This window comes from Arthrobacter sp. Y3223065 (genome assembly GCF_059090885.1).
On sequence record NZ_JBNHGC010000001.1, the window covers coordinates 517,925 to 575,246 of the forward strand.

55 protein-coding genes (2 of these 55 cut by a window edge) are annotated in these 57,322 nt (G+C 67.7%); 38 read left to right on the top strand and 17 right to left on the bottom strand.

Annotation, left to right across the window (positions count from 1 at the left end):
• The 4 genes from AC5RUK_RS02330 to AC5RUK_RS02345 all read left to right on the top strand — a co-directional run.
• A protein-coding gene (locus tag AC5RUK_RS02330; protein ID WP_494151277.1) for an iron chaperone crosses the window boundary here: on the top strand, positions 1-439 show its 3' portion. It extends 5 nt beyond the left edge of the window; only the last 439 of its 444 coding nucleotides appear in the window; its start codon lies off the left edge, out of view; the stop codon is at positions 437-439.
• A 135-nt stretch (positions 440-574) separates the two neighbouring features.
• On the top strand, positions 575-1,144 hold the full coding sequence (locus AC5RUK_RS02335) for a hypothetical protein (protein WP_494151278.1): 570 nt from the start codon (positions 575-577) through the stop codon (positions 1,142-1,144).
• A gap of 57 nt (positions 1,145-1,201) precedes the next feature.
• The gene (locus AC5RUK_RS02340) at positions 1,202-1,783 is read left to right on the top strand and encodes a dihydrofolate reductase family protein (RefSeq protein ID WP_494151279.1); all 582 of its coding nucleotides are present in this window, start codon (positions 1,202-1,204) and stop codon (positions 1,781-1,783) included.
• Between the two features lie 755 nt (positions 1,784-2,538).
• Positions 2,539-3,159: a hypothetical protein gene (locus tag AC5RUK_RS02345; protein ID WP_494108873.1), complete on the top strand. Its 621-nt coding sequence runs from the start codon at positions 2,539-2,541 to the stop codon at positions 3,157-3,159.
• Between the two features lie 185 nt (positions 3,160-3,344).
• On the opposite strand, the gene AC5RUK_RS02350 is transcribed toward AC5RUK_RS02345, so the two are convergent.
• The 3 genes from AC5RUK_RS02350 to AC5RUK_RS02360 form a co-directional block, all read right to left on the bottom strand.
• Entirely contained in the window at positions 3,345-3,713 is a 369-nt protein-coding gene (locus AC5RUK_RS02350) for a cupin domain-containing protein (RefSeq protein WP_493987076.1), read from the bottom strand.
• Between the two features lie 203 nt (positions 3,714-3,916).
• Positions 3,917-4,990 (bottom strand): DNA polymerase IV, encoded by a 1,074-nt coding sequence (locus AC5RUK_RS02355; protein ID WP_494151280.1) that lies wholly within the window; start codon positions 4,988-4,990, stop codon positions 3,917-3,919.
• A 273-nt stretch (positions 4,991-5,263) separates the two neighbouring features.
• Positions 5,264-6,100 carry an aldo/keto reductase gene (locus AC5RUK_RS02360; RefSeq protein WP_494151281.1) on the bottom strand — a complete coding sequence of 279 codons (837 nt, stop codon included), beginning with the start codon at positions 6,098-6,100 and terminating at the stop codon, positions 5,264-5,266.
• A 153-nt stretch (positions 6,101-6,253) separates the two neighbouring features.
• Here AC5RUK_RS02360 and AC5RUK_RS02365 point away from each other — a divergent pair, with 153 nt between their 5' ends.
• Positions 6,254-6,442 carry a hypothetical protein gene (locus AC5RUK_RS02365; RefSeq protein WP_494108876.1) on the top strand — a complete coding sequence of 63 codons (189 nt, stop codon included), beginning with the start codon at positions 6,254-6,256 and terminating at the stop codon, positions 6,440-6,442.
• A 58-nt stretch (positions 6,443-6,500) separates the two neighbouring features.
• On the opposite strand, the gene AC5RUK_RS02370 is transcribed toward AC5RUK_RS02365, so the two are convergent.
• Positions 6,501-6,755: a hypothetical protein gene (locus tag AC5RUK_RS02370; protein WP_493987083.1), complete on the bottom strand. Its 255-nt coding sequence runs from the start codon at positions 6,753-6,755 to the stop codon at positions 6,501-6,503.
• A 111-nt stretch (positions 6,756-6,866) separates the two neighbouring features.
• Entirely contained in the window at positions 6,867-7,763 is an 897-nt protein-coding gene (locus tag AC5RUK_RS02375) for a ribonuclease Z (RefSeq protein ID WP_494151282.1), read from the bottom strand.
• Positions 7,764-8,028: 265 nt separating this feature from the next.
• Between AC5RUK_RS02375 and AC5RUK_RS02380 the strand changes: the two genes are divergently transcribed.
• Positions 8,029-8,598: a DnaJ family domain-containing protein gene (locus AC5RUK_RS02380; RefSeq protein ID WP_494151283.1), complete on the top strand. Its 570-nt coding sequence runs from the start codon at positions 8,029-8,031 to the stop codon at positions 8,596-8,598.
• 30 nt (positions 8,599-8,628) lie between these two features.
• On the opposite strand, the gene AC5RUK_RS02385 is transcribed toward AC5RUK_RS02380, so the two are convergent.
• Positions 8,629-9,252 (bottom strand): uridine kinase family protein, encoded by a 624-nt coding sequence (locus AC5RUK_RS02385; RefSeq protein WP_493987086.1) that lies wholly within the window; start codon positions 9,250-9,252, stop codon positions 8,629-8,631.
• Positions 9,253-9,404: 152 nt separating this feature from the next.
• Between AC5RUK_RS02385 and AC5RUK_RS02390 the strand changes: the two genes are divergently transcribed.
• Together AC5RUK_RS02390 and moaA are read left to right on the top strand one after the other, a co-directional pair.
• A complete protein-coding gene (locus tag AC5RUK_RS02390) occupies positions 9,405-10,184 on the top strand; it encodes a lipoate--protein ligase family protein (RefSeq protein ID WP_494108996.1) in 780 nt (259 codons plus the stop codon).
• Between the two features lie 59 nt (positions 10,185-10,243).
• Positions 10,244-11,353 carry a GTP 3',8-cyclase MoaA gene (gene moaA / locus AC5RUK_RS02395; RefSeq protein ID WP_494151284.1) on the top strand — a complete coding sequence of 370 codons (1,110 nt, stop codon included), beginning with the start codon at positions 10,244-10,246 and terminating at the stop codon, positions 11,351-11,353.
• 139 nt (positions 11,354-11,492) lie between these two features.
• On the opposite strand, the gene AC5RUK_RS02400 is transcribed toward moaA, so the two are convergent.
• The 3 genes from AC5RUK_RS02400 to AC5RUK_RS02410 form a co-directional block, all read right to left on the bottom strand.
• Positions 11,493-12,122: an MBL fold metallo-hydrolase gene (locus AC5RUK_RS02400; protein ID WP_493987088.1), complete on the bottom strand. Its 630-nt coding sequence runs from the start codon at positions 12,120-12,122 to the stop codon at positions 11,493-11,495.
• Positions 12,119-13,207 (bottom strand): S-(hydroxymethyl)mycothiol dehydrogenase, encoded by a 1,089-nt coding sequence (locus AC5RUK_RS02405; RefSeq protein ID WP_493987089.1) that lies wholly within the window; start codon positions 13,205-13,207, stop codon positions 12,119-12,121. The genes AC5RUK_RS02400 and AC5RUK_RS02405 overlap by 4 nt, the downstream gene beginning before the upstream one ends.
• 164 nt (positions 13,208-13,371) lie before the next feature.
• The gene (locus AC5RUK_RS02410; RefSeq protein ID WP_493987090.1) at positions 13,372-13,629 is read right to left on the bottom strand and encodes a mycoredoxin; all 258 of its coding nucleotides are present in this window, start codon (positions 13,627-13,629) and stop codon (positions 13,372-13,374) included.
• Positions 13,630-13,797: 168 nt separating this feature from the next.
• Here AC5RUK_RS02410 and AC5RUK_RS02415 point away from each other — a divergent pair, with 168 nt between their 5' ends.
• From AC5RUK_RS02415 to pdxS, 8 genes are all read left to right on the top strand, one after another.
• Positions 13,798-14,505, top strand: coding sequence for an SOS response-associated peptidase (locus tag AC5RUK_RS02415; protein ID WP_493987091.1), 708 nt, complete (start codon positions 13,798-13,800; stop codon positions 14,503-14,505).
• A gap of 139 nt (positions 14,506-14,644) precedes the next feature.
• Positions 14,645-15,079: an SRPBCC family protein gene (locus AC5RUK_RS02420; protein ID WP_493987092.1), complete on the top strand. Its 435-nt coding sequence runs from the start codon at positions 14,645-14,647 to the stop codon at positions 15,077-15,079.
• A 203-nt stretch (positions 15,080-15,282) separates the two neighbouring features.
• Entirely contained in the window at positions 15,283-15,597 is a 315-nt protein-coding gene (locus tag AC5RUK_RS02425; RefSeq protein WP_493977563.1) for a DUF6504 family protein, read from the top strand.
• 99 nt (positions 15,598-15,696) lie between these two features.
• Positions 15,697-19,263, top strand: coding sequence for a DNA polymerase III subunit alpha (locus tag AC5RUK_RS02430; protein ID WP_494151285.1), 3,567 nt, complete (start codon positions 15,697-15,699; stop codon positions 19,261-19,263).
• Between the two features lie 264 nt (positions 19,264-19,527).
• On the top strand, positions 19,528-21,540 hold the full coding sequence (gene thrS / locus AC5RUK_RS02435) for a threonine--tRNA ligase (RefSeq protein ID WP_494108881.1): 2,013 nt from the start codon (positions 19,528-19,530) through the stop codon (positions 21,538-21,540).
• 2 nt (positions 21,541-21,542) lie between these two features.
• Entirely contained in the window at positions 21,543-22,121 is a 579-nt protein-coding gene (locus tag AC5RUK_RS02440; RefSeq protein ID WP_494108882.1) for an HIT family protein, read from the top strand.
• A gap of 7 nt (positions 22,122-22,128) precedes the next feature.
• Entirely contained in the window at positions 22,129-22,740 is a 612-nt protein-coding gene (gene pgsA, locus AC5RUK_RS02445; RefSeq protein WP_493987096.1) for a phosphatidylinositol phosphate synthase, read from the top strand.
• 155 nt (positions 22,741-22,895) lie between these two features.
• A complete protein-coding gene (gene pdxS, locus AC5RUK_RS02450; RefSeq protein ID WP_493987097.1) occupies positions 22,896-23,810 on the top strand; it encodes a pyridoxal 5'-phosphate synthase lyase subunit PdxS in 915 nt (304 codons plus the stop codon).
• Positions 23,811-23,908: 98 nt separating this feature from the next.
• On the opposite strand, the gene AC5RUK_RS02455 is transcribed toward pdxS, so the two are convergent.
• Entirely contained in the window at positions 23,909-25,957 is a 2,049-nt protein-coding gene (locus AC5RUK_RS02455) for a M3 family metallopeptidase (RefSeq protein ID WP_494151286.1), read from the bottom strand.
• A gap of 102 nt (positions 25,958-26,059) precedes the next feature.
• Here AC5RUK_RS02455 and AC5RUK_RS02460 point away from each other — a divergent pair, with 102 nt between their 5' ends.
• Positions 26,060-27,370 (top strand): CapA family protein, encoded by a 1,311-nt coding sequence (locus tag AC5RUK_RS02460; protein ID WP_494151287.1) that lies wholly within the window; start codon positions 26,060-26,062, stop codon positions 27,368-27,370.
• A 325-nt stretch (positions 27,371-27,695) separates the two neighbouring features.
• Positions 27,696-28,730, top strand: coding sequence for a CapA family protein (locus AC5RUK_RS02465; RefSeq protein ID WP_494151288.1), 1,035 nt, complete (start codon positions 27,696-27,698; stop codon positions 28,728-28,730).
• A 45-nt stretch (positions 28,731-28,775) separates the two neighbouring features.
• Here AC5RUK_RS02465 and AC5RUK_RS02470 read toward each other — a convergent pair whose 3' ends face one another.
• Positions 28,776-29,498, bottom strand: coding sequence for a type 1 glutamine amidotransferase (locus tag AC5RUK_RS02470; RefSeq protein ID WP_494151289.1), 723 nt, complete (start codon positions 29,496-29,498; stop codon positions 28,776-28,778).
• Positions 29,498-30,790 carry a MurT ligase domain-containing protein gene (locus AC5RUK_RS02475; RefSeq protein WP_494151290.1) on the bottom strand — a complete coding sequence of 431 codons (1,293 nt, stop codon included), beginning with the start codon at positions 30,788-30,790 and terminating at the stop codon, positions 29,498-29,500. Before AC5RUK_RS02475 ends, AC5RUK_RS02470 begins: the two co-directional genes overlap by 1 nt.
• A gap of 176 nt (positions 30,791-30,966) precedes the next feature.
• Here AC5RUK_RS02475 and pdxT point away from each other — a divergent pair, with 176 nt between their 5' ends.
• The 9 genes from pdxT to AC5RUK_RS02520 all read left to right on the top strand — a co-directional run bounded on the left by pdxT (position 30,967) and on the right by AC5RUK_RS02520 (position 40,773).
• Positions 30,967-31,632 (top strand): pyridoxal 5'-phosphate synthase glutaminase subunit PdxT, encoded by a 666-nt coding sequence (pdxT, locus tag AC5RUK_RS02480; protein ID WP_494151291.1) that lies wholly within the window; start codon positions 30,967-30,969, stop codon positions 31,630-31,632.
• 2 nt (positions 31,633-31,634) lie between these two features.
• Positions 31,635-32,390 carry a YebC/PmpR family DNA-binding transcriptional regulator gene (locus AC5RUK_RS02485; protein ID WP_493987104.1) on the top strand — a complete coding sequence of 252 codons (756 nt, stop codon included), beginning with the start codon at positions 31,635-31,637 and terminating at the stop codon, positions 32,388-32,390.
• Positions 32,391-32,416: 26 nt separating this feature from the next.
• Positions 32,417-32,977, top strand: coding sequence for a crossover junction endodeoxyribonuclease RuvC (gene ruvC / locus AC5RUK_RS02490; protein WP_494108888.1), 561 nt, complete (start codon positions 32,417-32,419; stop codon positions 32,975-32,977).
• A 161-nt stretch (positions 32,978-33,138) separates the two neighbouring features.
• On the top strand, positions 33,139-33,774 hold the full coding sequence (ruvA, locus tag AC5RUK_RS02495) for a Holliday junction branch migration protein RuvA (RefSeq protein ID WP_494151292.1): 636 nt from the start codon (positions 33,139-33,141) through the stop codon (positions 33,772-33,774).
• Position 33,775: 1 nt separating this feature from the next.
• Entirely contained in the window at positions 33,776-34,861 is a 1,086-nt protein-coding gene (gene ruvB, locus AC5RUK_RS02500) for a Holliday junction branch migration DNA helicase RuvB (protein ID WP_493987107.1), read from the top strand.
• Between the two features lie 142 nt (positions 34,862-35,003).
• A complete protein-coding gene (locus AC5RUK_RS02505; protein WP_493987108.1) occupies positions 35,004-35,447 on the top strand; it encodes a preprotein translocase subunit YajC in 444 nt (147 codons plus the stop codon).
• 111 nt (positions 35,448-35,558) lie between these two features.
• Complete coding sequence (gene secD / locus AC5RUK_RS02510; protein ID WP_493987109.1) at positions 35,559-37,286, top strand: protein translocase subunit SecD; 1,728 nt, start codon at positions 35,559-35,561, stop codon at positions 37,284-37,286.
• A complete protein-coding gene (gene secF, locus AC5RUK_RS02515; RefSeq protein WP_494108891.1) occupies positions 37,287-38,282 on the top strand; it encodes a protein translocase subunit SecF in 996 nt (331 codons plus the stop codon).
• Positions 38,283-38,562: 280 nt separating this feature from the next.
• A complete protein-coding gene (locus AC5RUK_RS02520) occupies positions 38,563-40,773 on the top strand; it encodes a RelA/SpoT family protein (RefSeq protein ID WP_493987529.1) in 2,211 nt (736 codons plus the stop codon).
• A 54-nt stretch (positions 40,774-40,827) separates the two neighbouring features.
• On the opposite strand, the gene AC5RUK_RS02525 is transcribed toward AC5RUK_RS02520, so the two are convergent.
• The 3 genes from AC5RUK_RS02525 to AC5RUK_RS02535 form a co-directional block, all read right to left on the bottom strand.
• Positions 40,828-41,439 (bottom strand): type IV toxin-antitoxin system AbiEi family antitoxin, encoded by a 612-nt coding sequence (locus AC5RUK_RS02525; protein ID WP_494151293.1) that lies wholly within the window; start codon positions 41,437-41,439, stop codon positions 40,828-40,830.
• 98 nt (positions 41,440-41,537) lie between these two features.
• Positions 41,538-43,247: a DUF349 domain-containing protein gene (locus AC5RUK_RS02530; RefSeq protein ID WP_494151294.1), complete on the bottom strand. Its 1,710-nt coding sequence runs from the start codon at positions 43,245-43,247 to the stop codon at positions 41,538-41,540.
• 63 nt (positions 43,248-43,310) lie between these two features.
• The gene (locus AC5RUK_RS02535) at positions 43,311-44,102 is read right to left on the bottom strand and encodes a peptidylprolyl isomerase (RefSeq protein WP_494151295.1); all 792 of its coding nucleotides are present in this window, start codon (positions 44,100-44,102) and stop codon (positions 43,311-43,313) included.
• Between the two features lie 194 nt (positions 44,103-44,296).
• Here AC5RUK_RS02535 and hisS point away from each other — a divergent pair, with 194 nt between their 5' ends.
• On the top strand, positions 44,297-45,646 hold the full coding sequence (gene hisS, locus AC5RUK_RS02540; protein WP_493987114.1) for a histidine--tRNA ligase: 1,350 nt from the start codon (positions 44,297-44,299) through the stop codon (positions 45,644-45,646).
• Positions 45,647-45,671: 25 nt separating this feature from the next.
• On the opposite strand, the gene AC5RUK_RS02545 is transcribed toward hisS, so the two are convergent.
• Positions 45,672-46,922, bottom strand: coding sequence for an APC family permease (locus tag AC5RUK_RS02545; RefSeq protein ID WP_494151296.1), 1,251 nt, complete (start codon positions 46,920-46,922; stop codon positions 45,672-45,674).
• Positions 46,923-47,134: 212 nt separating this feature from the next.
• Between AC5RUK_RS02545 and aspS the strand changes: the two genes are divergently transcribed.
• From aspS to AC5RUK_RS02560, 3 genes are all read left to right on the top strand, one after another.
• Entirely contained in the window at positions 47,135-48,931 is a 1,797-nt protein-coding gene (gene aspS / locus AC5RUK_RS02550) for an aspartate--tRNA ligase (RefSeq protein ID WP_494151297.1), read from the top strand.
• 82 nt (positions 48,932-49,013) lie between these two features.
• Positions 49,014-49,631 (top strand): GNAT family N-acetyltransferase, encoded by a 618-nt coding sequence (locus AC5RUK_RS02555; RefSeq protein WP_494151298.1) that lies wholly within the window; start codon positions 49,014-49,016, stop codon positions 49,629-49,631.
• A 48-nt stretch (positions 49,632-49,679) separates the two neighbouring features.
• Positions 49,680-51,098, top strand: a complete 1,419-nt coding sequence (locus AC5RUK_RS02560; RefSeq protein ID WP_494151299.1) for a replication-associated recombination protein A — start codon at positions 49,680-49,682, stop codon at positions 51,096-51,098.
• 27 nt (positions 51,099-51,125) lie between these two features.
• Here AC5RUK_RS02560 and dtd read toward each other — a convergent pair whose 3' ends face one another.
• Positions 51,126-51,578 (bottom strand): D-aminoacyl-tRNA deacylase, encoded by a 453-nt coding sequence (gene dtd / locus AC5RUK_RS02565; protein ID WP_494151300.1) that lies wholly within the window; start codon positions 51,576-51,578, stop codon positions 51,126-51,128.
• 147 nt (positions 51,579-51,725) lie between these two features.
• Here dtd and AC5RUK_RS02570 point away from each other — a divergent pair, with 147 nt between their 5' ends.
• From AC5RUK_RS02570 to mltG, 7 genes are all read left to right on the top strand, one after another.
• Positions 51,726-52,127 carry a hypothetical protein gene (locus AC5RUK_RS02570; protein ID WP_494151301.1) on the top strand — a complete coding sequence of 134 codons (402 nt, stop codon included), beginning with the start codon at positions 51,726-51,728 and terminating at the stop codon, positions 52,125-52,127.
• 295 nt (positions 52,128-52,422) lie between these two features.
• The gene (gene rpsD / locus AC5RUK_RS02575) at positions 52,423-53,049 is read left to right on the top strand and encodes a 30S ribosomal protein S4 (protein WP_493987120.1); all 627 of its coding nucleotides are present in this window, start codon (positions 52,423-52,425) and stop codon (positions 53,047-53,049) included.
• Positions 53,050-53,299: 250 nt separating this feature from the next.
• Positions 53,300-53,683, top strand: a complete 384-nt coding sequence (locus tag AC5RUK_RS02580) for a DUF948 domain-containing protein (RefSeq protein WP_493987121.1) — start codon at positions 53,300-53,302, stop codon at positions 53,681-53,683.
• Between the two features lie 19 nt (positions 53,684-53,702).
• The gene (locus AC5RUK_RS02585; protein ID WP_493987122.1) at positions 53,703-53,936 is read left to right on the top strand and encodes a DUF6167 family protein; all 234 of its coding nucleotides are present in this window, start codon (positions 53,703-53,705) and stop codon (positions 53,934-53,936) included.
• Between the two features lie 76 nt (positions 53,937-54,012).
• On the top strand, positions 54,013-56,691 hold the full coding sequence (gene alaS, locus AC5RUK_RS02590) for an alanine--tRNA ligase (RefSeq protein WP_494151302.1): 2,679 nt from the start codon (positions 54,013-54,015) through the stop codon (positions 56,689-56,691).
• A gap of 8 nt (positions 56,692-56,699) precedes the next feature.
• Positions 56,700-57,272 carry a Holliday junction resolvase RuvX gene (gene ruvX, locus AC5RUK_RS02595; protein ID WP_494108900.1) on the top strand — a complete coding sequence of 191 codons (573 nt, stop codon included), beginning with the start codon at positions 56,700-56,702 and terminating at the stop codon, positions 57,270-57,272.
• Positions 57,269-57,322, top strand: partial view of an endolytic transglycosylase MltG gene (gene mltG / locus AC5RUK_RS02600; RefSeq protein WP_494151303.1) — the 5' end (the start) only. Its footprint extends 1,554 nt past the window's final position; the window shows 54 of its 1,608 coding nt (coding positions 1-54); the start codon lies at positions 57,269-57,271; its stop codon lies off the right edge, out of view. The genes ruvX and mltG overlap by 4 nt, the downstream gene beginning before the upstream one ends.

The window sequence follows — 57,322 nt, forward strand, 5'->3', positions numbered from 1 at the left end:
GCTGTACTATGACCGGGCGTGCACGATCGCTCAAGATGCCACCGCCGCCCGCCCTGACTTCGGCGAAAGGGAGACCACCATGACAGCGAGTTCGATCATCGAGTACATCGACCGGTACGACGGTGATGTACGGGATCGGCTGCTGACCGTGTACGAACTGATCCGGTCGGCCGTGCCCGATGAAGCGGTAGAATCGATCAGTTGGCGTATGCCGACGTTCAAATTCGGCACCGAGCCGTTGTTCTTCTTTACCGGAACAAAGCGCCACATTGGGTTCTATCCGACTTCAGACGTGATCGCGCATTTCTCGACAGAGCTGGCCGCATATGGGACCACAGAGCACTCTATCCAGCTGCGCCATGATGCCCCCTTCCCGACCGAGTTCATCCGCGAAATAATCGCCTGGCGGCTACAGCAGCTGCCTTCGGACAAGGATTGAGTCAGTCGCCTCGGCGCATATAGCTCCGAAGTGTCAGCAGCATGCCCGGAACGACTGGGATAAGCTCGCTTGGGACCGAAACCAGCATCGAATCCAACTGTAAGGGGCGGGGATTCCTTGGATCTGTGGGGCGGCATGAGCCGCGACGAACTGCGCATCTTTTGTTGGGTTGCGGCCACCGTCTTTGCGCTTGCGGCCGGCGTCTGGCGTCCGCGCAGGCTTCATTGGACTGCGCCTGGTTCCGTCCTGCTCTTCGCGGCCCTCAATGCGGGCGCCGGGATCTACGTCCTGAACCACTTCGGTGATTCGCGCTGGTCCGCAGGGGGAGAGCCGCCGCTGACCGCTCCGTCGTTTTCCGGGAGGCCTGTCGTGGGGCAGTTTCTGGGCCCGCTGGACTCCGCTCTGAACGGAGTGGTCCGTGGGGTGAACGAGTTCCTGGCATTCACGCAGGCTCTTCCCGTAGCGCTGGACTTCCTTGCCGTGTCCGGCTGGGCCCTGCTGGTGTCGTTCCCGCTTGCCATTCTCGCCGCCGGCATCAGTTACGCCGTAGCCAAGCGCCGAAAGGCGGACTTCGAAAAATACCGTGCCACCGTTGACCTGCTCAAAGATGAGCTCGAGCAGATCAAGCGGCAGATCTCGTCAGGGATTTCCGTCGGCACGGCACTCCCTCCAGGGGACGAGATTGCTGACGGGCGGCCTGACTGAGACGCTGAGGATGAGTCAAGTGGGTGCCGGAGTTGGCGTAAAGCAAAGGAGAGCCCCGTGGGCAAGGTGGTCATGTACGGCTCGGTGTCGGTGGACGGCTTCGTCGCGGACGAGAACGACCAGCCCGGACCCCTGTTCGACTGGTTGTCCAGCGGTGACGTCCCGTTAGACGGGAGCGGCGAGGTGAAGGTGTCGCAGACGTCCTACGACTACACCCGGCCGTACTGGGACCAGATCGGGGCGACAATCGTCGGCCGCCACGTCTTCGACATGACGGACGGCTGGGACGGGAAGCCTCCGAGCGGGGTCGACCACGTGGTCGTCGTGACGCACCGGTCGAAGCCCGAGGGCTGGGACCCCGAGGCGCCGTTTCACTTTATCGACGGTGTCGAGGCAGCCGTGGCCAGGGCGCAGGAGCTCGCGGGTGACCGCATCGTCGAGGTCGCCGCTGGCGACGTCGGTGGCCAGGTGCTTGCCGCGGGCCTGGTCGATGAGGTGCGCATGGACGTCGTACCCGTCGTGTTTGGGTACGGCAAGCGCTACTTCGGGTCGGTCCACGCACAGCACCTGTTGGAGGATCCCGACGTGGTGATTCAGGGCAACCGAGTGCTTCACCTGCGCTATCGGGTGCGCCGTTGACCTATCTGAGCGGGTACGCGAAGAAGTCCAATGCGAACGGTGACACAAGATCGGGCCTCCGGCTGCGTTTGCGCATCGCTGCCTTGGGACCGACGCGACAGCCAACATCCAGCCAGCGATTACACCCTCAACTGCGAAGAGCCACATTTGCTTGCTAGTTGGACGCTAGTTCACTTTGACTGTCTTGGTACGCTTGGCCATCCTCCTTTGGGGAATTTTGAGCTGCCTGAGCATAAATCGCCGCATTTGAGCATCGCTCATATGGGTCGTTTCTTAGAGGCCGTTGTGCGATCCGGACCTGGTTGGAAGAATGACATGCATCTGCGAAGTAAAGACGAGGGCAGAGGTAAGTCGCGGGTTCGTTCCGTCAACGATTGGCGCCTTGGGCAAGCACTGGAGGAATTTGGTGCGGGAAATAACCTTAATCTGAGCATCGACATTGCTTCCGCCCCTATTCCCACCCGTAGGTGTGACGTTTTCGCCTGCCTCCTGATATCCCATTCGAAACTGGGAGAAACGGTACATTTCATCTTCAACGGGTTCAATACACCCTCTATTCAAGAGGGTAGTGGGACTGCGCCAGAACCCGTTGACAGTCGGAAACCGCAGACGTACGTTGGGGGCACTGTGCGCCTGGCTGGGGGAAGGAACGCAGGGACCGTGGTTCTCTCAACGGACCTGTCGCCACTACGGCAACCAACGGATATCCGCGCAGGACGAGCGACCAGCCCTCCTGCCACGCCAGGAGTCTCATCATGACCATCAAGAAAACACTGCGCCTGCCCATTTTCATTGCTCTCGCCCTCGTCGCGGGGACCGCGCCGGCCATTGCAACGCCCCAAGAGGAAACCCCCACCCAGTGGCCGCCCGAGGACACGGGGGGGCACTATCTACCGGTCCCCGACGATTACTACGCTCCAATAGAGATCGAGGCATGCGGCACGACCGTCACCCTGGAATCCGGAGACGTTCGGGAAGTCCACTACAAAGCCCGGGTTAGGCAGAACGGGTCAACACTGGTGAAGTTCCGGGGCGATGCCACCGTGGACCTGACGCGCGCCTCGGACGGTGCCTTCATCGACGAACTCGACGTCTCCGGACCGGGCTTCCAATACTTCTCGGCCGATCAGTTAACCATCGTCGACTCGCTCAAGGGTGCCTCGATCATTTACCCCATAAGCCCCGCTGATGCCGCGGCGCTGGAAGAAGAAGGCCTACCCGAATTCTTGTACTTCGAGCGGGGGTGGCTGGCCTTCCATATTCAACTCTCTGAGGATCCGGAGGTGATGGAGCCAATTTCGGTAGATATCGTGATGAACACCACTCGGCACGTTCACGATGTGTGCGAAATGCTGGATGAGGCGGCCGAGAAGTAACACGTCCTCCTCTCCGGACTTTGGGTAGGAGGACGCCGAGGTTCAACCGTGTCTTGGCGGCGGCGAGCCCAGGACGCCTGTATTCGGGGGATTTAGCCTGTCTTGTGCTTCTGGTGGTCGACGGAAAGAGGCGACCCCAGAGGGGCCGTCAGTCGTGCCAGGTGCGGCGACTGGAGATGACGCTCTTAGTCCTGTCGCTTGGCGTAGTCGCTGAATCCTTGCCAATCAACGACCACGCATTGCTCATCTCCTACGACCCATGCATCGTGACCTGGCGGGACGGACATATAGTCGCCGACGGTGAACTCGTTTTCCTCCCCGTCGTCCATGACGATCTTGAGTCGTCCGGACAACACATAGCCGGTATGGGCCACCTGACAGCTGTCCGTCTTAGCAATGGGTTTCACGTGCTTGGACCACTGCCAACCGGGCTCGAAAACCGCCCGCCCGACGGCGCCTGCCTCGAGATTGATCAAATCCAGCTTTCCTTTGCCGTCCTCGAAAGGCCGGGTTTCTTCGGGCTCGTTTAGACTCTTGCGGATCATGGGTGCCATGAGGGTCTCCTTTGAACCAGACGTGCAATGCGCACAAGTTTGGCAGCACCCCGGGAACGGGGTCAATGCGTCCCGGCCTGACGAGGACGTCTGCATCGTTGTCGGCAGTACGGTGATCGCTTCGAACGGGGTCGCTAAGCCCAGAGGCTGCAACGGCTGCCGTCTTCACGCCTAAATAGTCGCCAACAAGGCGAGCGCCGGCGTCACCAACCGCCGCGCGTCGGCGTGTGTCCCTTTCGGGTGTCGTCGGGCATTGCCATTTCGGCCCGCAGGCCTAGGAGTCGGATGGGACGGCCCGCTTCGATTCCGGCTGCGAGGTCCAGGGCCCGCGCAAGGATTTCGTGCCGGTCGAATGTCTCGGGAATCTTCCTCGCATGGGTTTTGGTGAAGAACGGTGCGTACCGAACCTTGAGGGTCAGCCCGACGACGGGCCGTCCTTCGGCCACAACATCCTCAAGGACACGCGTTGTCAGCTCCCTGACGGCCTCGTCCACTTGGGCGGGCTCGGTCAGGTCCCGCTGGAAGGTGGTCTCCCGGCTGTGCCCGCGGGCAACCCACGGGGTGTCGTCCACAACGTTGGCGCCGTCCCCGCGTCCGAGCTCCGCGTACCAAGGACCCATCTTGGGGCCGAACTCCGGGACCAGGTCCTGAGGGTCGGACGCGGCGAGCTCGGCGACGGTGTTGATGCCGAGCTTGGCCAGCCGGCCGGACACTTTGGTGCCGACGCCCCACAGGTCCTTGGTGGGCCGCCCGCCCATGACGTCGAGCCAGTTCCCGGCAGTGAGACGGAAGACGCCGGCCGGCTTGCCGAAACCGGTGGCGACCTTGGCGCGGACCAAAGTGTCGCCGATGCCCACGCTGCAATGCAGCTGCGTTCGCTCCAGTACAGCGGCCTGCACCTGCCGGGCGTAGGCTTCCGGATTCTCTGTTTCGACGCCGACAAATGCTTCATCCCAGCCCAGCACCTGCACGGTGGCGCCGGGCTGCGCGCGCAGCGTAGTCATCACCGTTTCGGACGCCGCGAGGTACGCCTCGTGATCAACGGGGAGGATGACGGCATCGGGCACTTTCCGGGCCGCCGTGCGTAAGGGCATTCCGGAACCCACGCCGAACGCCCTGGCTTCGTAGGATGCGGTCGAGACCACAGCCCGTTCCGTGGGGTCGCCCCGACCGCCGACAATGATCGGCTTGCCCGCAAGCTCCGGCCGCCTGAGCACTTCGACCGCAGCGATGAACTGGTCGAGATCGACGTGCAGCACCCACGGGATTCCGCTCACGCCACCAGTCTGCCCTAAACGTCCCTGGCAAGCATCGGCTCTCCACCGGGTGTGGCCGCCTCCTGGGTCTTCTCCCTCGTCATCGGTTACGGCGCCCCCAGCGGTCTTCAGCTCACCAAAGCCCTCGACGTCATTGTCGAATTGCTGAGTGTGCGCTGACCGCTGCAACTGCCGGTCGATGAGCCGGTACCCAACCGCGGACATGGCCTACCGGCTCCGATGAGCCGAGACGGACGCGGTCTCGTTCCCGCGCGCCGACAGCAACTCCTCGTCTCAGTTGATCTGATCAGGGTGGGAACCGATCCGGCCGTCCCGGCGGTCGAGGCTGGCCAGGCGCTCCATGGCGGCGTTGTCCAGCGTGAAGTCCCAGACATCGAAGTTCTCCGGAATCCGGGGACCGGTGGCTTTGGGGATGGCAATATTGCCCAGCTGCAGATGCCAGCGCAGGACCACCTGTGCAGGGGTTTTGCCCAGATCGCGGGCCAGGTCCACCACGATAGGATCCTTCAGCGCTGCTCCCCGGGCCAGGGGACTCCAGGCCACGGTGCGGATGCCGTGCGCGGCGTTGAATTCCCGCAGTTCCGCTTGTTGGAACCACGGGTGCAACTCGATCTGGTTGACCGTCGGGACGATTTCGGTGTGTTGAAGCAGCTGTTCGAGATGTTTTGGGAGGAAGTTCGAAACGCCCACCGCCCGAACGCGCCCCTCACGGTAGAGGCGCTCAAGCGCCCTGTAAGTTTCCACAAACAGACCACGCTTGGGTTGGGGCCAGTGGATCAAATACAGGTCGATGTAGTCGAGTCCCAGTTGCCGGTCGGAATCTTCAAAGGCTCGGAGCGCCCGGTCATGGCCGTGGTTATGGTTGTAAACCTTGGTGGTGACAAAGATTTCCTCGCGGGAGGCCAGCCCGCTGGCCGTGTATTTGCGGACGGCCTCACCCACCCCCTGCTCGTTGCCATACAGTGCCGCGGTATCGATATGGCGGAAACCGGCCTCCAAAGCGCGATAGCAAAGCCCGGCGGTCTCCGGAGGGGGGATTCTGGCCGTGCCGAAGCCGAGCCGGTCTATCCACACACCATTATTGAGCGCTGTCTTCTGCTCGGCCGCCATGGACGAGACTCTAGTCTTTCAGGGACGCCTGTCACCATCGTCGCGGCCGTAGACGAAGGGCGGACCCTCACTGTGCATGAATCCGCGCGCGAGCGGCCCTTGGCATCCGCCGCTGAGGGGAGGACGATTAAAGGACCGACACGAAGGAGGTTCGTGATGTGCTACGCCTCGAATAAGGATTCCCGCTGGGGCTTCCGCAAGGAAGCGGCGAATACGCCGGAAACCCGCCGCGAAGACAAGGACACCGGGCGCGAAACCTGGACGAAGACTGATGACTCCGAAGTGATTGCCTTCCTTGACAAGTCAACAGTGGAAGAACCAGCCAGCGACCGAACCACGTAGCCGAAACCGTACGGGATAAATGAAGCCCCGCAGTAAATCTGCGGGGCTTCATTTGTGCCTACTGGCTCGGCGATTCATCCGGGTCGAAATCCTCCAGTGGGGCTCCAAGCCGGTCATCCGCCATCCCGCCTTCGAGCGGGTCGGACAGAGTCTCGTCCACGGGACGTTCGGAGTCCGTATCGATCCCGGCGTCAACAAGTTCCGGCGGGACCGCGTCGGCGCCCTCATCCGGGATGACCGGGTCTTCACCCTGAATGTTCAGTTCGGGATCCGGCAGGTTCTGTTCGTCTTCCGGACGGTTCTGCTCGCTCATAGCAGCCTCCTTCGATCGGTGATCCAGTTTGCGCCTAGGTTGCCACCGTAACCCGTTCGAGCCGACAGGAAAACAGGCCGCCAGCCCGAAACAGGGCATATCGGTGGGTTATCACCGAGGACCAGTCCGCCGGCGTGGGGGAAACGGGACCAGGTCCAGGTCCTTGGCCGCAACCACCTCTGCCCCTCCGGCGCGGGCCTTCGCCTGGGCCTCGAGCGGGACCAGGTCGGCGTAGCGCGAGGAGAAATGGGTGAGCACCAGCGTGCCCACGCCGCCGCCGGCAGCGAGTTCACCCGCCTGTCCAGCGGTGAGGTGGCGGTGCCGAACTGCCAGAGCTCCGTCGTCGTCGCTGAAGGTGGACTCCGCCACGAGCAGGTCAGCGCCATCGGCGAGTTCCTCCGCCCCGGCGCAGAGCGCGGTGTCCATCACGAAGGCGAAACGCTGTCCCGGCCGGGGCACGCTGACCTCCTCCAGCCGCACCCCATTCAAGGTTCCTTCCCGCTGCAGGCGGCCGACGTCGGGGCCGGAAACCCCGGCCGCCGCCAGCCGGTCGGGCAGCAGGGTGCGGTCGTCGGGTTCGACCAGCCGGTACCCGTAGGCCTCGATCCGGTGGTCCAGCGGACGCACCTCGAGGCCGTCGGCTATGGCCCCGGCGCCGCCGTGCGGGTGCAGGCGCAGGTCAAGTCCCGGGGAGGCTAGCGAGACCAGACCCCGGACCACGTCCCCGCCGGAGGCCGGATAGTGCAGGTGGACCGGATGCTCCACGCCGTCCAAAACCATGCGCGAGAGCACGCCGGGCAGTCCGTAGCAGTGGTCGCCGTGCACATGCGTGAGGCAGATGCGTGTGATCCGGCTGGCCGAAACCCCGGCCAGGATCATCTGCCGTTGCGTTCCCTCACCCGGGTCGAACAGCATGCCCTCGCCGTCCCACCGCAGGAGGTAGCCGTTGTGGTTGCGGGTCCGGGTCGGGACCTGCGAGGCGGTGCCCAGGACAACAAATTCGCGCATGCCGCCGAGTCTGCCATTGCGAAGGCTCCGGCGGCCACGGTTGGGAAGGGGCCCGGCGCGGACCGGCGCGGACCGGCGCGGAGTGGCCGCACCCGGCGCGGTCGCAGACCCGTCGAACGGCCGCATGAAGGGCGGGGACGCATTGCTGCCCGGTAACCGGGCTGGGAAAATGTCAAAAACGGCCCGGTGGCTGAGCATCCGGGCAGGTCGTACTGGAGGCGGTGTCGGACGAGTGAATAGTAGGGCGGGTGACAACGGCCGGCGGATGGAACGCGCCGCGGAGTTGCGGGCTTCACGGGAGCGCGGGCCGGCCGACGCGGAGGAAGAGGAGCGGGCCGAGGCCGAAGAGGAGAAGCACCGGAAAATCCGGGAGCTGGACACCTCCCGGCGCGCGGACTACCTGATCCGGGAGGCCATGGCCCGCGGGGAGTTCGATGACCTGAAATACGCCGGCAAGCCCATCCCCAACCTGGGCAACGGGTACGACCCCGACTGGTGGCTCAAGGGGCTGATCGAGCGCGAGAACCTCACGGGGCTGGGCCCCGAAGCCCTGCTGCTGCGCACCGAGGACGCCGAGTTGGACGGACGGCTGGACCAGCAGATATCGGACCGGCGGGTGCGCGAAATCCTGGTGGATTTCAACGCCAGGGTGGTCAACGCGCGGCGCCAACTGCAGGGCGGTCCGCCCGTGATCACCAAAACGCGGGACGTGGAGTATGAACTGGAACGCTGGCGCGAACGCCGGGCAGCCAGGGCAGCCGCGGCGGCACGCGAGGTACCGGAGCCTGAGCCCAAGCGGCCATGGTGGCGCCGGATGTGGGATGTGACCGAATAGTCAGGGGCGCTGCTTCAATAGGTTGGCGGGCTACTTCCGCTGGGCGGCCGGTGTCCGGCGCAGGGCGGCCAGCTCCCTCTTCACCTGCCGCTTGGCGACAGGGCGAAAACCGGCCGCCACATAACGGTCGCGCACTGCGCGCTCGGAACGGAAGATCGCCCAGCCCCGCTTGAGCAGGAACGGCAGCGGTTTGCGGTGCTCCCGCAGGTCGCGCACCAGGCGGCGCACCGCCGTCGTGATGGGGGAGACCCTGATGAAGACGGGGTCCACCTCCGCCCCGAGGCCGCGCAGCCGACCGAGCACGGCGTCGGCGAAGATGCCCTCGGCAATCACCGGCCCCTCCGCGAGTTCCACGGTGCGGTGCCCGCTGTAGCTGGAGGTGGCGATGGAGTAGTTGGGGATCCGGGTGCTGCCGGTCTCCAGCAGTTCCATCATGGCGCCGGCCGCGGCGCCGCTGTTCCAGGTGTCGGCATGGTCCCAGTCGATTTCCCCGTACGGGGTCAGCGGCATGGGGGACGCGCCGGTGTGCTCGCTGATCTCCCGATAAAACGCGTCGAGCTCCACATGCGGACGGCCGAACCGCGCTGCCAGGTAGGACTTACCGGAACCGGAGACGCCGCCGAGCAGCACGAGCGGGGTTTGGGGAGAAGTCACAGGGCTATTATTCCGTGTCCGGCACCGTGGCAAGGTCCTCGAATGCCCGGGCTCGGCGCGGACGGCACTTTACGGCCCCGGACCGTAAAATGGCAGGGGCATCCGCCGGGACCGGCGGCGCGGATCAGCAGGTTCAGGAAGCAGGCATCACTTTGGAGCAGTCAGCGCAGGGCCTTGGCGGGCTTGACTGGGTCCGCCAGCCGGATTCTTTCGGCGCGGAGGCGGACCTGCAGTTTGGACTGGAGCTGCTGGCCGCGGCCAAGCAGGGACGGCTCGGCGCTACCGTGCGCGTCTACCGCCCGGCACCCACGGTGGCGTTCGGGCAGCGGGACGCACACCTGCCCGGCTTCCAGGAGGCAGCCCGCCGCTGCCGCGACCTTGGATTCGAACCGCTGGTGCGCAAGGCGGGCGGCCGTGCCGCGGCGTACCACCACGGCTGCCTGGTGCTGGACCATGTGGAGCCGCTGGCCGACGCCATTGCCGGCGCGAAGCAGCGTTTCGGCCGGTTCGGTGAGCTCATCGCCGGCGGTTTGCGCGCGACCGGGCTGCAGGCCGGCGTCGGCGAAATCCCGGGGGAGTACTGCCCGGGAGAGTTCAGTATCCACGGCGCGTTCCCGGTTGATCCCCTGCGCCGGATCAAGCTGGTGGGCACCGCGCAGCGGGTCGTCGCCGGTGCCTGGCTGTTTTCCTCCGTCGTGGTGGTGGAGGACTCGGCGCCGCTGCGCGAGGTGCTCACGGCCAGTTATGACGCACTCGGCCTGGAATGGGATCCGGCGACGGCCGGCGCGGCCGAGGACCTGCTGCCCGGCCTCGGCGTGGACCCGGTGGAGCAGGCGCTGCGGGCCGCGTACGCCGGCTACGCAGACGTGGCGGACGGAGCGTTTCCCGACCTGCTGGCGCGCCTGCGGGTCCCGGAACCGGCCCCGTTGTAGTCGACGCCCGGCCAGCCTAGTCTGGAGGGGACCTCGAGTCCCGGCAGCGGAGGCACACCATGGACGGGCCAGCGCAGCACGGTCCGCACACCCTCAACGACGCACTGGGCCGGCCCCTGCGGGATCTGCGGATCTCCGTCACCGACCGGTGCAACTTCCGCTGCGTCTACTGCATGCCCAAGGAAGTATTCGGACGCGACTTCGTGTTCCTGCCCAAGGACCAGCTGCTGACCTTCGACGAGATCGTCCGGGTGGCCCGGATCGCGGCCGCGGAAGGAGTGGAAAAGCTCCGGCTGACCGGCGGCGAACCGCTGCTGCGGCGGGGGATCGAAGACCTGATCGCCGGGCTGGCCGAACTCCGCACGCCCGAAGGCCGTCCGCTGGACCTGGCGATGACGACCAACGGCTCGGCGCTCGCCGGTAAGGCGGAGGCGCTCAAGGCGGCGGGGCTGTCCCGGGTGACCGTCTCGCTGGATTCGGTTGACGACGCCACCTTCCGCGCCATGAACGACGTCGACTATCCCGTCGCCGCCGTGCTCGAGGCCATCGAGGCCGCGGCCGCCGTCGGGCTGGGCCCGGTCAAGGTCAACGTGGTGGTCAAGCGCGGCCAGAACGACGGCGGCGTCCTGGCTATGGCGCGCCACTTCCACGGGACACCCCACATCGTCAGGTTCATCGAGTACATGGATGTGGGCTCGACCAACGGCTGGAACCTGGAGCAGGTGATCCCGTCGGCCGAGATTGTGCGGCGGATCGATGCCGACCTTCCCCTGGAACCGCTGGCGCCCCGCTACGCCGGCGAGACGGCCACACGCTTCAGGTACCGCGATGGCGGCGGCGAAATCGGGACCATCTCCAGCGTCACGCAGGCGTTCTGCCACGGCTGCACCCGCGCCCGGCTGAGCACCGACGGGAAGCTGTTCACCTGCCTCTTCGGCACCGGCGGAACAGATCTGCGCGCCCTGCTGCGCGGCGGCGCGGACGACGACGAACTGGGGCGCGTGCTGTCCGGCGTCTGGCGGGGCCGCTCGGACCGCTACTCCGAACTGCGCAGCGCGGCCACCGAGGGCGTCGCAGCCAAAGACGGGACCGGTCGAGGGCCGCGCGAGGCGCCCCCGGCCACCGGCTGGCCCGGGCAAAGGGTCGAGATGCACTACATTGGCGGCTGATCGGCCGGCCGCACCGTCGTCGCCAGCGGAAGTGCGCCGCCGCCGGCGGCCGGAGCAGACCCCGGACAGCACACCGCCCGCACCCGAACCGGAATCCGGCGGGGCACGGGCGGTGCAGGTGGACTGTGCACGGACCTACTCAGTGGCCGCGGGCAATCCATTCGTCGAGCTGCGGAGCCTCGGCGCCGATGCTGGTGGCATCGCCGTGGCCGGTGTTCACCGTAGTCTCGGCCGGCAGCGTCAGCAGCCTGCCCTTGATCGACTCGATGATCGTCTCGAAACTGGAGTAGCTGCGGCCGGTGGCTCCCGGACCGCCGTTGAACAACGTATCGCCGCTGAACAGCACGTTCTCCGATGCCAGGTGGAAACAGACCGATCCGGGGGAGTGGCCGGGGGTGTGGAGGGCCTGCAACCGCGCCCCCGCGATCTCGAAGGTATCGCCGTCCTCGATTGCGTGGTCGGGTGCGCTGTCCGGGAAGACGGCGTCCCAGAGCATCCGGTCTGCGTCGTGCAGGTAGACCGGTGCCTTCACCAGGTCCCGGAATTCACCGACGGCGCGGATATGGTCGTCGTGACCGTGCGTGAGCAGGATGGCCTTCACCGTCCGGGAGCCGACGGCATTGGCAATGGCCTGCGGATCGTGTGCCGGGTCGATGACGACGACCTCGTCGCCGTCACCGACGATCCAGACGTTGTTGTCCACGTCCCAGGTGCCGCCGTCCAGCGAGAACGTGCCCGAGGTGACCAGGTTTTCGATTGCCACGCTCATGCTACTTCCACCACCGAACGCAGGACCTTGCCTTCGTGCATCTTCTGGAAGGCCTCTTCCACCTGGTCCAGCCCGATGCGCTCGCTCACGAAGGCATCCAGGTCCAGATTGCCCTGCTTGTAGTGGCTGACCAGCATGGGGAAGTCGCGGGACGGCAGGCAGTCGCCGTACCAGGAGGACTTCAGCGAGCCGCCGCGGCCGAACACGTCCAGCAGCGGCAGTTCAATCTTCATGTCCGGCGTGGGCACTCCCACCAGGACCACGCGCCCGGCGAGGTCGCGGGCGTAGAAGGCCTGCTTGTAGGTTTCCGGCCGGCCGACGGCTTCAATCACGACGTCGGCGCCGTTGCCGCCGGTGAGCGCCTGGATGGCTTCCACCGGATCCTGTTCCTTGGAGTTGATGCCGTGCGTGGCACCCAGCGACTTGGCCAGCTCCACCTTGTTGTCGTCGATGTCGACGGCGATGATCGTGGTGGCGCCGGCCAGCTTCGCGCCGGCGATGGCAGCGATGCCCACGCCGCCGCAACCGATCACGGCCACGGATTCGCCGCGCTTGACCTCGCCGGTGTTGATCGCCGCGCCAATGCCTGCCATCACGCCGCAGCCGAGCAGCCCCACCGCGGCCGGGTCGACGTCGTCGTCCACCTTTGTGCACTGGCCGGCGGCCACCAGGGTCTTCTCGGCAAAGGCGCCGATGCCCAGGGCGGGGGAGAGCTCGGTCCCGTCCTCGAGGGTCATCTTCTGCGTGGCGTTGTGGGTGTTGAAGCAGTACTGCGCCTCACCGCGCCGGCAGGCCCGGCACTCGCCGCACACTGCGCGCCAGTTCAGGATGACGCGGTCGCCGGGGGCCAGGTTGGTCACGTCGGGGCCGACGGCGCTGACCACGCCGGTGGCTTCGTGGCCGAGCAGGAAGGGGAAGTCGTCGTTGATCCCGCCCTGCTTGTAGTGCAGATCGGTATGGCAGACGCCGCAGGTGAGGATGTCCACCAGCGCCTCGCCCGGGCCCGGATCGGGAACCAGGATGGTTTCGATGGAGACCGGAGCATTCTTTTCCAGGGCCACTACTGCCCGAACCTTGTGAACCATGCGGGAGTGATTCCTTCCTAGCGAAGTCTGGCGAGGCCGTCGTCGACCGTCCTGCCCATCCTAGGAAGAAAACAGGGGCGCCACAATTTCCAAAACGATTGTTATGGAAACTGCGGCGCCCCTTGGGCCCGCGGTTCGAAGACGACCGGCGGAGCGTGCGCTGGCTAGACGGCCAGGCGCTCCTTGACCAGCGCCAGCGGCGGGTTGGTGGCGCTGCTGCCATCCGGGAAGAGCAGGGTGGGTACCGTCTGGTTGCCGCCGTTGATCTTCTCGACCAGTTCGGCGGTGCCCGGGACCTCTTCGATGTTGATTTCCGTGTAGCCGATGCCCTGGGCATCGAGCTGGGTCTTCAGGCGGCGGCAGTATCCGCACCAGGTGGTGGAGAACATGGTGACGGTTCCGTCAGCGGGTGTGTAGTCCAAGATGGCTCCTTTTCGGTGAAAGCTTGTGATCATATCAACGTCCCGCCCGGCCCGGTCATTCCCGGCGCCGGCGGTGGCGGCGGCCGGGCGGGAGATCCCGACTCGGGCGGCCGCGGCTTTTCGGGCCCGCGCCGGGGTTCCGCCGCGGGACTGGACCATAATGGAGGCATGTGCGGCAGATACGTCATGGCCCGGAGCACCGGCGACCTGGTGGCCTCGTTCGACGTCGACGAGTCCTACGTTGAAGAGATCCAGCCCTCCTACAACGTGGCACCGACCGACGACGTCCCCCTGATCATCGACCGCAAGGGACCCGGCGGCGAGGGAATATCGAGAAAACTCATCCTGGCCAGGTGGGGTCTCGTGCCCCCGTGGGCCAAGGACCCCCGGTCCGGCGCGCGCCTGATCAATGCACGCATGGAGACCGTGACGGAGAAACCCTCGTTCCGCAAGGCGGCGGCCAGGAAGCGCGGGTTGCTCGTTGCCGACGGGTATTTTGAATGGCAAAAGACCGACGAGGGCAAGATTCCGACCTACCTTCACGGCGAACACGAAGAGACGCTGGCTTTCGCCGCTTTGTTCGAGAACTGGCCGGACCCTGCCCTGCCCGAAGACCACCCGGAGAAGTGGCTGCGGACCTGCACCATCATCACCACCCAGGCGGCCGATGCGCTCGGGCATATCCATGACCGGACACCGCTGATCGTTCCGCCCGGCCTCTATGCGGACTGGCTGGATCCGGAAACGACATCCGAAGCCGACGTGCAGCAGCTGCTGGAGGCCATGCCCGAACCGCATCTTGTCCCGCGGCGGGTCAGTTCGAAGGTCAACAACGTGCGCAACAACGGGCCCGACCTCATCGACGAGGCGGCATGAGCGCCGGCCGGCGGCCGGGAAACGAGGTGCGCCCCATCGTTCGCATCCCCGCGGTCATTGTGCGCCGGCCCCGGCTGCTGGAAGCTGGGACGGAGTAGCCGGACCAGCGCCGCCGAAGCGGGGCTCAGGGGAGGATCCAATGCCTGGAAAGTACGTGGCCAGCTCGACGGCAACCATCGCGGCGCCGCCGGACCGTGTCTGGTCGGTGATCACGGACCCCGAAGCCATCAGGGGGTTTATGTTCGGCACCGACGTGCAGACCGATTGGAGCGTCGGCGGGCCCATTCGATGGCGGGGTGAGTGGGAGGGCGAGGCGTACGAGGACAAGGGCCAGGTGCTGGAGTTCGAACCCGGACGGCGGCTGGTCGTCACGCACTTCAGTCCGCTGTCCGGCCGGGAGGACTTACCCGAGAACTACCACCGTCTCGTCTGGACGCTGGAGGAAGTTCCGGGCGGGACAGAGTTCACGCTGTCGCAGGACAACAACGACACCGCCGAAGCGGCGGAACACTCCAAGCTGATGTGGGACAAGCTGGTCGGCGACGTGAAATACCTCGCCGAGCACGACGGCTAGGCAGGCCCCCGGCCGCCGAACCGCTGCACGCTTACCGCCGTCGGCCTGCGGCCCCGATTTTGTCAGTGCCCGTACCTACGCTTGACCTTGGATTCGAATACATATTCGAATAGAATAAGGGGGTCAAGTTCTTCGGCGGGCGTGTTGGCAGGGGCGCTCGCCGGGGATTATGACCCGTTGTCCAGATGAAAGGCGACTGGGACATGGGTGTTTTCAGTGAAGCAGTTGACGTTGTGTGTTCCCCTGCCGGACAGCCGCTCCGGCTGCGCTGGCAGGGCAGGAGCTACCGGATCGTCGCGGAACCGGTGCGTTGGTACGAACGCCGCAAATGGTGGGCGGAGGAACTGCGCGCGGAACGGGGCAGGGGCGCAGGGCTGGTGGACCATGAGATCTGGCGGGTGCAGGCGCGGCTGAATGGCCGGTCACAAATCCGCACCCTGGACCTCTCCCATCAGGTGGATACCGGGCGCTGGCGCCTGATCCGCGTCCATGATGCCGTCCGGGAGCTGAGCGCCTGACGGCACCCCGGTTCCCGCCGGCTTTTATCCAGCCCCCCGGTTCCCCGCGGCAGTCCGCCGGATACCCATCCTGTGCCCCAACCGTTGTTTGGAATGTCCATGAGCTTTACCCACCTGCATGTATCCACGGCGTTCAGTGCGCACTACGGTGTCTCCTGGCCGGAGGAACTGGCCGCAGCGGCCGCTTCCTTCGGAGCCGACGCCTTGGCCTGCACCGACCGGGACGGCCTCTACGGCACGGTCAAGCATCTTAAGGCGTGCCTGGCAACGGGGATGGATCCGATAGTCGGCGTGGACCTGGCCGTCCAGGACGGCGGCGGCCGGGACACCGGCCGCGTTGTGGTGCTGGCCCATGGCGGAAACCAGGGCAGCGGCTACCATGCGCTCTGCCGCCTGGTCTCGGAAGCCCATGCCGGCACAGCTGCCCGCGGGCGCTCGGCCAGCCGCCGGACGCCCGGCGTGACGGTGGATCAACTCGCCCGGCATGCCGGTGTTCCGGACCGCGAACCGGCCCTGACGGTGCTGCTGGGCCCTTTTTCGGACGTCGGACAGGCGCTGCGCCGCCGCAGCTACGCCGAAGCCCGCCGGCTGGCCGGACGCTGGCGCAGCGGCCTGCCGGCCGGGTCGCTGGTTGTGGAAATCGTCTCCCACCTGAGTGCCCCGGGGGAGAACCTCAGTACCGCCCACGCGGTGCGGATGCTTAACCTGGCCGGGGAGCTGAATCTGCCGGCAGTGCTGACCAATGCCGTGCGCTACTGCGAAGAGGACGGAGCCGCCACCGCCGATGTGCTGGACTCGGCGAGGGCGCTGACAGCCTTGTCCAAGCTGCCGGATCTGCAGCCGAGCGCCCAGGGCTGGTTGAAATCCCCCGACCGGATGCAAGCCTTGGCGCGGGAAATCGTGCAGGCAGCCGGCGGCGGAAGCAAGGACGTCATCCGCCTGCTGGCCACGACGGAAGCGGTGGCCGACCGGTGCCGCATGGATCCTTATCAAGACATGGGCTTCAAGCGCCCGGTGGTCCCCGAAGCCTCTGTCATCGGGATCGACGGGGATCCCGTGGCCGAGCTGGTGCAGCGCTGCGAAACCGGCATCGCCGAACGGTTCGGCCGAATGTCCGGACGGGCCGAGAAGGAACTGCGGGACCGGCTGGCCCATGAGCTGGGCATCATCTCGCGGCTGGGCTTCGCCTCCTACTTCCTGACGGTGGCCGAAGTGTCGCGCATGATCACCGGGATGGGCGTGCGTGCCGCGGCCCGGGGGTCGGGCGCCTCAAGCCTGGTGAACTATCTGCTCTACATCAGCCATGTGAACCCCCTGGACCACGGGCTGATCTTCGAGCGCTTCCTCTCCCAGGACCGTTCCACCCTGCCGGACATCGACATCGATGTGGAAAGCGCAGAGCGGCACAACGTCTACCAAAGGATCTTCGACCGTTTCGGCAGCCAGCGGGTAACCCTGATGAGCATGCAGAACGGTTACCGTGCCCGCGGGGCGGTCCGCGACGCCGGCTTGGCGCTGGGGCTGCCGGAGGAGGAGATTTCGGGCATCGCCAAACAGCTGTGGCGGTTCTCCGCGCGCCAGTTCCGTGAGGCGATGGCAGAGAAGCCGGAGCTGCGCGCGTTTTCCGCGCAGGTGGAGCAGAACCAGCAGCTGGACCTGCTGGTGGATTTGACCGAACGGCTGGACCGGTTGCCCCGGCACATTTCCATGCACCCCTGCGGGGTGATCCTGGGCGACACCTCGCTGTTGGACCGCACCCCTACCCAGCCCAGCGGGCTGGGGCTGCCGATGAGCCAGTTCGACAAACACGACATGGACCCGATGGGCATGCTCAAGCTGGACGTGCTGGGCGTGCGGATGCAGAGTTCCATCGCCTACGCGCTGAAGGAAATAGCCCGCATCCATCCGGACAAGGACGCCGTGACGGCAGCAGGCCGGCACCCGGTGGGCGAGGACGGAGCCGGGCCCGACTACATTGCCGCGGACGGGACCATCAACCTGGAACGGGTCCCGCTGGACGACGAACCGACCTACGAGCTGATCCGCAGCACCCACACCCTGGGATGCTTCCAGATCGAATCACCGGGGCAGCGCGAGCTGGTGGGCAAGATGGCCCCACGGGACTTCAACGACCTGATTATCGACATTTCGCTGTTCCGGCCGGGCCCGATGCAATCGGATATGGTCCGGCCGTTCCTGGAGCACCGCCATGGCTGGGCGCCGGAGCGCTTCCCGCACCCTGATTTGATTCCGGTCCTGAAGGAAACCCACGGCGTCACGATCTTTCACGAACAGGTCCTGCGGACCTTCGACGTATTCACCGGCTGCGGACTGGCCAAGGCGGACGAGTTCCGCCGGCTGCTGGGCAACGAGGAAGCCGAACCGGCGGTGGAGGAATACTTCCGCAACGCCTCGCTGGACCGCGGGTATCCATCGGAGGTGGTCGACACGGTGTGGGGCACGCTGAAGTCCTTCGGCAGCTTCGGATTCTGCAAAGCCCACGGGGCCGCCTTCGCCGTGCCCACCTACCAGACTGCCTGGCTGAAGGCCCACCACCCCGAGGCATTCCTGGCCGGGTTGTGGCAGCACGATCCGGGAATGTACCCGCTGCGCCTGCTGGTGGCCGAAGCGCGGCGGTTGGGCATCCCGATCCTGCCGCTGGACATCAACCGCAGCACGGACCGCTACCAGGTGGAACGCGTTCCCTCCGGCACCGGGGAAAAGCTGGGGATCCGGCTTAGCCTGACCGGCATCTACGGGCTCTCGGCGACCGAGCTCAAACGCATAGTTGCCGGCCAGCCGTACGAATCGCTGGCCGACCTGCGGGCGCGGGCCAAGGTCGGCAAACCCGCGCTGAAACGCCTGGCCCAGCTGGGGGCCTTCGACGAACTGAACCGCAGGACCGGCCAACGCGGCGGCCGGGCGGCCAGCCGGACGGATCTGGTCTACCATCTGGACCAGCCGGACGCACGCCCGGTTCCCCAGCGCTACCAGCCCACCGAGGGCCAGCTGTCCCTGCCGCTGGGAGACCTGGAGCTGCGCCATCTCGTCCCGGTTTTCCCGGAACCTACCACTGTGGACAAGGTGCGCACCGAACTGGACCTGCTCTCGATCGACGCCAGCTCCCACCTGATGGAGAGCTACGCGCCGCTGCTGGCCCAGCTCGGCGTCACCCAGGCCAAGGACCTGCTGCACCTGCGCAACGGGAGCGAAGTGATGGTGGCCGGTATCCGTGTTGCCACCCAGACCCCGCCCATGCGCGGCGGCCGGCGGGTGGTTTTCATCAGCGTGGACGACGGCACCGGCTGCGTGGACGCCACCTTCTTCCAGGAAGCCCAGGAACGTTCCGGCCCGCTGCTGTTCGGCACCGAGATGCTGCTCATCCGCGGCCTCACCCGGCGGACCGGACCCAGGGGGATCGGGCTGCAGGCGCTGGAGGCGTGGGACCTTTCGGACACCGCCAGCCTGCCGCTGCCGGGCAACCCTGTCCCTCCCGGGCCTGCGGCGGGGCGTGCGCCCGCAACCCCGGCACAAGGCAGGGGCGCCGACCGCCAGGAAAAGCCGGGAACTGGCGAACTTGCCCGCCGCATGGCCGCGGAAGGACTGGATCACCGCGTTCCGGCCGAACCCTGGCTGGCCGGAAGCCACGGGAACCGGGCAGGGTGACGCCGCCGGCCGGAAGCCACGGTGATGCACCACCGCCGGCGGGAAGCCACGGGAACCGGGTAGGGTGACGCCGCCGGCCGGAAGCAGCGGGAACCGGCAGGGTGATCCCGCCGGCCGGAAGCGGCCGGCCGGCCTTCGCGGGCGCGCCGCCCCTGCCGCGCCGGTGTTGGTCGGGCAACTCGACAGCGGATACGATCGTAGAGGCTTGCAGCGCCCAAGTATGTCGCTGCTGTAACGGCTTACATCCACCATAAGGAGACCTCTGTGTCAGCGCCCCAGAACATCACCCTCATCGTCGACGGCGAAGAGAACCAGGTGACCGAGGGCACGACGGGGGCCGACCTTTACGGCGCCCGGCGGGAGGTCGTCGTCGTCCGCGTCGACGGCGAGCTGAAGGACCTGGACCAGCCGATCCCGGCCGGCGCCAAGGTCGAAGCCGTGACCATCGACTCCCCGGACGGACTGAACGTGCTGCGCCACTCCACCGCGCACGTGATGGCCCAGGCCGTGCAGCAGCTGCGCAAGGACTCCAAGCTCGGGATCGGCCCGTACATCACCGACGGTTTCTACTTCGATTTCGACGTCGATGAGCCCTTCACCCCGGAGGACCTGAAGCAGCTGGAGAAGATGATGCTCAAGATCGTCAACTCCAACCAGCGCTTCGTCCGCCGCGCCGTCTCCGAGACCGACGCGCTCGCCGAGATGGCGGGGGAGCCGTACAAGGAAGAGCTGATCGGGCTCAAGGGCCACTCCGACGAGGCCGGCGAGGGAGCCAGCATCGAAGTGGGTGCCGGCGAACTGACCATCTACGACAACGTGGACGCCAAGAGCGGCGAAGTGGTCTGGAAGGACCTCTGCCGCGGGCCGCACCTGCCCAACACCAAGCTGATCTCCAACGCCTATGCGCTGACCCGCTCGGCCGCCGCCTACTGGCGGGGCAACGAAAAGAACAAGCAGCTGCAGCGCATCTATGGCACCGCCTGGCCCACCAAGGAAGACCTGAAGGCCTACCAGGAGCGGCTGGCCGAGGCGGAGCGCCGCGACCACCGCCGGGTGGGCGCCGAACTGGACCTGTTCTCCTTCCCGGATGAACTGGGCTCCGGCCTGCCGGTCTTCCACCCGAAGGGCGGGATCGTCCGCAAGGCGATGGAGGATTACTCGCGGCAGCGGCACACCGAGGCGGGCTACGAATTCGTCTACACCCCGCACATCACCAAGAGCAACCTGTATGAGGTCTCCGGCCACCTGGACTGGTACCGGGACGGGATGTTCCCTCCCATGCATGTGGACGAGACCCGCGATCCCGAAACCAACGAGGTCGTCAAGCCCGGCCAGGACTACTACCTGAAGCCGATGAACTGCCCGATGCACAACCTGATTTTCCGCTCGCGCGGCCGGTCCTACCGCGAGCTGCCGCTCCGGTTGTTCGAGTTCGGTTCCGTCTACCGCTACGAAAAGTCCGGGGTTGTCCACGGCCTGACCCGCGTGCGCGGCATGACCCAGGACGACGCGCATATCTACTGCACCCGCGAGCAGATGAAGGACGAGCTGACCACCACGCTCAACTTCGTGCTGGACCTGCTCAAGGACTATGGGCTCGACGACTTCTTCCTGGAGCTCTCCACCAAGGACCCGGAGAAGTACGTGGGCTCCGATGACGTGTGGGACGAGGCCACCCGCACCCTGGCCGAGGTCGCCGAGGCGTCCGGCCTGGAACTGGTGCCGGACCCGGGCGGGGCGGCCTTCTACGGCCCCAAGATTTCGGTGCAGGCCCGCGACGCGATCGGGCGAAGCTGGCAGATGTCCACCATCCAGCTGGACTTCAACCTGCCCGAACGGTTTGAACTCGAATACCAGGCAGCCGACGGCAGCCGCCAGCGCCCGGTGATGATCCACCGCGCCCTGTTCGGCTCGGTGGAGCGCTTCATGGGCCTGCTGATCGAACACTACGCCGGCGCCTTCCCGGCCTGGCTGGCCCCGGTCCAGGTGGTCGGCATCCCGGTGGCGGAGGCGTTCAACGACTACATGCTGGAGATCGTGGCCAAGCTGAAGGCCCAGGGCATCCGCGCCGAAGCGGACCTGGGCTCGGACCGCTTCCCGAAGAAGATCCGCACCGCCAGCAAGGACAAGGTTCCGTTCGTGCTGATCGCCGGGGGGGAGGACGCCGAAGCCGGAGCCGTCTCCTTCCGCTTCCGCGACGGCAGCCAGGACAACGGCATCCCGGTGGACGAGGCGGTGTCCCGCATCGTGCAGGCCGCAGCCAGGCGCGGCAACTGACGATGGCCGAGACGACCGAAGCCATGACCGACCGGACCGGCGATGAGGTGACGGACGGCTTTGAGCTGCCCGGCGTGCCGGATGCCTTCCAGCGGCTCTGGACGCCGCACCGCATGGCGTACGTCAAGGGCGGCCAGGGCCAGTTCAAGAACAAGGACGAGTGCCCGTTCTGCATGGCTCCGGCCCGCCCGGACGAGGAATCGCTGATCGTCCACCGCGGCGAGTTCGCCTACGTGGTGCTCAACCTGTTTCCGTACAACCCCGGGCACCTGCTGGTCTGCCCGTACCGCCACGTGCCCGACTACACGGACATCACCGCGGAGGAGACAGCCGAGTTCGCCGAGCTGACCCAGACGGCGATGCGGGTCCTGCGGAAGGTGGCAAACCCCAGCGGCTTCAACCTGGGGATGAACCAGGGTGCGGCCGGGGGTGCCGGGGTCGCGGCGCACCTGCACCAGCACGTGGTGCCCAGGTGGGGCGGCGACGGGAATTTCTTCCCGATCATCGCGCAGACCAAGGCGATCACCGAGACCCTGGATGAGGTCCGCAAGCAGGTAGCCCAAGCCTGGCCGGCACGGTAGCGCGCCGATGCTCAACAAGTACGCGCGCGGATTCTTCGGAAAACTGTTCACGCCGCTGGCCCGTGCCCTGATCCGGATGGGCGTCTCGCCCGACGCCGTCACCATCGTGGGCACCCTCGGGGTCTCCGTGGGGGCGCTCGTGTTCTACCCGCTCGGGGAGCTGTTCTGGGGAACGGTCTTCATCACGGCGTTCGTCTTCTCCGACATGGTGGACGGCCTGATGGCCCGCATGCTGGAACGCAACAGCCGCTGGGGTAACTTCCTGGACTCCACCCTCGACCGGCTGGCCGACGGCGCGGTGTTCGCCGGTGTGGCCATCTGGTTCTTCACCGGCGGGGACAACCTGGCCATCGCCGTCTCCGCCCTCGTCTGCCTGCTGCTGGGCTCGCTGGTCTCCTACGCCCGGGCCAAGGCGGAATCGCTTGGCTGTACGGCCGCCGTGGGCCTGGCCGAACGCTCCGAACGCCTGGTGTCCGTCCTGGTCTTCACCGGACTGACCGGGCTGGGCCTGCCGGAAGTGGTCCTGCTGGTGGTCCTGGTGCTGCTGGCCGCCGCCAGCCTGCTGACCGTGGCCCAGCGGATCCTGGCCGTCTACCGGCAGACCCAGCAAACCGCCTGATCCGCCCGGGGCCGCCGGCCGCCCGGACCGCCACCGGTCCCGGCGGACGGCGGCCCGCACCGGACGGCCAGGAAGGTTACGTCATCGGTGACCCTGCGCGCCGGGCCGGACGTATGATGAGATGTACGTTTCCTACCGACTCCTAGGGGCTTTTAGTGTCCAGCAGTGAAGAAACTTCGACTCACGCCCCCGTAACCGGCAGCAGCCGGGTCAAGCGGGGCATGGCCGAGATGTTGAAGGGCGGCGTCATCATGGACGTCGTGACCCCCGAACAGGCCCGCATCGCCGAAGACGCCGGTGCCGTGGCCGTGATGGCCCTTGAGCGCGTTCCGGCGGATATCCGCGCCCAGGGCGGCGTGTCCCGGATGAGCGATCCGGACATGGTGGACGGCATCATCGAAGCCGTCTCCATCCCGGTGATGGCCAAGGCCCGCATCGGCCACTTCGTCGAGGCGCAGGTGCTGCAGTCCCTCGGCGTGGACTACATCGACGAGTCCGAGGTGCTGACCCCGGCCGACTACACCAACCACATCGACAAGTGGAACTTCACCGTTCCCTTCGTCTGCGGCGCCACCAACCTGGGCGAGGCCCTGCGCCGTATCAACGAGGGCGCGGCCATGATCCGTTCCAAGGGCGAAGCCGGCACCGGCGACGTCTCCAACGCCACCACCCACATGCGCCAGATCCGCGCCGAGATCAAGCGCCTGTCGGCGATGCCCGAAGACGAGCTGTACGTGGCAGCGAAGGAACTGCAGGCCCCGTACGAACTGGTCAAGGAAATCGCCGCGACCGGCAAGCTGCCGGTGGTCTTGTTCACCGCCGGCGGCATCGCCACCCCGGCCGACGCCGCGATGATGATGCAGCTGGGCGCCGACGGCGTGTTCGTCGGCTCGGGCATCTTCAAGTCCGGCAACCCGGCCGAGCGCGCGGCCGCGATCGTCAAGGCCACCACCTTCCACGACGACCCGGACGTCATCGCCAAGGTCTCGCGCGGCCTGGGCGAGGCCATGGTCGGCATCAACGTGGACGAGATTCCTGAGCCGCACCGCCTCGCCGAGCGCGGCTGGTAAACACCGACGACGGCGAACGCCCGGTCCCGTACGAAAGTGCGGCGCCGGGCGTTCGCCGTTAACGGACGTCCCCACCCCGTTAACGGACGTCCCCGCCGTTACCGGGCGCCCCCGCGGCCGGCCGGGGAGCTGCTCTCCCGATCGAGCCCGCGCCGGGCCAGCAGCGGTGCCAGGTCGGCGTCCCGGCCGCGGAAGCTCCGGAAGGCCTGCAGCGGATCCATGCTGTTGCCCCGCGAGAGCAATGCGCGGCGGAAGCGGTCCCCGTTGCTGCGCTGCAGTCCGCCGTTTTCCGCGAACCAGGCCACGGTGTCGGCGTCCAGGATTTCACTCCAGATGTAGGAGTAGTAGCCCGCCGCGTAGCCGCCGGCGAAGATGTGCTTGAAGTAGCCGGTGCGGTAGCGCGGCGGGACCAGGGGCAGGACGATTCCGGCATCGGCCAGGGCCCGGCGTTCGAAGGCGAGCGGATCCTCGACCCGCTGCCCGGCGGCCAGGCTGTGCCAGGCCAGGTCGAGCACGCACGCGGCCAGGTACTCGGTGGTGGCAAAACCTTCGCCCCACAGTTGGGCAGCCTTGATGCGGTCCACTACCTCCCGCGGCAGCGGCTCGCCGGTCAGCTGGTGCCTGGCGTAGTTGCCGACAACTTCCGGTTCCAGCATCCACATCTCGTTGACCTGCGACGGGTACTCCACGAAGTCCCTGGGCACGTTGGTGCCCGAGAGGCTGGGGTACTTCACGCGGGACAGCAGGCCGTGCAGCGCATGGCCGAATTCGTGGAAAAGCGTCACCACGTTGTCGTAACTGAGCAGGGCCGGCTCGCCGGGAGCGGGCTGCGGGATGTTCAGGTTGTTCATGACCACGGCCCGCTGTCCCAGCAAGCGGGACTGCTCGACCAGCGAATCCATCCAGGCTCCGCCGTTCTTCGTGTCCCGGGTATGGAAGTCGCCGATGAACAGGCCCAGCCGGGCGCCGTCGTCGTCCAGCACTTCCCAGATCCGCGCCTGCTCATGGTAGGCGGTGAGGTCCGGGCGTGCCTCGAACCGCAGTCCGTACAACCGGTTCGCGGCGAAGAAGACGCCGTCGGCGAGCACGCGTTCGAGCTCGAAGTACTGCCGCAGCCCGGCCAGGTCCACGCTGTAGTCGCGGCGGCGCACCGCCTCCGAATAGAAGGCCCAGTCCCACGGTTCGAGGGGGTGGCCGGCCGCCTCGGCCAGGATCTCCGCCTCGGCGCGGGCGTTGGCGACGGCGGGCGGGACCAGACGCGCCAGCATGTCCTGCACCGCCTCGAGCGAGGGCGCCGTCTGCCCGTCCAGCACGTACTCGGCATGGTTGGCATAGCCCAGCAACGCGGCCCGCTCGGCCCGCAGCTCCGCCGTGCGGGCCGCCAGCTCCAGCGTCCTGTTGCCGGCTTCGCTGCGGCCCACCGATGCCTCATGCAGGCGACGGCGGGTGTCGCGGTCGGTGAGCGTTTCCAGCGACGGCTGGGCGGTCGGCAGGGTCAGCGCCAGCAGCCATCCGTCCCCGTAACCGGCGTCCCGCGCCGCCAGCTCCGCGGCGGCCAGGTCGTCGTCGGCGAGCCCGGCCAGTTGCCCGCGGTCGGTGACATGCACCGCGGCGGCATTGCCTGCGGCGAGCAGCTCCCGCGAGTACTCCGCGTCCAGTTCCGACAGTTCCACGTTCATCGCCCGCAGCCGCTCCTGGTCCGCCGGCGGAAGCTGGGCGCCGGCCCGGCGGAACTTCTTGCGCAGCTCCGTGAGCAGGCGCAGGTCTTCGCCCTCGAGGCCTTCTGCGGTTTCTTCGACCGCCGAGACCCGCCGGTAGAAAGACGCATGCAGGTAGATGTTGTCCCGGTGGGCGGCCCGCTGCGGGGCCATCTGCCGCTGCAGCTCCATCACGTCGTCGGTGGCGTCCGCGGCGGCGAAGTTGTCCAGCACGGCGCTCACCCGGTACAGCGTGCGGCCGGACCGCTCGAAGGCGACGGCGGTGTTCTCGAAGGTTGCCGGTGCCGGGTTGGCCGCGATCGCCTCGATTTCCGCCAGCTGCTCGCGGAAGCCGGCCTCGAACGCCGCCGGATAGTGTTCCGGGCGGATCGCGGCGAAATCGGGCAGCTCATAGGGGAGGAGACTGGGTTCCAGGAAGGGGTTGGCCATGCCACCACTGTGCCACGGGTGCCCGGCGTCTTTGCCGTATTGGCCGCGGGCACGCCGACGCGCCGCCGTGAGCCACGCCACATCCGGACTTACACTTGCGGCATGAACAGGCAGCCGCCCGAGGGGACGGGGCTCCCGGTGCGGACCAGGCGGGCCGCGGTTGCGCTGGGGGCGGCAACCGCGGTCCTCGCGCTGGCCACCGGCTGCGGGGTAGTGGCCGACGGCGGGGGCCGGTCCGGGGTGCCCTCCGGCCAGTCCACGCCCTCCGGCCGGGGCACGCCGGGTCCGTCGCGGGACGCTGCCGGCCGGCCCGCCACGGCCACCGCGACACCCGCGAAGGAACCGACCCACGGCGCCGCGGCCGACTGCCCCACGCTGCGCTGCGCGTCGGTGCTGGTGACCGGGGACATGCTGGTGCACGTGGGATTGTGGGAACAGGCCGCGGCCGACGCGGCGGAGACCGGCAACGGGCCGATGGACTTCGAACCCCTGCTCGAGGGACAGCGCGCCTACCTCGAACGCAGCGATCTGGCGGTCTGCCACCTGGAGACGCCGGTCGCGCACGAGAACGGGCCGTACTCCGGCTATCCGTCCTTTAACGTGCCGCCGCACATACTGGATGCCGTTAAGGCGGTGGGATACGACGCCTGCACCACGGCCAGCAACCACACCCTCGACCAGGGAACGGCCGGGCTGGAGCGCACGCTGGAGGCCCTGGACGACCGGGGGCTGGCGCACACCGGGTCCTACCGAAACCGGTCGGATGCGGGCGAGCCGCTGATCCTGGCGGCCGACGGCGCGGACATCGCCGTGATCACCGGCACGTACGGGCACAACGGGCTGCCGCCCGAACATCCCTGGCAGGTGGACATGCTGGACGCCGACGCGATGATCGGCAAGGCCAGGGAAGCCCGCGGGCGCGGCGCGGACATCGTGCTGGGCGCCATGCATGCCGGCGACGAGTATGCGTCCGTCCCCAGTGCGCAGCAGGAAGAGGTGGCCCACGCCCTGGCGGACAGCGGCGAGTTCACCCTCATCTACGGCCACCACACCCACTCGGTGCTGCCGATCGAGAAGTACCGCGGCACGTGGATCGCCTATGGCCTGGGCAACGGCGTCACCGAACTGTCGCCGTGGTACGACGTGAACAACGAAGGTCTGCTGCTGCGCGCCCAGTTCAGTGAAGGCAACGACGGCGGGTGGCTGGTCAGCGACCTGGCGTGGGCGCCCAGCCTGATCACCGCCAGCCCGTTGCGCTGGTGCTCGGTGGCCGCGGACAGGCCGCAGGGCGTCTGCGCATCCAAGGGTGCGGATGCAGCGTCGCGTGAACGGACCAAGACCACGGTGGAATCGATGGGCGCTGCCGGGCACGGCGCCCACGAACTGCTGATCACCCGGGAACGGGACCACTAGCGTGGCCGGCATCCCGTCGGCGCAAGCCGGCCCGCGCGAAGGGCGCCGGGCACCGTACCCGCGGGAACATCGCCCAGCCCGGACGAGGGCGCCCGTCACGGCGGCCGTGGCCATCGCGGCCCTGCTCCTGGCCGGCTGCAGCCTCGGGCCGGAGGCCGGCGGCCCGCCCGGAACCGCGCCGGCTGCGGTGCCCTCCGTCTCCGGCCCGCCGGGGAGCGGTGGCGCGGGGGAGGCTCCGCCGTCGTCCTCCACACCGAAGCCCGCCCCGGCGCCGGCGGTGACAGCAGGAGCGGGACCGGACTGTCCGGCAATCCGCTGCGCGACCGTGGCCCTCACCGGCGACCTGCTGCTGCATGAGCCGCTCTGGGAGCAGGCGGGCGCGGACGCCCGGCAGACCGGGAAAGGGGCCTTGGACTTCGAGCCGATGCTGGCCGCCCAGGAGCAGTACCTGGACACCGCGGACCTCGCCGTCTGCCAGCTGGAAACCCCGCTGGCCGGCGACGACGGACCGTACTCCGGCTACCCGGCGTTCAATGCGCCGCCGCAGATCCTCGACGCCGCCACAACCGTAGGCTACGACGCCTGCACCACGGCCAGCAATCACGCGTTCGACCACGGCACACGCGGCCTGGAGCGGACCCTGGACGCGCTGGACGCGCGCGGCCTGGAACACACCGGCTCCTACCGCAGCGCGGCGGAGGCCGAGGACGTGCTGGTCCTGGACACCCCGGCCGCACGGATCGCGGTCATCACCGGCACGTTCTCCCTGAACGGGCTGGTGCCGGACCGGCCGTGGCAGGTGGACATGCTGGATCCGGCGGCCATGATCGCCAAGGCCAGGAAGGCCCGGACGCAGGGCGCGGACATCGTCCTGGGAGCGGTCCATGCCGGAGACGAATACACCGACTACGCCAGCCCGCAACAGCAGGAGGCCGCCCACGCGCTGGCCGACAGCGGCGAGTTCTCCCTGGTGTACGGGCACCACAGCCACTCGGTCCAGCCGATGGAGCGCCACAACGGCACCTGGATCGTCTACGGGCTGGGCAACACCATCGCCGCGCATGCAACGCCGAACATCCTCAACACCGAGGGCTTGATGGTCCGGGCCCAGTTCAGCCAGGCCGACGACGGCGGTGCCTGGGTCGTGGCGCGGCTGGACTGGCTGCCGGCCACGTTCGACGGACCCGGGCATCGCTGGTGCCCGGTGGCGGCCGATGCGCTGGCAGCAGCCGCGAAGACCGGCGAATGGTGCGTGTCCGAACAGGCGGACGAGGCCAGCCGGCAACGGACCAAGGCGACCGTCGAGTCGATGGGTGCCCCGCCGGACATCGCCCGTGAGTGGCTGCTCAGCGGCGAATGACGCCGCCCCCCGGCGGCTGAACCGCCGTGACGCCGACCGGCTGCGTCAGCGCGGGCGGGCCGCTGCGTCGGCGCGGGCTTCGGCCTCATGCGGGATGTCCAGCGCCACGTCGTTGAAGCTGCCGTAGCGCCGCTCGACGGCGTGGCGGATCAGGTAGTCGGCCACGGCCGGGTTCTTGGGCAGCAGCGAACCATGCAGGTAGGTGGCAATGACGTTGTGGTAGCGGGCTCCTTCGGTGCCGTCGGTGCCGTTGTTGCCCTGGCCCTTGGCCACCCGTCCGAACGGCCGGACATCGCTGCCGAGGGTGGTCAGGCCGCTGTGGTTCTCGTACCCGATGATGGTGCCGAACTCGCCGCTTTCGAGCAAGGTATTGCCGATCAGCCGGACGGGCCCGCCCACGGTTTCGGCATCCAGCAGCCCGATGCCGGTGATGACCTCGCCGGTGTGGGTGGTGAACCGGTGGCCGAACAGTTGGTACAGGCCGCAGACGGCCAGCATCGGCAGGCCATCCTCGGCCAGCTCCCGCAGGCGGCCGCCCTGGGCCAGCAGGTCGGCCTGGATCTTGTTCTGGCCGGAGTCCTGGCCGCCGCCGCCCACGATCAGGTCCACCTGCTCCGGGAACGTGTCGCCGGGGTTGTACTCATGCAGCCGGACGTCGTAGCCGCGCAGCTGAAGACGTCTGCGCAGCACCAGGACATTGCCCCAGTCGCCGTAGATGTTCATGTCCCGCGGGTACAGCTGGAGCAGGTCGATAACAGGGGCGTCCATCAGGAGACCACTTCCACTTCGGTCAGTTTGCCGAGCTCGCGGCGCAGCGCCAGCATGGCGGTGTAGGTGCAGTAGATGCGCTTCGGCGTATCCGGAGCGCCCGCAATGAAGCGTTGCAGCGAGGCATTCAGGTCCGTGTCCACCCGGCCCACCGGAACGTCCTCGTAGAAGAGGCGCAGGCCCATGTCGTGCGCCCGGACCCCGGAGACCTCGGCCACGCCGGTGTCCCGCAGCGAATCGAAGTCGACGTCCCACAGCCAGGACATGTCCCGCCCGTCGGCGTAGTTGTCGTTAATGGCGATCATGGTCCGGAAGCCGGCGGCGGGGAAGGACTTCAGTGCCAGCCGGAAGCCGGACGGGTTCTTCACCAGCACCAGGTCCAGCGGCTGGCCGTTGACGGTCAGCGATTCGCCTCGGCCGAAAGCCGGGGTGACGTTCTCCAGCGAGGCCAGCAGCGCCGGCTCGTCCACGGCGGGGCCCAACACGGTCCGCGCCAGCACCATCGCCGCGGCGGCATTGAATACGTTGTAGACGCCGGTCAGCTTCAGCTCGAGCTCGATCGCGCGTCCGTCCAGCTGGAAGGTTGCGGCGGCCCCTTCACAGGCCGACAGCACGACGTCGGCGCTCGGCCGGTCGGCTTCGGCGGCGGTGTAGGCGGAGGGGCCGGCAGACGCGGTCCGCATTTCGTCGTCGTGCGGGAACATGTGGCGCAGCTGCGGTGCCAGGCCGAAGTATTCGATCCGCGGCGCCGCCACGGCGCCGGCCAGCGCCGCAATGCGCGGGTCCTCACGGTTCAGTACCACCGCCTCGGTCGTGGCGGCCGCGATCTGCCGGAGGAATCCCGCAGTCGTTTCGATTTCGCCGAAGCGGTCCAGCTGGTCGCGCATGACGTTGAGCAGCAGGCTGTAGCGCGGGGCCACCAGTTTGACGAAGTGAACCGCGTGGGCCTCGTCCAGCTCCAACACGGCGATGTCCGCATCCAGCCGGCCCCGGGCGTCCGAGTCGCCCAGCACGGACGCAACCACGCCGCGGGTGAAGTTGCTGCCCGTGCGGTTCGTGAACACCTTCAGTCCCTGGCCCTGGAGCAGCTCCACCACCATCTTGGTGGTGGTGGTTTTGCCGTTCGTTCCGCTGATCACCACGACGCCGCGCGGCAGCGTGCCGAGCGTGCGCGGCAGGAACTGCGGATCGATTTTTTCGGCCACCAGGCCGGGCAGTGCGGAACCGCCGCCGCGGAGCCTGGCTACCGCCTTTACGGCCTTTCCGGCAACGGTCGCAAGGAGGTGTCGCATGAGTAGAGACTATACAAGCCGACGGGGTCGGGGCACCGCCGGCTCCGCGTGAATGGTGTCGGGTCCCACAGTGCCGGCGGGCACCGTTTAACACTGCCGGACCGGATGGCACTACTGTTTTTCCGTACGGTCGCCACGTCGGGCGGCCCGATGCCGAACTCCGAGGAACCGTCACCGTGGTCACGATTGGTGTGCTTGCCCTGCAGGGCGATGTCCGCGAACATCTATCCGTCTTGGAACACAGCGGTGCCAAGGCGGTGCCGGTGCGCCGGCCGCGGGAATTGGATGCCGTGGACGGCTTGGTCATCCCCGGCGGCGAATCCACCACGATCGACAAGCTCACCCGCATGTTCGAGCTGGCCGACCCGCTCAAGAGGCGGATCGGGGCGGGCATGCCGGTCTACGGTTCCTGCGCGGGCATGATCATGCTGGCCCGTGAGATTGCGGATCCGGCCACGGACCTGAAGGGCGAGCCCCAGCAGACGCTGGGCGGCCTGGACATTACGGTGCGGCGGAACGCCTTCGGCCGGCAGCGCGAATCGTTCGAGTCAAACCTGGACTTCCAGGGCCTGGAGTTCAGTGCGGCGTCTCCCGGCCAGGACCCGGCGCCGGTGCACGCCGTGTTCATCCGGGCGCCCTGGGTGGAACGCGTGGGCAAGGACGTGGAGGTCCTTGCCACCGTCGAGCCGGAGGCGGCCTCCCACACCGATACTTTGCACGGGACAGCTAGAATAGTGGCAGTGCGTTCGCGGCATTTGCTGGCGACATCCTTCCACCCGGAGATTACGGGGGAGCGCCGCATCCACGAACTTTTCATCCGCATCGTCAGAGGAGAGGCGTAAGCATGGCCGGACACTCCAAGTGGGCAACCACCAAGCACAAGAAGGCCGTGATCGACGCCAGGCGTGCCAAGTCGTTCGCGAAGCTGATCAAGAACATCGAAGTGGCGGCCCGCAACGGGGGAGCGGACATGTCCGGCAACCCCGCGCTGGAGCTGGCCGTCCAAAAGGCTAAGAAGACCTCGGTCCCCAACGACAACATCGACCGCGCGGTCAAGCGCGGCGCCGGCCTGACCGGCGAAACGGTGGACTACAGCGAAATCATCTACGAGGCCCGTGGCCCGCAGGGCTCCGCCGTGCTGATCGAGTGCCTCACCGACAACAAGAACCGGGCCGCCTCCGAGGTTCGTTTGGCGATCACCCGCAACGGCGGCACCGTGGCCGACCCGGGGTCGGTGTCCTACATGTTCTCCCGCAAGGGCGTGGTGTCCCTGCCCGCCAACGGGCTCACGGAAGACGACCTCCTGATGGCGGTGCTGGAAGCCGGCGCGGAGGAAGTCAAGGAGCAGGGCGACAACTTCGAGGTCCACACCGATCCCGCGGACCTTCGCGCCGTCGTCGCCGCGCTGGAAGAGGCCGGCATCGAGTACGAAACCGATGAGATCGAGTTCGTCTCCTCGATGGCCGTGGAACTCGACGCGGACGCAGCCCGGAAGTTCATGAAACTGGTGGATGCGCTCGAGGACCTGGACGACGTCCAGAACGTCTACTCCAACGCCGACATCAGCGCGGATGTCCTCGCCGAAATCGAGAACGACTGACACCGGTCCGGCCGTCGGCACCAGCCATGCGCGTGCTGGGAGTGGACCCGGGCCTGACCCGCTGCGGCCTGGGTGTGGTCGATATTGAACCAAACCGCCGCTCCTCGCTGGTGGACGTCGGGGTGGTCGGGACCACCCCGGACATGCCGCTGGAGCTGCGCCTGCTCAAGATCGCCGACGCCATCGACGAATGGCTCGACGCGCACACGCCCGACGTGCTCGCCGTCGAACGCGTTTTCAGTCAGACCAATGTCAGCACGGTGATGGGCACGGCCCAGGCGTCCGGCGTGGTCATCGCGGCGGCAGCACGGCGGGGGATCGCCGTCGCGCTGCACACCCCTACCGAAGTGAAAGCGGCGGTCACCGGCAACGGGCAGGCGGACAAAGCCGCGGTGACCAAGATGGTGACCCGGATCCTGCGGCTGGACACCCCGCCGCGCCCGGCCGACGCTGCTGACGCCTTGGCGTTGGCAATCACCCATGCCTGGCGCGGCGGAGCAGCGAAACCGGCTGCCGGCGGCGGGATGACGACGGCCCAGAGGCTCTGGGCGGAGGCCGAAGCAAAGGCCAAGCGGACGCGCCGCTGACCCGCCGCCGGCGGCTGAAGGCAAACGGTGCCACGGTGTGGCGGTCGCCGGTAATGTCTGCGCTGCCCCGTAAGCTATTCGTAGATATGTTCGGACAATCCGCCCGCCGTGCTGCTGCGGGCGGACTCCGGGCCGCAGTGCCGGAATTGGGAGTTGAGTTCATGATTAGCTCGTTGCGCGGCGTCGTCGCCCACGTGGGATTGCAATCGGCCGTGATCGACGTCAACGGATTCGGCATGCTCGTCCAGGCGACGCCGCAGACCCTGGGCACGCTGTTCGTGGGGCGGGAGGCCGAACTGGCCACCACCATGATTGTCCGCGAAGACTCCATGACGCTGTTCGGCTTCGAGGACGCGGCGCAACGGGAAGTCTTCGAAACCCTCATCTCGGTCAGCGGGGTCGGTCCGAGGCTCGGCCTGGCGGCGCTGTCGGTGCACTCGCCCGAGGCCCTGAGGGTTGCCGCCGCGGAGGGGGACAGCAAGGCATTCACCAAGGTTCCGGGTATCGGGCCGAAGCTCGCCGGCCGGATCGTGCTGGAGCTGGCCGGGAAGCTGATCCCCACCGGCGAGCAGGCCCCCCAACAGGCGGGCGGCTGGAAGGGACAGGTGCAGGAGGCCCTGGCGGGCCTGGGCTGGTCGGAGAAGGACGCCGCCGCGGCCGTGGACACCACCGCGGAGGAAAATCCGGAGGCGGCAGCGGCGGGCAATGTGGGCGACTTGCTGCGGCTGACCCTGCGCAGGCTGGGCCAGGACGGTGCCCGGACTGGCTCGGCCCGGCGGACCGCGGGAGTGAACTAGCGTGGCAGAGGATTCCGAGAACAACCGGCTGGTCGCCAACACGTCGGAAACCGAAGAAAGGGCGATCGAATCGGCGCTGCGGCCCAAGAACCTGGACGATTTCGTGGGCCAGGCCAGGGTCCGCCAACAGCTGTCGCTGGTGTTGGAAGCTTCCCGGATCCGCGAACGCACGGCTGACCACGTCCTGCTGTCCGGCCCGCCCGGGCTGGGCAAGACCACGCTGGCCATGATCATCGCCGCGGAAATGAACGCGCCGCTGCGGATCAGCTCCGGACCGGCGATTCAGCACGCGGGCGACCTGGCAGCGATCCTGTCGTCGCTGACCGAAGGGGAGATCTTTTTCCTGGATGAGATCCACCGGATGTCGCGGCCGGCGGAGGAAATGCTCTACATGGCGATGGAGGACTTCCGGGTGGACATCGTGGTGGGCAAGGGCGCCGGCGCCACCGCCATCCCGCTTGACCTGCCGCCGTTCACCCTCGTCGGGGCCACGACCCGGGCCGGGCTGCTGCCGGGTCCGCTGCGTGACCGTTTCGGCTTCACCGGGCACCTGGAGTTCTACGCCGTCGCGGAGCTTGAACTGGTGCTCCGCCGCTCGGCCATGCTGCTGGACCTCAAGGTGAGTTCGGCGGGCTTCGCCGAGATCGCCGGACGCTCCCGCGGCACTCCCCGCATCGCCAATCGTTTGCTGCGCCGCGTGCGGGACTGGGCTCTCGTGCACAAGATCGAGGAGATTGATGCGCGTGCGGCGGCGGCTGCGCTGGATATGTACGAAGTCGACGAACGGGGACTGGACCGCCTGGACCGGGCGGTGCTGACCGCCCTGATTACCAAGTTCGGCGGCGGGCCCGTCGGCCTGTCCACCCTGGCCATCGCCGTCGGCGAGGAAACCGAGACGGTGGAGACGGTGGCCGAGCCCTACCTGGTCCGCGAAGGGCTGCTGGGCAGGACGCCGCGCGGACGGATCGCCACCGCCGCCGCCTGGCAACACCTGGGGCTGGCGGTGCCGGATCATCTGGCCGCAGGACAGACCGAAGACCTGCTCTCGGAACTGCTGGAGCCGGACACGGATTTCGCCGAAAACTGAAGCTTGACCGTGTAAGGGCCGTCACCGCGTAGAATGGTAGGAACGTGCGGAGTGCGCCGTTCCTCGCGGGACGCGGCAGGCTGCGTACACGGTCCGGATTTTCCTACCGGTCCGCTCCAGACTTCTAGGACGGAACTTTCCTGTGTTCGTAAATCTCTTCACCGGCACCACTCCCCAGCAGCAGTCGGGCGGCATCGACGTGATGACGATCGGCCTGTTCGCCGTTTTCGCGCTGTTGATCTTCTTCATGTTCCGCAAGCAGAAGAAGGTCCAGGCCCAGATGCGCGAGAAGGCTGAGCGCATCAAGGAGCAGATGGTGCCGGGCACCGAGGTGATGACGCAGTTCGGTCTCTTCGGCACCGTCGTTTCCCTCGACCCCGACAACAACAAGGTGGTCCTTGAACTGTCGCCGGGCAACACCGCCACTGTGCACACCCAGGCGGTGAACGAAGTGGTGACCCCGGAGACCCCCGAGGTTCCCGACGACGCCTCGTCCCTCACCGCGGAAAGCGCCACCCGCCCGGAGGAATCCGCCGAGGACACCCTCAAGCGGCTGAACGAAGAGCAGAACAAAGACACCAAGTAGGCCAGCGACGGCTTAGCCGTATAGGCGTGCAGTGGCGGGGCATGCCCCGCCACTTCGCCATGTACCGGCCGGTACCGCCGGCCGACTGAGCCGATGAGAGAAAGATCTTCCATGGCACGAACCGGTTCCACCAGCATCGCGCGGCGGACACTTATCTGGCTCGGTGTGCTCCTTGCCGCCGGCACCGTCATCCTGGGCAGCGGTGTGTTCACCGGCCAGGCGAGCTGGGCGCCCAAGCTGGCGCTCGACCTCGAGGGCGGCACCCAGATGATCCTGGCTCCGCAGGTCCAGGGCGGCGGGGGCGAGATCACCGCCGAGCAACTCAACCAGGCCGTGGAGATCATCCGCCAGCGCGTCGACGGTTCCGGCGTGGCGGAAGCGGAGATCACCACCCAGTCCGGCCGCAACGTGGTGGTCAGCCTGCCCGGTGTCCCGGACCAGCGGACCCGCGAACTGATCCAGGCTTCGGCCGCTATGGAATTCCGGCCGGTACTCACCGTTGCGCCGGGTTCCGCCGTCCCGGAAGAAGAGCGGACGCCGGAAGCTGACCTTCCGGAACCGGCTGCCGCCCCGGAGAACGCCAGCGACATGAACTGGATCACCCCGGAGCTCTACCAGGAGTTCGAGGCGCTCGAATGCCTGGATCCGGCTGCAGCGGACGAGGAGACCGGGCCTGCCGACCCGGCCAAGCCGATGGTCGCCTGCGAACCGGACACCGGCATGAAGTACATCCTGGGCCCGGTGGAGGTGCCCGGCACGGATATCGTCGACTCCAGCTTTGGCCAGGTGCGCGGCACCCAGGGACAGACGCTGAACCAGTGGGCAGTGAACATCGAGTTCAACGGCGAGGGGACCGAAACCTTCAAGGCCGTGACCGAGCGGCTGTTCGGGCTCCCCGGCGCCCAAAACCAGTTCGCCATCGTGTTGGACGGCGAGGTAATTTCCGCCCCGACAACCAACGCTGTCATCCCGGACGGCAAGCCGCAGATCACCGGCAACTTCACGGAAGAATCTGCCCGTGTCCTCTCCGAACAGCTGAAGTACGGCGCGCTGCCGATCAGCTTCGAGATCCAGAGCGAACAGCAGATCTCCGCCACCTTGGGCGCCGACCAGTTGCGGATGGGCCTGTTCGCCGGACTCATCGGCCTGGTGCTGGTCGCCGCCTACTCGATCTTCCAGTACCGCATGCTCGGCCTCGTGACCATCGCGTCACTGGTGGTGGCCGGCATCATCACCTACCTGGCGATTGCAATCCTGGGTTGGACCGAAAACTACCGGCTGTCGTTGGCCGGCGTCGCCGGCCTGATCGTGGCGATCGGCCAGACCGCCGACTCGTTCATCGTCTACTTCGAACGTATCCGCGACGAACTGCGCGAGGGCCGGGGCCTGGTCTCGGCCGTGGATAACGGCTGGAAGCGTGCACGGCAAACCGTGCTGGCTTCCAAGGCAGTCAACTTGCTGGCCGCCGTCGTGCTCTACTTCGTGGCGGTGGGCAACGTGCGCGGTTTCGCGTTCACGCTGGGCCTGACCGCGGTGGCCGACCTCCTGGTGGTCTTCATGTTCACGCACCCGACCATGCAGCTGCTGGCGCGCACCAAGTTCTTCGGCGAGGGCCACCGGTTCTCCGGCCTGGATCCGCGCTTGCTGGACGCCGTGCCGCTGTACCGTGGGGCAGGGCGGATCCGCCAGCCCGGCGAACGCAAGGTGCCTGTGCGGGCCAAAAACGCCGCGGCGGCTGCGGAAGCCGACCGCCGCCAGACCATCGCCGAACGCCGGGCGGCCGAGAAGCAGCGCGCCACCAGCGGCGCGGGCCGCGGGTCCGACAAGGAGAGCAACTAAATGGCCAACTTTGCTAAGTGGGGCAACGATCTCTACACGGGCAAGCGCTCCTACGACTTTGTCTCCAAGTACAGGCTCTGGTTCGGCATTGCTGCCGCCGCGATCCTCCTGTCCATCGTGGTGCCGTTCGTCAAGGGCGGGTTCAACCTGGGCATCGATTTCCGCGGCGGTTCCGAGTTCACCGTTTCCAACGTGGAAAACACGGACGTCGGTCCCGGCGAGGCTGCCGTGGCCCAGGTCGCGGCGGATGCAGATCCCCGCGTGACCAACATCGCCCCGGGGACCATGCGGATCCAGACCGAGCGGCTGGACGACGACCAGACCCTGGAACTGCGTGACGCCCTGGTCGAAGCCTACGACGTCAATACCGACCAGGTGACGTCCTCGTTCGTCGGTCCTACCTGGGGTGCCGACGTGACCCGGCAGGCGATCTGGGGCCTCGTGGTGTTCGTTGTTCTGGCGGCGATCATGATGGCGCTGTACTTCCGGACCTGGAAGATGTCCGTCGCCGCGCTCAGCGGCCTGGTGGTGGTGCTCATTGTGACCGCCGGCATCTATTCGCTGAGCGACTTCGAGGTGACGCCCTCGGCCATCATCGGCTTCCTGACCATTTTGGGGTACTCGCTGTACGACACGGTGGTGGTCTTCGACAAGATCCGCGAGAACACGGAGGACCTGGACAAGTCCACCAAGAGGACCTTCGCGGAAGAGGTCAATCTCGCCGTGAACCAGACCCTGGTCCGGTCCATCAACACCTCCGTGGTCGCCGTCCTGCCGGTCGCCGCGATCTTGTTCATCGGCGCTTTCCTGCTCGGCGCCGGCACGTTGAAGGACGTGTCGCTGGCGCTGTTCATCGGCATCATCATCGGCACCGCCACGACTATCTTCATTGCGGCGCCGATGTACGCGCGGCTCCGGGCCAAGGAACCGGCGCTGCTCAAGCAGGCCAAGAAGGTGGAAGAACGGCGCCGCACCGAGGCCGCCCCCGCCGTATGACGCTGCAGCGGGGCGCCGGGGCCTCCGGACGGGCATAGAATGGTTTTTCCGGAACAGTGCTGGGCCGTGCGCCGCCCGCCGGCGGCTCAAAAGGCTGTAGCGTCGGTTCCAGGACCAATCGGGAAGGCGGGAAAGGTTGGCCGATCACCTTAGGTCGACGGACCAGGCCAGTGATGCCGGCGTGACACCGGATCCTGGTTCTTCTGTCGTGCCCGCGGCCGCCGAAGTCCCCGGTACCGCACCGGTCCGCCATGCCTTCCCGGGCCGCCGGGAAAGGACGATGTCCCGGCTTGCCCGGCTGGCCGGACGGGGCGGCACCAGCTATTCGCCCATCCTGGAGCCCCTGCTGCGCACCGTCCGCGCCAACAACCCGCGCGAGGACTTCGACCTGATCCACCGCGCCTTCGTGGTGGCCGAGCGCAGCCACCGCGGGCAGAAACGCAAGAGCGGCGACCCGTACATCACGCACCCGGTCGCCGTAGCCACGATCCTCGCGGAACTGGGCATGACCGGCACCACGCTGGCTGCCGCCCTGCTGCACGACACGGTCGAAGACACCGAGTACACGCTCGCCGACCTGAAGGCGGAGTTCGGTCCCGAAATCGCGATGCTGGTTGACGGCGTCACCAAGCTGGACAAGGTGCAGTTCGGCGACGCGGCCCAGTCGGAAACCGTGCGCAAGATGGTCGTGGCGATGGCCAAGGACATCCGCGTCCTGGTGATCAAGCTGGCCGACCGGTTGCACAATGCCCGGACCTGGCGCTTTGTCTCCCCGGAGTCGTCGGCGAAGAAGGCCCGCGAGACCCTGGAGATCTTCGCCCCACTGGCGCACCGGCTGGGCATGAACACCATCAAGTGGGAGCTGGAAGATCTCTCCTTCGCGGCCCTGCATCCAAAGGTCTATGAAGAGATCGTGCGGATGGTGGGGGAGCGCACTCCCGAACGCGAGAAGTACCTGACGACGCTGCGCACCAAGATCGGCGACGATCTGCGCGCCGTGAAGATCAAGGCCACGATCACCGGCCGGCCGAAGCACTACTATTCGATCTACCAGAAGATGATCGTGCGGGGTAAGGACTTCGACGATATCCACGACCTGATGGGTATCCGGGTGCTGGTGGACACGGTCCGCGACTGCTACGCGGCGCTCGGGGCCCTGCATGCGCGGTGGAACCCGCTGCCCGGCCGGTTCAAAGACTACATCGCCATGCCCAAGTTCAACATGTACCAGTCGCTGCACACCACGGTGATCGGTCCGGGCGGCAAGCCTGTGGAGATCCAGATCCGCACCCATGAAATGCACCGCCGCGCCGAATACGGCGTCGCGGCCCACTGGAAGTACAAGGACATCGCCCGCGGCGGGACGGCCGACGGCGGTGACATGGGCTGGCTGCGCAGTTTGGTTGACTGGCAGCAGGAGACCAGCGACCCCGCCGAGTTCCTGGACTCCCTCCGGTTCGAAATCAACGCCAAGGAAGTCTTCGTCTTCACCCCCAAGGGCGAGGTCATGGCGCTGCCGGCCGGATCAACCCCGGTGGACTTCGCCTATGCCGTGCACACCGAGGTTGGCCACCGCACCATCGGTGCCCGGGTGAACGGCAAGCTGGTCCCGCTGAACAGCGAACTCAGCCACGGCGACTGGGTGGAGATCTTCACTTCCAAGGCGGAGGGCGCCGGTCCCAGCCAGGATTGGCAGGGCTTCGTCAAGAGCCCGCGGGCACGGAACAAGATCCGCCAGTGGTTCACCAAGGAGCGCCGCGAAGAGGCGATCGAGAAGGGCAAGGACCAGCTCACCCGCGCCATGCGGAAGCAGAACCTGCCGCTGCAGAAGATGATGACGCACGACGCGTTGATGTCGGTGGCGCAGGAACTTCACCATGCCGACGTGTCAGCGCTGTACGCCGCCGTGGGCGACGGCCATACGTCCGCCCAGAACGTGATCGAGCACCTGGTCGGCCTGCTCGGCGGACGGGAAGCGGTCGAGGAGGCCGAGCCGTCCCTCCCGACGACGGTCAAGCGGCCGAAGCATCCGGACTCCGGCGTCACCGTCGTCGGCGTCGGCGACGTCTGGGTCAAGCTGGCCCGGTGCTGCACCCCGGTCCCGCCGGATCCCATCGTGGGGTTCGTCACCCGGGGCTCGGGCGTGTCGGTGCACCGCTCCGACTGCCGCAATGTGGCGGAGCTGCGGGAAAGCCCCGACCGGATCGTCGACGTCGCCTGGGCGCCCACTCAGTCCAGCGTGTTCCTGGTGGAAATCCAGGTCGAGGCGCTGGACCGCAAGAGCCTGCTCTCCGATGTCACCCGCGTGCTTGCCGAGAACCATGTCAACATCCTCTCCGCGACCGTCCACACCTCGAGCGACCGGCTGGCGATCTCGCGGTTCTCCTTCGAGATGGGCGACCCGAAGTACCTCAGCCATGTGCTCGGCGCGGTCCGGCGGATCGACGGCGTGTACGACGTGTACCGCAGCTCGGGGTCCCAGCGCCGCTGATCCGCCCGACGGCGGGGACGCCCCTCCGCGTCCCCCGGGAGAACGTTCCCGCTGTCAGGCTGCGCCCATCGCCGAGTCCAGGCGCTGCAGCGCCCGGGACTTGCCCGGCAGTCTCGGCCGGGCGGCGATTGCCTGCCGGATGGCGTCCAGCGGACAGCCGAGCCCGCTGGTTCCGGCCAGCTCCCTCAACACGGGGACAGCGTCCGGGTCCGGTGCGTGCAGGGCAACGTCCAGCGCGGTCCGCAGCGGTGTGCTGACCGGGACCCCGCCGATTGTCACGGTATCCAGGGGGCCCAGCGTCACTTCGTGGATCAGGGCAAGGCGGTACCGGCCCTGCGACGTGGTCCGGTGCCGGTGGTCCAGCAGCACCGAAAGTTTCTGCGGGGCCGGCGCGCAGCCGTAAACCCATGCCGCCGTCAGCCTCCCCAGCACCACTTTCCGGCGGACATGCTCGGGCAGGCTGTAGTACGCGGCGGCCGCGCGGTGCCGGGGTGTGATCTGGTCCCACGGCAATGCGAACCCCGGACCATAGACGTTGACCAGGAGGCCGTCCAGCCGCATGCACTCGAGTTCGCTGCGGCTGAAGGGATGCCCCGGTCGGAGTACCGCCGGCGGGGCCTGGGCGTTACGTCCAGCCGCCGGGGCGGCGGGAGGTTGACGGGTCATGCCAGACAGCATGCCAAAACGGTCCGGGACAGCCGAAGGGCCCCGGAACGCTTTGTGGAAAGCGTTCGGGGGCCCTTCGGCTGTGTAGGGCTTACCCGCTAGGAGAAGTCCTCCGCAGAGCGCTGCAGCGTATCGAGCCACTGGCGGCGGGCATCCAGGGCCTCGCGGGCCTTGGCGATCCGCCGCTGGTCGCCGGCCTTTTCGGCCTGGGCCAGGTCATCCTCGAGCCCGACGATTGCCGACTCGAGCTGGGACAGCGCGCTGTTGGTACGGGCCTTGGTCTCCGGGTTCGTCCGGCGCCAGTGGTCGTCGTCGGCGGCCTTCACCGCGTCCTCAACCTTGCGCAGGCCTGCCTCGATCCGCTGCATGTCACCGCGGGGGACCTTGCCGGCTTCCTCCCAACGGTCGCGGATGGACTGCAGGGCCTTCTTGGCTGCGGACAGGTCGGTCACGGGCAGCAGCGCCTGGGCCTCGGCGACCAGTGCCTCCTTGACCTTCAGGTTGGCGGCGAACTCCTGGTCGATCGCCTCGTTGGCGGCCTGGCGCGCAGCGAAGAACTTGTCCTGCGCCGCCCGGAACCTCGCCCACAGCGCGTCGTCATCCTTGCGGCTGGCGCGCTTGGAAGCCTTCCAGTCGTCCATCAGCTTCCGGTACTCGGCCGCGGTGTGGCCCCAGTTGGTGGACGTCGAAAGCTCTTCGGCCCGTGCGATCAGGGCTTCCTTGGCCGCCTTTGCCGCCGCGTTGTCGCTGTCCAGCTGGCTGAAGAACGCGCGCCGGTGCCGGTCGAAGACCGTCCGTGCGGAGCGGAAGCGTTTCCACAGTGCGTCCTCGGTGCTGCGCCCCAGCCGGATGCCGTTCTTCTGGGCGGACTTCCACGCGTCGAAGAGTTCGTTCATACGGGCGCTGCTGGTCTTCCACTGCACCGACGACGGGTCCTTGCCTGCGATCTCCTCGGCTTCGGCGACGATGGCTTCGCGGGCCGCCAGCTCGGCGGCACGCTGGGCTTCCTGGCTTGCCTTCTCGGCCTTCTGCAGCTCGCTGATGGCAGTGCCAAGTTCGGCCAGCCGGGACTCGAGCGCGGGCACGTCGCCCACCATGTGGCGTTCGGCCACCTGGGCCTTCAGATGCTCAAGGGTCTTGTGCATGTCGTTGGAGGGAGCCTTGGCTTCCACCCGCTGTTCCAGCAGTGCCGCCTGGGCCGCGACGTCGTCATACTTGCGCACGAAGTAGGCCAGCGCCTCGTCCTTGCTGGCGTCCGGGTACTGCCCGACCGGGTGCTCCTGTCCGTCGAGCAGCAGGAACACGTGGCCGTCGTCCGTAATTCGCGCCCACTTGGACGCTTCGGACAGCGGCGTGGAGGCGACCGCCGGAACGGGGATGACCTGTTGTGCGGGAGCGGCGGCAGCAATCTTTCCCGGCATGGCCGCCGGCGTGGGTTTGGGGCCCGGGGCGGGCTTCGGGACCGGTTTGCCCGCCAATTGCGGCGCGCTGGGGGAGGGCCCGGGCGCGGCCGGCGCCTTTTCCTCCGTGGCCGGCCGTTCCGCGGCGGCCGGGGGCTCGGTAGCTGCGGACTCGCCAGCCTCCGGCGCCTGTTCAGCCGGTGGTGCAGCAGCCTCCGGAGCCTCCGGCGCCTCTTCAGCCGGTGCAGCAGCCTCCGGAGCCTGCACAGCCTCTTCAGCAGGTGCCTGGCTCGCTGCCGGATCGCTTGCGGCTTGTTCGATCGGGGCCTGTTCCGCTGCCGGACCGGTTGCGGTCTGTTCGGTTTCGGCGGTCTGGGCTGCTTCGTCGGATTGCTGACTGGGTGTCACCGCTAGAACTCTTTCGCTTGTGCCTGGTGCCGCCTGTTCAGCAGCACCATCGTGGTGGGGTGCTCACTGGAGGGTGAACGACTCTATTGTTACCGGTATCTTAGGCGGGCCGTCCTGGCTGTCGGCATCCTCGACGCCTCCGGCCGCGATCTGCTCGATGACGTCCAGCCCTTCGGTTACCTTACCCATAATCGTGTAGCCGCCGGTATCCTGCGGGATCGTCGAATCTTTCCACGCAATGAAGAACTGCGTCCCGTTGCTGTAGGTATCCGCACCGCGGGCGACGGCGATAGTGCCGGCCGGATACACACCGTCTTCGGGGGTGTTCTCCACCGGGCCCCACTGGTATGCGGGATCGCCGCCGCCGGCCCCGTCCACGGAACCGCACTGCAAGACGCCCATGCTGGCGGCGGTGGTGAGCCGGTGGCAGGTCTTGCCCTCGAAGAAACCGTCCCGGGCCAGGGTGCTGAAGACCGCTGCCGCCTGGGGCGCCACGTTGCCGTCCAGTTCCACGCCGATGTCGCCCTCGTTCGTGGCGATCGTGCCGCTGAAGACCTTGCCCTCGGCGATCTCCGGCGACGGAATGTTTGCCGCGTTGGCGGAGGGCTGCGGCGAGGCAACGCCTTGCGGGTCTTCGAGGCCTTGGCGGACCTGTTCCACCTCCGACGGAGTGGGGTTCGAGGCGAACACGGTCAACTGGACGATCACGCCACCGGCTACCAGGGCCGCCACGGCTGCGCCGCCGATAATGTTGTCGCGCTTGCGCCGCGCCGCCTGCTGCCGGCGCAGGTCGCGCTTGGCCTCCATCCGGGCAATGCGGCGCCGGGTTTCGCGGTCATGACGGCTCCGGGCCAAAGCTCCTCCTGGTCGTTGCAATGTACGGCTCCGCCCGACGTCGGGGCGTCGCCCGGCAGCGCGTTTGGTTCCGCTGCCGTGGCAGGCCTTAAACTGGTCCAGCAGCAAGTCTAGCGATCAGTGCCGCCGCACTGCCGCCGGCTCCGATGCACCCGCCTCATCCTCACCCCTCATCTACTAGGAGATACGTCCGTATGGCACGCAAGGCCTCCCTGTCAGGCTTCCCGGAATGGCTTCCGCAGGAGAGGCTTGTGGAGCTGCATGTTCTGGATTCCCTGCGCCGGACGTTTGAGCTGCACGGCTTCTCCTCCATCGAGACCCGCGCCGTCGAAACCGTGGCCCAGCTGCTGCGCAAGGGTGAGATCGACAAAGAGGTTTACGGCCTGCACCGCCTGCAGGCCGACGAATCCGAGGGCAAGGCCGAGGACAAGCTGGCCCTGCACTTCGACCTCACGGTCCCGTTCGCGCGCTACGTCGTGGAGAACGCCGGCCACCTGGCCTTCCCGTTCCGCCGCTACCAGATCCAAAAGGTCTGGCGGGGCGAGCGCCCGCAGGAGGGCCGGGCCCGTGAGTTCACCCAGGCGGACATCGACGTGGTGGGCGACGGCGAGCTGCCGTTCCGCTACGACGTGGAGCTGGCGTTGGTCATCGTCGAGGCCCTCAGCGCGCTACCCATCCCGGAGTTCAAGCTGCGCGTGAACAACCGGAAGCTGGCGGAAGGCTTCTACCGCGGCATCGGCCTGACGGATACCGCCGGGGTGCTGCGCAGCATCGACAAGCTGGAGAAGATCGGTCCCGAGAAGGTCGCCGCACTGCTCCAGGAAGAACTCGGCGCCACCGACGAACAGGCGCAGGCGGCGCTGAAGCTGGCGTCCATCCGCACCGAGGACACCTCCTTCGTGGACCAGGTGCGGGCGCTCGGTGTCCGGCACGAGCTGCTGGACACCGGTCTGGCCGAGCTGGAGGAAGTCATCGGCGAGGCGCACCGGCGGGCCCCGGGCAAGGTCCTGGCCGACCTGAGCATCGCCCGCGGCCTGGACTACTACACCGGCACCGTCTACGAAACCGTCCTGGTGGGCCACGAGCAGCTGGGCTCCATCTGCTCGGGAGGCCGCTACGACGCGCTGGCGGCCAAGGGCAACCGGACCTTTCCCGGCGTTGGCCTCTCCATCGGCGTGACCCGGCTGGTCATGCGGATCCTGGGGCAGGAGTTCGCCGTGGCGTCCCGCCAGGTGCCCACGACGGTGCTCGTCGCCCTGGCGAACGAGGACAGCTGGTCGCAGGCCCAGGACGTGGCGGGGGAGCTGCGTTCACGCGGCATCAGCGTGGAGGTGGCCGCGAAGGCGGACAAGTTCGGCAAGCAGATCAAGTACGCGGACCGCCGCGGCATCCCCTTCGTCTGGTTCACCTCGCTGGCCGACGATGGGAGCCTCAGCCACGAGGTCAAGGACATCCGCTCCGGCGACCAGGCCGCGGCCGATCCGGCGGTCTGGACCCCTCCGGCGGAGGACCTGGCCCCGCAGATCACCGCGGCCGCCCACTGACGGCGGCCGCGGCTGCGCGCCCGGTTCAGGCGCCGGGACGGCGGCGGACCGGCGCCAGCGCCGCGCGGCCGACCACGCCCGCGCCGAGCACGGCCACCATCATCAGCACGGACGTGACCGGCAGGGTGAAGGCCAGCAGCAGGCAGCCGACCAGCCCTGCAACATTCAGCAGCTTCGGCGCGTGCCAGGGCCGCTCGTCGAGGGTCAGGGCGGCCGCATTGGTGACGCTGTAGTAAATCAGCACGCCGAAGCTGGAGAGCCCCACCACCGCGAGCACATCCTGGGTGAGCAGCAGGAAAATGACGACGGCGGCCACGACCAGGTCCGCCGCCCACGGAACCTTGAAACGGGTACCCACCGTGGCGAAGACGCGCGGCAGGTCGCCTTCGCGGGCCATGGCGAAGGTGGTCCGGCCGACGCCGGCGATCAGCGCCAGCAGGGCGCCTAGGCTGGCGAGGGCGGCGGCGATGGCCATGGCCGTGGTGCCCACGCCGCCTCCGACCTCCTCCATGACGGCGCGCAGCGGGGCTTCGCTCTCCGCCAGCAGTTCGGGTCCCAGATAGCGCAGCAGTCCCAGGCCGATCAGCATGTAGAGCACGAACGTAATCAGCAGCGCGGAGAAGATGGCCACGGGAATCAGCTTCTTCGGTTCGCGGATCTCTTCGCCCATGGTGGCGATCCTGGCGTAGCCGGCGAACGCGAAGAAGAACAGCCCCGCGGCCTGCAGCACGCCGTACGGCGACGCCGCGATCTGCCCGGCCGGAGCCCCGACCGGATCGGCGTCGAAGGCCACAACGATCGCGAAAACCAGCACGGCGGCCACGAACGCCACGATCCACCGGGTCACCCAGGCGGTCCGGGTGATGCCCAGCAGGTTGATCGAGGTCAGCACGACGACGGCGGCCACGGCGGCGGCGGTGGCATACTCCGGGAAAACGTAGAGGCCGAAGGTCAGGGCCATGGCCGCGCAGGAGGCAATCTTGCCGGTCACGAAGCTCCAGCCGGCCAGGAAGCCGGGCCATTCGCCCAGACGCTTCCGTCCGTAGATATACGTGCCGCCGCTGGTGGGGTAGAGCATGGCCAGTTGCGCGCTGGCCGCCGCGTTGCAATAGGCCACAAACGCCGCGATGCCCAGTGCAAGCGGCAGCCAGGGACCGGCGGCGGCGGCTGCCGGACCGAACACGACGAAGACGCCGGCTCCGATCATGGATCCGACGCCCACGGTGGTCGCGTCGACTCCGCCCAGGCGGCGTTCCAGCGACGATTCACTACTCACGGTTGCTCCAGCTCCTTGCCCGCTGCGCCCCGGCGCCGACCGGCCGGTCCGGGCCATTTCCTCCCGCACGGCGGTAGTCGAGGTCCGGGGCGCGGCTTGATCAACGGTAAACTCGTCTACATCTCCACTCACCATAGCCGTACCCCGCCGCCGCACGAGGTAAACAGCGGGCGGCGAACAGATGAGCGAATCGTTCTACCGGAAGGACTGTTGTGCTGCGCACACACGACCTCGGCACCCTCAGGGCCGAGCACATCGGACAAACCGTTACCCTCGCCGGCTGGGTGGCCCGCCGCCGCGACCACGGTGGTGTGGCGTTCCTGGACCTGCGCGACGCCTCCGGTGTGGCGCAGGTGGTGGTCCGCGAGGAGGACGTGTTCCATTCGCTGCGCAATGAATACGTGCTGCAGATCAAGGGCACCGTGGAGAAGCGCCCGGAGGGCAACGAAAACCCGGCCCTCGCCACCGGTGAGGTGGAGGTGATGGCGGAGGACGTCGTCGTCCTCAACACCGCCGATCCGCTGCCGTTCCAGGTGGACGAGCACGTGGAGGTGGGCGAGGAAGCCCGCCTCAAGCACCGCTACCTGGACCTGCGCCGGCCGGGCCCCTCGAAGGCGCTGCGGCTGCGCTCGGAAGCCAACCGGGTGGCACGCGAGCTCCTGCACGGCGACGGATTCGTGGAGATCGAGACCCCGACGCTGACCCGCTCGACGCCGGAAGGCGCCCGCGACTTCCTGGTCCCGGCGCGCCTTGCCCCGGGGGCTTGGTATGCGCTGCCGCAGTCCCCGCAGCTGTTCAAGCAGTTGCTGCAGGTGGGCGGCTTCGAGAAGTACTACCAGATTGCCCGCTGCTACCGCGACGAGGACTTCCGGGCCGACCGCCAGCCGGAGTTCACCCAGCTGGACATCGAAGCCAGCTTCGTGGACCAGGACGACATCATCGCCCTCGGCGAGCGGATCGTGCAGGCCCTCTGGCGGCTGATCGGCGTCGAGATCACCGCGCCGATCCCGCGGATGACCTACGCCGAGGCGATGGACAAGTACGGTTCGGACAAGCCTGACCTGCGGTTCGGGCTGGAGCTGACCGAGCTGACCGAATTCTTCAAGGACACCACGTTCCGCGTCTTCCAGGCGCCCTATGTGGGTGCCGTGGTGATGCCCGGCGGAGCCTCGCAGGCCCGCCGCACGCTGGATGCCTGGCAGGAATGGGCCAAGCAGCGCGGCGCCAAGGGCCTTGCCTACGTGCTGGTTCAGGAGGATGGGGAGCTGACCGGCCCGGTGGCCAAGAACCTCACCGACTTCGAGCGCGGGAACCTCGCGGACACCGTGGGCGCCAAGCCCGGCGACTGCATCTTCTTCGCCGCCGGCGACCGTGCCGCCTCCCGCGCGCTGCTGGGCGCGGCGCGCGTGGAGATCGGCCACCGCACCGGTTTGATCAACGAGGGCGACTGGGCGTTCGTCTGGGTGGTCGACGCGCCCATGTTCGAGCCCGCCGAAGCGGCCGTCGCCTCGGGCGACGTGGCGGTGGGCGGCGGCAAGTGGACGGCCGTGCACCACGCCTTCACCTCGCCCAAGCCGGAATTCATGGACACCTTCGACACCGACCCGGAGTCGGCGCTGTCCTACGCCTACGACATCGTCTGCAACGGCAACGAAATCGGCGGCGGCTCCATCCGTATCCACAAGCGGGACCTGCAGGAACGCGTGTTCAAGGTGATGGGCCTGGACAAGGAGTCCGCGCAGACCAAGTTCGGCTTCCTGCTGGAGGGCTTCAAGTACGGCGCCCCGCCGCACGGCGGCATCGCCTTCGGCTGGGACCGCGTGGTTGCCCTGCTGGCCGGCGAGGAGTCCATCCGCGAGGTCATCGCCTTCCCGAAGACCGGCGGCGGCTACGACCCGCTGACCGCAGCGCCGGCACCGATCACGCCGCAGCAGCGCAAGGAAGCCGGCGTCGACGCCAAGCCGCAGCCCAAGGACGCGGCCAAGGAGGCCGGGGCCAAGGCGGAGTAGCCGGCCACTTTAACCTCCCTGACGCACGACGGCGGGCGCGCACCTCTTGCGGTGCGTGCCCGCCGTGCTGTCTGCTGGGAGCATGCAGACAGCTACCGGTGCAGGTGTCGCCGTCGTCCCGGCAAACCGGGCGTCCTGGGACGACCTGCAGGCGGTTTTCGGTGCCCGCGGTGAAGCGGCGCGTTGCCAGTGCCAGTGGTTCCAGACGCCGGCGGCTCAGTGGCGGGAGGAGCTGGTCGAGGACCGGGCTCTCCGGCTCCGGGCCGAGACCCGGTGCGGTGATCCCGCGGCCGGTTCCACCAGCGGCCTGGTGGCGTACCTGGACGGCGAACCGGCAGGCTGGTGCGCCGTAGAACCCCGGACGGCGTACCGGCGCCTGCGCACCAGCAGGGTGGTGTGGGCCGGCCGCGATGAAGACCCCGACGACGGGACGGTGTGGGCTGCGGTGTGTTTCACCACCCGGGCCGGCTTCCGGCGCCGCGGCGTCAGCCGGGCCCTGGCTTCCGCCGCCGCCGACTGGGCGAAGGAGAGCGGCGCCCGCGCGATCGAGGGCTACCCGCTCATCCCCAAGCCCGGGCAGCAGCTGACGTGGGGCGAACTGTACGTGGGCAGCCACAGCATCTTCAGCGCGGCGGGTTTCCGCGAGGTCACCCGCCCGACGCCCCGCCGCGCCGTGATGCGGCTCGACTTCCGGGAGTAGGGCCGGGCGGTGCCCGGGGCGTCAGGGGGGAACGATAGCCTTGACCGTGTGAGTGACTTGTTCAGTGCGGCCGCAGGCGACGATGAAGACTACGACGGCGATGGCCGGGAACCGGTGTCCGACGGCGACGCCGGATCGGGGCGTCCGCGCAGCCCGCTGGCGGTCCGGATGCGGCCGCGCACGCTGGACGACGTAGTCGGCCAGCAGCACCTGCTCCAGTCGGGATCCCCGCTGCGGCTGCTGGCCGCCGGCGGTGCGGCCACCGGTCCGGCGGGGCCGTCGTCGGTGATCCTGTGGGGTCCGCCCGGCACGGGCAAGACCACGCTGGCGCACGTGATCGCCCGCGGCCCGGGCCGCAAGTTCGTGGAGCTCTCGGCGATCACCGCCGGCGTCAAGGACGTGCGTCGGGTGATGGACGAGGCGCTGACCGCCCGCGACCTGCACCGGATGACCACCGTGCTGTTCCTGGACGAGATCCACCGCTTCAACAAGGCGCAGCAGGACGCGCTGCTGCCCGGGGTCGAGAACCGCTGGGTGGTGCTGGTCGCCGCGACCACCGAGAACCCGTCGTTCTCCGTGGTCTCGCCGCTGCTGTCCCGCTCGCTGCTGCTGACGCTGAAGCCGCTGACCGCCGACGACGTCGAAGCCCTGCTGGTGCGCGCCGTGGCGGACGAGCGCGGGCTGGCCGGGCGCGTGGCCCTGAGTGACGAGGCGCTGGAACACCTGGTCCGGCTGGCCGCCGGCGATGCGCGCCGCGGCCTGACCGCACTGGAGGCCGCCGCGGGAGTGGCCTGGGGCGAATCGGGCGGGACGGGCGAGGACGGCGCCCCGGTGCTCGTCGAGCTCGGCCACGCCGAGCGTGCGCTGGACCGCGCCGCGCTGCGCTACGACCGCGCCGGCGACCAGCACTACGACATCACCAGCGCCTTCATCAAGTCGATGCGCGGTTCCGACGTGGACGCGGCGCTGCACTACATGGCCCGGATGCTGGAGGCGGGGGAGGACCCGCGGTTCGTGGCCCGCCGGATCATCATCCATGCGTCCGAGGACGTCGGCATGGCCGACCCCACCGCGCTGCAGACAGCCGTCGCGGCCGCCCAGGCCGTGCAGCTGATCGGCATGCCCGAGGCCCGGCTCGTGCTGGCCCAGGCCGTGGTCCACATCGCGACCGCACCGAAGTCGCCGGCCTGCTACGCGGCGATCAACGCGGCAGTGGCGGACGTGCGCGCCGGGCGCGGCCAGGGAGTGCCCGTGCACCTGCGCGACTCCCACTACGCCGGCGCCAAGGGCATGGGCCACGGGAAGGGCTACGTCTACTCGCACGATGCCCCGCACGGGATCGCCACCCAGCAGTACGCACCCGACGACCTGGTGGGCCGGAACTACTACGAACCGACCACCAACGGGGCGGAACGGGAAATTTCCCCCCGGGTGGACCGGCTGCGGAAGATCATCCGCGGCGAATAACGAGGGCGGCGCCCGGCCGCGCTCAGCTTACTCGCGGCGCGGCTTGCCGAAGTCCTCCGTGTCCAGGCTGATGGTGAACGGGCCGGAATTCACCAGCTCCAGCTCCATCATCGCGCCGAACACGCCGGTTTCCACCCGCGCGCCGAGCACCCGCAGCGCCGCCACGAAGTCCTCCACCAAGGGTTCGCCGACCGCCGCCGGGGCGGCCGCCGACCAGGACGGCCGCCGGCCGCGGCGGGTATCGGCGTACAGGGTGAACTGGCTGACCACCAGCAGCGGGGCGCCGGCCGTGGCGCAGGACTGCTCGCCGTCGAGGATCCGCAGCTGCCAGGTCTTCTGCGCCAGCGCCACCGCGTCGTCCGGGGTGTCGGAGTGGGTGGCGCCGACCAGCACCACTAGTCCGGGACCGGGCAGGGCGCCCACCACGGCGCCGTCGACACTGACGCTGGCGCGGCTGGCGCGCTGCAAAATGGCTCGCATGGACCCAGCCTAGGCAAAAGCCGCCCCTGCACACGAACGGCGGCCAAGCCCTTGGACATGGAAGGGTGGATACACACAGGATGTTGCGTGTGGCGAAGCCGCGCCAGGCGTACTCTCAAGGCACGTGGGGGACTCGTAAGGGGCAGAGTGCTCCGTGCGGTTTCCTCAACTGAAGGAGGAGCCATCAGAACGATCCGTCTCATCAAGCGCCAGGTCGTCGAGATGCCCCAGCCTGCAAAGGCCCTCTTCCTGTGTTTACTTGGGTTGTTCCTCCTCTTCTTTGTCGTTGCTTTACTCCAGGGTCCGGGATGGTTGGTGCTGCTGGTTTTCGGGGCCGCCGGACTCTCATTCTTTCTCTTTGGTCTCTGCATCTTCAGGGATGTCAATGGTGTGGCCAGTGCTTGGTCCCGTATGTACAAGGAGAGCAAAGGAATACCGCAGGAGGGCTTCACCTTCGTCGATGTCCCGACGGTAAGGTTCATGGGCTTCATCTACATGTGCGTGGGAGTCGTGGCCTTTGCAGGCATAGCACTTGAGACTTTCAGATAGCCATACGCGCCCGGCACGCCGATTAGACGGCGTCGCCCGCGGAGGAGGCCACGCGGTGGCAGCGCCGCCCGAGGACCGTGCCCACCCGAAGCGTGCGGCACCAACCCAGGCTGCTGCTAGAATGGTTGGCTGACTGGCAAGCCGTTCTTCACGCGCCGTCAAACCCCGGATCAAATCAGAGGTGGGGCCAGACGCGTGCCGCGAACGGACTGTAGCTGAAGGTAGCGGTTGACCAACGCTCTCCGATACATGGAGGCCAGCAAACCATTGCACCGCACATAACTGGAAGGACATCGTGGCTAACAACACACGAGCCCGCCGCAAGGTCCGCATTTCGCGTGCCCTTGGCATTGCCCTGACGCCCAAGGCTGAGAAGTACATGGAGCGTCGTCCGTACGGCCCCGGCCAGCACGGACGCGCCCGCCGCAAGCAGGACAGTGACTACGCCGTACGTCTGCGCGAGAAGCAGCGTCTGCGTGCCCAGTACGGCATCCGCGAAGCACAGATGACCCGTGTCTTCGAGGAAGCCCGCAACACCGCCGGCCTGACCGGTGAAAACCTGATCGAGCTGCTGGAAATGCGTCTTGACGCCCTGGTGCTGCGTGCCGGCTTTGCCCGCACGATTTCCCAGGCCCGCCAGCTGGTGGTGCACCGCCATATCATGGTTGACGGCAAGCGCGTGGACCGCCCGTCCTTCCGCGTTTCCGAAGGCCAGCTGATCCACGTGCACGAGCGCTCCGAGAAGATGCCCCCGTTCCAGGTGGCAGCTGCCGGCGCTCACCGCGACGTGCTCCCCAACGTTCCGGCGTACCTGGATGTCGCTCTGGAGAAGCTGCAGGCCCGCCTGGTCCGCCGCCCCAAGCGCTCCGAGGTCCCCGTGACCTGCGAAGAGCAGCTGGTGGTCGAATACTACGCTCGCTAGGCCCGTTGTCCCGGGCGTGAAACCCCGGGACCGCACCTGCGAGATGCCGCCCCCGTGCGCGGGGGCGGCGCTGAACAGCCCGCGGCATCGGCCGCGGGCTGTTCAGTAGGTAAGGTGTTGTCAGTGGCGGGACGGTGCCTGCGTAAGGTGCGCCCCGCCGTCGTTAGCCGGACCCGCAGCGGATGGCCCGCCCACGCTGCGCGCGGAACCGGAGTACGCCGTTAACCAACAATGAGGAGCGTTTGAGCCCATGTCAGGTGGAGATATCGCCGGTCTGATCGCCGCGGGCGTGTTCGCGGTGCTGGTGGCCATTTTGGCCATACCGGTCTGGAAGCTCGGCAAGGTGTTTGACGAACTGCGCCAGGCAATCCGGGAGATCAGCGACGGCACGACGCCGCTGATCGGCGAAGTCACCACCACGGTGAGCACCACCAACGAACAGCTCAGGAAGGTCGACGGGATCTCCAACCACGTCTCGGACGCCTCCGCCAACGTGTCGGCCCTGACCTCGCTGGTCTCCGCGACCCTGGGCTCGCCCCTGATCAAGGTGGCCGCTTTCTCCTACGGCGTGCGCAGCGCCTTCAACTCCGCCGGCAAGGGCGCGCCCGAGGGCAAGCGCCGCCGCGGCCGCTAACCGGGAAAGAGGAACCGATATGAAGCGAATGATCTGGATGGCCGCCGGTGCGGCGATCGGCGTGCTCGCGGTGCGCAAGGTGTCCCAAACGCGTGACGCGTTGGGCCCGGCGGGACTGAACCGTGCCCTGGCGCAGGTGGCCGACTCCGTGGCCAACTTCGCCGACGCGGTCCGCGACGGCATGCAGGAACGTGAAACCGACCTGCGCCTGGCCCTCGGCATCGATTCCGCCGACGACGTCCGCAAGCGATAAGTTTTTCTACGGTCACCGAAGCCGCAGCCCGGCCCCCACAACCGTTTTGCACCCCGGAAGGTAAGACACAGGCACCATGAAATCCCATGAGATTGTCCGCCGCTGGCTCGACTTCTTCGAGAAGAAGGGCCATTCCGTGGTCCCCTCGGCGTCCCTTGTGTCGCCGGATCCCTCGCTGCTGTTCACCGTGGCCGGCATGGTGCCGTTCATCCCGTACCTGACCGCCCGCGAGACGCCGCCGTACCCGCGCGCCACCAGCGTGCAGAAGTGCATCCGCACCGCGGACATTGAAGAAGTCGGCAAGACCGTCCGGCACGGCACGTTCTTCCAGATGTGCGGCAACTTCTCGTTCGGCGACTACTTCAAGGAACAGGCCATCGCGATGGCCTGGGAACTGCTGACCAGCCCGGTGGAGCAGGGCGGCTACGGCCTGCCGCCGGAGAAGCTCTGGATCACCGTGTACGAAGAGGACGAGGAAGCACTGGCCATCTGGCGCGACCAGGTGGGCGTCCCGGCCGAGCGGATCCAGAAGTCAGGCAAGAAGGACAACTACTGGTCCACCGGCCAGCCCGGCCCGGCTGGCCCCTGCTCGGAAATCTTCTACGACCGGGGCCCGGAGTACGGGATCGAGGGCGGCCCCATCGCCGACGAGACCCGTTACATCGAAATCTGGAACCTCGTCTTCATGCAGTACCAGCGCGGTGCGGGCATCGGCAAGGAAGACTTCGAGATCCTGGGCGAATTGCCGCAGAAGAACATCGACACCGGCCTGGGCATGGAACGCCTCGCGATGATCCTGCAGGGCGTGGAGAACATGTACGAGACGGACCAGGTCCGCCCCGTGCTGGACAAGGCCGCGGAGATCTCCGGCAAGGAGTACACGAGCGCCGAGTCCGACGACGACCCGCACCACGGCGACGATGTGCGCCTGCGCGTGGTGGCCGACCACATCCGCTCCGCCCTGATGCTGATTGCCGACGGCGTGACCCCCTCCAACGAGGGCCGCGGCTATGTGCTGCGCCGGCTGATCCGCCGGGCCGTGCGCGCCATGCGCCTGCTCGGCGTGGAACGCGCCTGCCTGCCGGACCTGCTGCCGGTCTCCCGGGACGCGATGAAGGGCACATACCCGGAAGTGGCCGACGACTTCGAGCGGATCAGCCGGATTGCCTACGCCGAAGAGAAGGCGTTCCTGCGCACCATTGCCTCCGGCACCGCCCGGCTCGAAGAGGCCGTGAAGGAATCCAAGGCTGCCGCGAAGCCGATCTCCGGCGAGGACGCTTTCACCCTGCACGACACCTACGGCTTCCCGATCGACCTGACCCTCGAGATGGCCGAGGAAGCCGGCCTGCAGGTGGACGAGGCCGGATTCCGGTCGCTGATGGCCGAACAGCGCCAGCGCGCCCAGGCCGATGCCCGCGGCAAGAAGCTGGGCCACGCCGACGTGACCGTCTTCCGCGAGATGCTCGCCGATGGCGAGACCGTCTTCACCGGCTACGACGAACTCACCACCGAATCGACGGTGCGCGGCATCGTCCGCGGCGGCGAAGTGCGCGGTTCCGCCGGCCAGGGCGAGGAAATCGAACTGGTGTTGGAAGCCACCCCGTTCTACGCCGAGGCCGGCGGTCAGGCCGCGGACGTCGGACTGATCACCGGCGACGGGTTCGTGGTCGAGGTGCTCGACGTCCAGAAGCCCGTCAAGGGCCTGAGCGTGCACAAGGCCGTGGTGCGCGAGGGCGAACTGCCCTCCGGCGCCAAGGTGCAGGCCGCCGTCGACGCCCAGCGCCGCCAGGCCGGCGAGCAGGCGCACACCGGCACGCACATCGTCCATGCGGCCCTGCACCAGATCCTGGGCCCGGAGGCGCTGCAGCGCGGTTCCTTCAACAAGGCCGGCTACCTGCGCTTCGATTTCTCCTGGGGCGAGGGCCTCTCCGACGCCGCCAAGTCGGAGGTCGAAGAGGTCTCGAACCTGGCCATCCGCAACAACTTCGAGGTCCAGACCCGCATCATGCCGCTGGCCCAGGCCCGCGAGCTGGGCGCCATGGCGCTGTTCGGCGAGGCCTACGGGGACACCGTGCGCGTGGTGGAGATCGACGGGGCATGGTCCCGCGAGCTCTGCGGCGGAACCCACGTGGAGGCCACCTCGCAGATCGGTTCGCTGACCCTGCTGGGCGAGGCATCGGTTGGCTCGGGGAACCGGCGCGTGGAGGCATTCGTGGGCATGGAGGCCTTCCGCCACATGGCCGCCGAGCGCGCGCTGGTGAACGAACTCTCCGAAATGCTCAAGGTGCCGGGAGCCCAGCTGCCCGAGCGGATCGCCGCCACCCTGGCCAAGCTCAAGTCCGTGGAGAAGGAGCTGGACAAGCTCCGCAAGGAACAGCTGGCCGCCTCGGCTGCTTCGCTGGTGGTCCAGGCCCAGGACGTGGCAGGAGTGCGGCTGCTGGCGCACAATGCCGGCGAACTCAGCGGCGCCGACGACCTGCGCAGCCTGGCCCTGGACCTGCGGACGCGGCTGGGCTCCGACCCGGTCACCGTGGCGATGACGGGAGTGGCCAACGGCCGGCCCCTGATCCTGGTGGCCACCAATGAGGCCGCCCGTGCCGCCGGCGTGAAGGCCGGCGCCCTGGTCAAGACCGCTGCGGGAGTGCTGGGCGGCGGAGGCGGCGGCAAGGACGACGTCGCGCAGGGCGGCGGGTCCGATGCCACCAAGATCGACGAGGCACTGGCCGCCGTGACGGCCGCGGTCGCCAACCGCTAGGGCGTCCGGTGTCTGTTCCCGATTATCCGCGCGGCACCAAACTCGGTGTCGACGTCGGTGCGGTGCGCGTGGGCGTGGCCAGTTGTGATCCGGACGGGATCCTGGCCACCCCGGTGCGCACCCTGAAACGCGATGCCAAGAAAGACAGCGACGTCAGGGTCCTGGTGCGTGAAGCCGCCGAGCGGAAGGCCGTGCAGGTGTTCGTCGGGCTTCCTCGAACGCTTTCGGGCGGGGACTCGGCCTCCACGGAAATGGCCCGCGGCTACGCCCGGAAGCTGGCCGCAGCCCTGGCCGGGGCGGGGTCGGCTGCCCGGGTCAACCTGATCGACGAGCGCCTGACTACCGTGGCTGCGCACCGCGGACTGCGGGAGGCTGGCATGGATACGCGTCAACATCGTAAAGTAGTTGATCAGGTAGCTGCGGTGGGTATACTGCAGCAGGCTATTGACATGCAACGGGCCCAAGGGCAGGACGTGGGGACACCTGTCGCACCGCCCGCCGGCAGCCATGTGCCGGATGCCAGCCATGAGGAGCCGACGATTTCGCACGGACATGACCGAAGCGGGGACCCCGGGACATGAGCAAGCACCCCGACGACTGGAACAACCTGCCATCCCGGCGCGCCGCGCGC

Coding starts and splice junctions, on each gene's coding strand:
- AC5RUK_RS02580 (WP_493987121.1), top strand. CDS start 53,300: ATGTCAGGTGGAGATATCGCCGGTCTGATCGCCGCGGGCGTGTTCGCG.
- AC5RUK_RS02525 (WP_494151293.1), bottom strand. CDS start 41,439: ATGACCCGTCAACCTCCCGCCGCCCCGGCGGCTGGACGTAACGCCCAG.
- AC5RUK_RS02460 (WP_494151287.1), top strand. CDS start 26,060: ATGAACAGGCAGCCGCCCGAGGGGACGGGGCTCCCGGTGCGGACCAGG.
- AC5RUK_RS02440 (WP_494108882.1), top strand. CDS start 21,543: ATGGCCGAGACGACCGAAGCCATGACCGACCGGACCGGCGATGAGGTG.
- AC5RUK_RS02370 (WP_493987083.1), bottom strand. CDS start 6,755: ATGAGCGAGCAGAACCGTCCGGAAGACGAACAGAACCTGCCGGATCCC.
- AC5RUK_RS02375 (WP_494151282.1), bottom strand. CDS start 7,763: ATGCGCGAATTTGTTGTCCTGGGCACCGCCTCGCAGGTCCCGACCCGG.
- hisS (WP_493987114.1), top strand. CDS start 44,297: ATGGCACGCAAGGCCTCCCTGTCAGGCTTCCCGGAATGGCTTCCGCAG.
- AC5RUK_RS02455 (WP_494151286.1), bottom strand. CDS start 25,957: ATGGCCAACCCCTTCCTGGAACCCAGTCTCCTCCCCTATGAGCTGCCC.
- AC5RUK_RS02345 (WP_494108873.1), top strand. CDS start 2,539: ATGACCATCAAGAAAACACTGCGCCTGCCCATTTTCATTGCTCTCGCC.
- ruvA (WP_494151292.1), top strand. CDS start 33,139: ATGATTAGCTCGTTGCGCGGCGTCGTCGCCCACGTGGGATTGCAATCG.
- secF (WP_494108891.1), top strand. CDS start 37,287: ATGGCCAACTTTGCTAAGTGGGGCAACGATCTCTACACGGGCAAGCGC.
- AC5RUK_RS02350 (WP_493987076.1), bottom strand. CDS start 3,713: ATGGCACCCATGATCCGCAAGAGTCTAAACGAGCCCGAAGAAACCCGG.
- pgsA (WP_493987096.1), top strand. CDS start 22,129: ATGCTCAACAAGTACGCGCGCGGATTCTTCGGAAAACTGTTCACGCCG.
- secD (WP_493987109.1), top strand. CDS start 35,559: ATGGCACGAACCGGTTCCACCAGCATCGCGCGGCGGACACTTATCTGG.
- moaA (WP_494151284.1), top strand. CDS start 10,244: ATGGACGGGCCAGCGCAGCACGGTCCGCACACCCTCAACGACGCACTG.
- AC5RUK_RS02405 (WP_493987089.1), bottom strand. CDS start 13,207: ATGGTTCACAAGGTTCGGGCAGTAGTGGCCCTGGAAAAGAATGCTCCG.
- AC5RUK_RS02380 (WP_494151283.1), top strand. CDS start 8,029: ATGGAACGCGCCGCGGAGTTGCGGGCTTCACGGGAGCGCGGGCCGGCC.
- AC5RUK_RS02400 (WP_493987088.1), bottom strand. CDS start 12,122: ATGAGCGTGGCAATCGAAAACCTGGTCACCTCGGGCACGTTCTCGCTG.
- alaS (WP_494151302.1), top strand. CDS start 54,013: ATGAAATCCCATGAGATTGTCCGCCGCTGGCTCGACTTCTTCGAGAAG.
- AC5RUK_RS02430 (WP_494151285.1), top strand. CDS start 15,697: ATGAGCTTTACCCACCTGCATGTATCCACGGCGTTCAGTGCGCACTAC.
- AC5RUK_RS02425 (WP_493977563.1), top strand. CDS start 15,283: ATGGGTGTTTTCAGTGAAGCAGTTGACGTTGTGTGTTCCCCTGCCGGA.
- AC5RUK_RS02415 (WP_493987091.1), top strand. CDS start 13,798: ATGTGCGGCAGATACGTCATGGCCCGGAGCACCGGCGACCTGGTGGCC.
- AC5RUK_RS02420 (WP_493987092.1), top strand. CDS start 14,645: ATGCCTGGAAAGTACGTGGCCAGCTCGACGGCAACCATCGCGGCGCCG.
- AC5RUK_RS02585 (WP_493987122.1), top strand. CDS start 53,703: ATGAAGCGAATGATCTGGATGGCCGCCGGTGCGGCGATCGGCGTGCTC.
- AC5RUK_RS02470 (WP_494151289.1), bottom strand. CDS start 29,498: ATGGACGCCCCTGTTATCGACCTGCTCCAGCTGTACCCGCGGGACATG.
- ruvC (WP_494108888.1), top strand. CDS start 32,417: ATGCGCGTGCTGGGAGTGGACCCGGGCCTGACCCGCTGCGGCCTGGGT.
- AC5RUK_RS02360 (WP_494151281.1), bottom strand. CDS start 6,100: ATGGCGGCCGAGCAGAAGACAGCGCTCAATAATGGTGTGTGGATAGAC.
- dtd (WP_494151300.1), bottom strand. CDS start 51,578: ATGCGAGCCATTTTGCAGCGCGCCAGCCGCGCCAGCGTCAGTGTCGAC.
- AC5RUK_RS02520 (WP_493987529.1), top strand. CDS start 38,563: ATGTCCCGGCTTGCCCGGCTGGCCGGACGGGGCGGCACCAGCTATTCG.
- AC5RUK_RS02475 (WP_494151290.1), bottom strand. CDS start 30,790: ATGCGACACCTCCTTGCGACCGTTGCCGGAAAGGCCGTAAAGGCGGTA.
- AC5RUK_RS02335 (WP_494151278.1), top strand. CDS start 575: ATGAGCCGCGACGAACTGCGCATCTTTTGTTGGGTTGCGGCCACCGTC.
- AC5RUK_RS02485 (WP_493987104.1), top strand. CDS start 31,635: ATGGCCGGACACTCCAAGTGGGCAACCACCAAGCACAAGAAGGCCGTG.
- AC5RUK_RS02555 (WP_494151298.1), top strand. CDS start 49,014: ATGCAGACAGCTACCGGTGCAGGTGTCGCCGTCGTCCCGGCAAACCGG.